This window comes from Corallococcus sp. AB018 (assembly GCF_003986945.1).
In the GTDB taxonomy this organism is placed as follows: domain Bacteria; phylum Myxococcota; class Myxococcia; order Myxococcales; family Myxococcaceae; genus Corallococcus; species Corallococcus exiguus.
Window position 1 is genome coordinate 1 of sequence record NZ_RAWR01000028.1, and the last position, 57,671, is coordinate 57,671.

21 protein-coding genes and 1 tRNA gene (1 of these 22 running past the window's edge) are annotated in these 57,671 nt (G+C 67.9%); 10 read left to right on the forward strand and 12 right to left on the reverse strand.

The annotated features are described in order from the left end of the window. Positions 1 to 393 precede the first annotated feature (393 nt). Positions 394 to 786, reverse strand: a complete 393-nt coding sequence (locus tag D7Y11_RS08655; protein ID WP_126933453.1) for a hypothetical protein — start codon at positions 784 to 786, stop codon at positions 394 to 396. Between the two features lie 154 nt (positions 787 to 940). Then, positions 941 to 2,332 carry an ATP-binding protein gene (locus D7Y11_RS08660; RefSeq protein ID WP_126933454.1) on the reverse strand — a complete coding sequence of 464 codons (1,392 nt, stop codon included), beginning with the start codon at positions 2,330 to 2,332 and terminating at the stop codon, positions 941 to 943. A gap of 218 nt (positions 2,333 to 2,550) precedes the next feature. On the opposite strand from D7Y11_RS08660, the gene D7Y11_RS08665 reads away from it, so the two are divergent. The 3 genes from D7Y11_RS08665 to D7Y11_RS08675 all read left to right on the forward strand — a co-directional run bounded on the left by D7Y11_RS08665 (position 2,551) and on the right by D7Y11_RS08675 (position 6,997). Further along, the gene (locus D7Y11_RS08665) at positions 2,551 to 5,856 is read left to right on the forward strand and encodes a hypothetical protein (protein ID WP_126933455.1); all 3,306 of its coding nucleotides are present in this window, start codon (positions 2,551 to 2,553) and stop codon (positions 5,854 to 5,856) included. 15 nt (positions 5,857 to 5,871) lie between these two features. Beyond that, a complete protein-coding gene (locus D7Y11_RS08670) occupies positions 5,872 to 6,231 on the forward strand; it encodes a hypothetical protein (protein WP_126933456.1) in 360 nt (119 codons plus the stop codon). Positions 6,232 to 6,472: 241 nt separating this feature from the next. Beyond that, a complete protein-coding gene (locus tag D7Y11_RS08675) occupies positions 6,473 to 6,997 on the forward strand; it encodes a hypothetical protein (protein WP_126933457.1) in 525 nt (174 codons plus the stop codon). On the opposite strand, the gene D7Y11_RS08680 is transcribed toward D7Y11_RS08675, so the two are convergent. Continuing rightward, positions 6,981 to 8,147 (reverse strand): site-specific integrase, encoded by a 1,167-nt coding sequence (locus D7Y11_RS08680; RefSeq protein ID WP_126933458.1) that lies wholly within the window; start codon positions 8,145 to 8,147, stop codon positions 6,981 to 6,983. The two genes, D7Y11_RS08675 and D7Y11_RS08680, sit on opposite strands and share 17 nt — an antisense overlap. Positions 8,148 to 8,252: 105 nt before the next feature. Between D7Y11_RS08680 and D7Y11_RS08685 the strand changes: the two genes are divergently transcribed. After that, positions 8,253 to 8,338: transfer RNA gene (locus D7Y11_RS08685), tRNA-Leu, on the forward strand. Position 8,339: 1 nt separating this feature from the next. Here the strand turns inward: D7Y11_RS08685 and D7Y11_RS08690 are convergent. The 4 genes from D7Y11_RS08690 to D7Y11_RS08705 are packed head-to-tail and all read right to left on the reverse strand — an operon-like array spanning position 8,340 to position 13,617. Continuing rightward, the gene (locus D7Y11_RS08690; RefSeq protein ID WP_120576163.1) at positions 8,340 to 8,912 is read right to left on the reverse strand and encodes a hypothetical protein; all 573 of its coding nucleotides are present in this window, start codon (positions 8,910 to 8,912) and stop codon (positions 8,340 to 8,342) included. 2 nt (positions 8,913 to 8,914) lie between these two features. After that, positions 8,915 to 9,736: a hypothetical protein gene (locus D7Y11_RS08695; RefSeq protein WP_120576164.1), complete on the reverse strand. Its 822-nt coding sequence runs from the start codon at positions 9,734 to 9,736 to the stop codon at positions 8,915 to 8,917. 21 nt (positions 9,737 to 9,757) lie between these two features. Next, a complete protein-coding gene (locus tag D7Y11_RS08700) occupies positions 9,758 to 12,490 on the reverse strand; it encodes an AAA family ATPase (protein WP_126933459.1) in 2,733 nt (910 codons plus the stop codon). Then, a complete protein-coding gene (locus D7Y11_RS08705) occupies positions 12,487 to 13,617 on the reverse strand; it encodes a DNA repair exonuclease (RefSeq protein WP_126933460.1) in 1,131 nt (376 codons plus the stop codon). Before D7Y11_RS08705 ends, D7Y11_RS08700 begins: the two co-directional genes overlap by 4 nt. A gap of 178 nt (positions 13,618 to 13,795) precedes the next feature. Between D7Y11_RS08705 and D7Y11_RS08710 the strand changes: the two genes are divergently transcribed. Continuing rightward, complete coding sequence (locus tag D7Y11_RS08710; protein ID WP_126933461.1) at positions 13,796 to 14,101, forward strand: hypothetical protein; 306 nt, start codon at positions 13,796 to 13,798, stop codon at positions 14,099 to 14,101. A gap of 3 nt (positions 14,102 to 14,104) precedes the next feature. Here the strand turns inward: D7Y11_RS08710 and D7Y11_RS08715 are convergent, their stop codons facing one another. Beyond that, positions 14,105 to 15,079: an NADP-dependent oxidoreductase gene (locus tag D7Y11_RS08715; RefSeq protein ID WP_199753708.1), complete on the reverse strand. Its 975-nt coding sequence runs from the start codon at positions 15,077 to 15,079 to the stop codon at positions 14,105 to 14,107. Between the two features lie 134 nt (positions 15,080 to 15,213). Continuing rightward, a complete protein-coding gene (locus D7Y11_RS08720) occupies positions 15,214 to 18,210 on the reverse strand; it encodes a DEAD/DEAH box helicase (protein WP_126933462.1) in 2,997 nt (998 codons plus the stop codon). A gap of 322 nt (positions 18,211 to 18,532) precedes the next feature. On the opposite strand from D7Y11_RS08720, the gene D7Y11_RS08725 reads away from it, so the two are divergent. The 5 genes from D7Y11_RS08725 (at position 18,533) to D7Y11_RS08745 (ending at position 24,479) form a co-directional block, all read left to right on the forward strand. Beyond that, entirely contained in the window at positions 18,533 to 19,321 is a 789-nt protein-coding gene (locus D7Y11_RS08725) for a hypothetical protein (protein WP_233605010.1), read from the forward strand. A gap of 84 nt (positions 19,322 to 19,405) precedes the next feature. Beyond that, a complete protein-coding gene (locus D7Y11_RS08730; protein WP_126933463.1) occupies positions 19,406 to 20,788 on the forward strand; it encodes a di-heme oxidoredictase family protein in 1,383 nt (460 codons plus the stop codon). Positions 20,789 to 20,918: 130 nt separating this feature from the next. Next, on the forward strand, positions 20,919 to 22,367 hold the full coding sequence (locus tag D7Y11_RS08735; protein WP_126933464.1) for a UbiA family prenyltransferase: 1,449 nt from the start codon (positions 20,919 to 20,921) through the stop codon (positions 22,365 to 22,367). A 13-nt stretch (positions 22,368 to 22,380) separates the two neighbouring features. Beyond that, entirely contained in the window at positions 22,381 to 23,745 is a 1,365-nt protein-coding gene (locus D7Y11_RS08740) for an FAD-binding oxidoreductase (RefSeq protein ID WP_126933465.1), read from the forward strand. After that, a complete protein-coding gene (locus tag D7Y11_RS08745) occupies positions 23,742 to 24,479 on the forward strand; it encodes an SDR family oxidoreductase (protein ID WP_120599174.1) in 738 nt (245 codons plus the stop codon). Before D7Y11_RS08740 ends, D7Y11_RS08745 begins: the two co-directional genes overlap by 4 nt. On the opposite strand, the gene D7Y11_RS08750 is transcribed toward D7Y11_RS08745, so the two are convergent. From D7Y11_RS08750 to D7Y11_RS08760, 3 genes are all read right to left on the reverse strand, one after another. Next, positions 24,476 to 25,399 (reverse strand): hypothetical protein, encoded by a 924-nt coding sequence (locus D7Y11_RS08750; RefSeq protein WP_126933466.1) that lies wholly within the window; start codon positions 25,397 to 25,399, stop codon positions 24,476 to 24,478. The genes D7Y11_RS08745 and D7Y11_RS08750 overlap by 4 nt on opposite strands. A 61-nt stretch (positions 25,400 to 25,460) precedes the next feature. Continuing rightward, positions 25,461 to 54,818 carry a non-ribosomal peptide synthetase gene (locus D7Y11_RS08755; RefSeq protein ID WP_126933467.1) on the reverse strand — a complete coding sequence of 9,786 codons (29,358 nt, stop codon included), beginning with the start codon at positions 54,816 to 54,818 and terminating at the stop codon, positions 25,461 to 25,463. Between the two features lie 424 nt (positions 54,819 to 55,242). Beyond that, positions 55,243 to 57,671, reverse strand: partial view of a non-ribosomal peptide synthetase gene (locus D7Y11_RS08760; protein WP_233607242.1) — the 3' end only. Its footprint extends 2,737 nt past the window's final position; only the last 2,429 of its 5,166 coding nucleotides appear in the window; its start codon lies off the right edge, out of view; it ends in the stop codon at positions 55,243 to 55,245.

The window sequence follows — 57,671 nt, forward strand, 5'->3', positions numbered from 1 at the left end:
GTCTGCCCGCTGGCCTCGAAGGCTTCCGCGATGCGCGCCCACTCCGGCTTCTCCACCTGCTTCGCCATGCCCGGAAGCGTCCGCCGCGAACCGCTCCCCCGGCAATCCCTCACGGCACATCGTTGGCCGGACGGTTACGCGCATGCTGCCCCGGATTGCGAGCACGTGGTGGTGGTGCATGAGAAAAATGGGAGGCCGGTTGAAGATGATGAGTACCTTCAACGGATCGAGGCCGGGCGCGAGAACCTGACCATTGAGTCCCTGGTAGGCGCGGTCGGCCTCCTCGCTGGGCATAGGTCGTCCATGCCTTGCTCCGCGTGCGACGAGGCGCATCCGGAAGGCTCTGCCGTGGGCGGCATGTAGAACCTTCTGCGAAACGGCAGGATCACGCGCTTACCACTCGAACGCTCTTTTCTTCGGAGTAGGGGGGGCCACGATGGTCTCCGCGTTCGTGAGCGTTGCCGGTCGGCGTGCCGGATCGGCGCTCGGTGGATGCAACGGCTCCTCATATTCAGGTTCTTGGTTCTGTTCCGCCGGGTGGCATGCCACGTTGGCTGAGACCGCATCGCGCAGTGCCTGAAGATCGCGGATGGCCTGATCGATGATGGTGAGTGCGCGAACGTCGGTGGGCACCGTCGGTGCCCACCGCAGGATCCACTGGCGCAAGGTCCTGGGCTTGATTCCGTGGAGCTGAGCGTAGCTGGCCTGATCCATCCTGGACGAGGCCCAACCGCGCGCCACGGCCGCGCGCTGGTTGTCGGTCATGCTGGTGCTTTTCTTGCCCATGCACCTTAAGATTGCCGCTGGTGCATGGTGCAGTTGTGCGCCCTGGCATGAGCTTCCGACCAGAGCGCTTCAGCAGCGAAGATGAAGCACGGGATGCATTCCACGGCCGAGGAGAGGCACCCCAAACGGACATCGGGATACCTGATCCTGCTTCCTACTTCTTGAGCTTGTACTTGAACTGGAATGGGCTCGCGTTCTCATTCTCAGGCATAATAGTTCCCTGCTTCCGCAGGCGCTGGAATGCCTTCTTGATCTTGTTAACGTCGTCCTCGCCAGTCAGCTCCCGGACAACTTTGTTTGTAATAGAGCCGCCGGGATGCGATTTCAAGTATTGCAGAATTGTATCTTCAAGCGTCGCTATGCGCTGATGCTTGATCGTGACAACGAGAGCATTATCAAGTTCGTGGATTTCTGGCTCTACGAGCCCAGCCTTTTTCATTTCGTTGCGAGCAGTGTTGAGCCCCTCGCCAATGTCGTGATTCAGAGGATTGGGGAGATTGTGAAGCAGCCGAACGATATTTGGATTTCTTGAATAGCGTTCGTCGTATATGTTTTCACGGGTTATGTAGCCGGGGAGCTTTCCTGGGCTCTGGATCTCAATTCTATTGTCGTAGATTTTTATGTGGATGTCGTCATTTAGGCTGTAGTCTCTATGTATGACGGCATTCACGAGGATCTCTTTGATCGCATCCGCTGGATACTTCAACTTCACGAGTTTGCCAGCTTCGTGATAAGAAACCCCTGAGAGGGTAGTGGCGATTGCCTTGATCGCGCTATGAATTTGCTCCTCGATCGGCCCGTTAATAGTTCGCGGCATGCCGTCCAGTTGCTCGCGCTTGTATTCTTTCTCTGTTGTTCGAAGTCTGTATATCTTTATTGCGCAACGCGTATCCAAGGTCGCCTGTGGCTCCTCGTCGAACATGAGCACGCAACCGACATTGGGGTGTGTGTCCTTGCCCTGTTTGGTTGTGAGCTTTTGTTTTTTGAGGAAGACCTTCGGAGGAAGCGATGTCTCAATGCGCTCCAGATATGATGCGAGATGCCCGCTCTCTGCGAGGTCGGCAATGTCGGCTTGGTCTACCGGCTGCTTTTCGTAGTTGTACGTCCCCTTTGTGTATCCAAGTTGCGTGATCTGCTCGCCCTTCAATCTCTTTTTGCGAGCATTGATCCGGACGTAGCATTCTTCTTGAGTCGTGTAATGGACTTTGGGGCTCTTGGGGATGAAGAAGTAGAGTACAAGCCCTTTCTTGCCAAAGTCGATGAACTCTATTTCCACATTCTCGACGGAGGGCTTTGTCTCTTCTAAGAGAGTGTGGATCGCGTCATTGGCTGCTTCAGGGGAAGGAAATCCCTGAATTCGCTCACCCGTGGATTTTTTGTCTTCAATGCCGACATATAGCTCGCCGCCGTCCGCATTCGCAAACGCAACAAAGGTCTCTTGAAGCTTGCCGGGCGCGATCCGGGCACTCTTCAGGTCGTGGAAGTGATCTTCCTCAAGCTTGAGGAGTTTCTCGCGTTCTTTAAGTTCTGGCTTGCGCGTGTGCATTGGGTGTCTTGTTAGACGCTTAAGATGCGAAATGCCAAATGGTGTGGGGGCCTTAGAGTACGAAGAAGACGGTACTACGCCCTAAGGATTGGTACACCAAGAGCATGATCACGGAGTCCCGTTGGCCAGAATTGTTGGTGTGAGAGTGTGACTCACCTGTGGTTACATGGTCTGCGGGGAGGTTCATCCAATCCGATATAGATCTATCGGAGGTAGAGATGGAGACCAGCACGCCGGGTCGGAGCGCAATCGAGCAAGCCGCGAGAGCCGTAGTCCTTGATCGAGGGCTCCGCGTCGAATTCGAGCAGGGGCTCCGACTTATCCGTGCCCTGTACCAGGACAAGGACGCATTCCACCTTCTCGCCGTCACCGAGAAGGGCGCGGAGTCCATCTACAGGCCCGAGATTCGCGAGAAGATGGCGCAGTCAAGGACAGGGCGCATGTACCGGCTGGCTCGCACGGGTTGGGAGAGCCCGGGCTTCAGGTTCCTCGATCGCCTCAATGCCCACATCCGGAGCTTCATCGCCAAATGGAATGAGGACGAGAAGCTCCAGGTGGCCATGTCGGTGGGCGTGTTCGAGCCCGGTCAGCCGAAGGACGCGCAGTTCTGCGTGGGGCTTTCGGCCCTGGCGATTGACATAGACCCCAAGGATTTCGATCGGCTCGTTCCCGGCGCGCAAGTTCCCGAGCAGGTCATCCCCGAGGTGCTACGTCGGCTTGGCGTACATGGCCTTGCACCTCACGCGGTCGTTCACAGCGGGCGGGGGCTACATGTGTACCTGCTCCTCGATCGGCATGTGCTCAGGACGTCCGACGACCGGGCGAAGGCCAAAGCGGTTTGGTGGCGCCTTGGCCATCTGCTCGGTGGGCTGGACCGGCACGATCTGTCGTCGATGATGCGCGTGCCCGGAACCATCAACTGGAAGGGCGGCAGCCCCAAGCCCGTTCGCTTCATCGAGGAGTTCACGGACCTGAACCGCTCTCGGTACAGCTTCAAGAGCGTAGCGGCGGCCCTGGAGGGCCTTCCCCCCATGCCACGGCTGCAAGCGAGGCGCGGGGCCAGGCGATCCACACCACGAGGAGGGCAACCAAATAACGCCCGCTGGGCAGAACCTCCTCCGCTCGCGATCGAGGACCAACAGATGCTGTACGTTGCCCTCTCGTTGGAGAAGCCTCTTGCTGATCTCCGCGCCGCGACTCGTGCAATGAAGACGAAGGACCGCAGTAAGGCGGACTTTGCGTACGCCTGCGCCTTGTTGGAGGCAGGGCTCCCCGAAAGCGTGATCGTCCATGAGCTTCATGCCGGGCAGAAGGCCACCGAGCACGAAGACCCCGATTGGTACGTTGAGCATACGTTTCAACGCGCGGTGGCTCTTGTCTGGCCCGCTGGTTCCCGAGGGGAAACAGCCCCTTGGAGCGTGTTCCCAAGCTCCAGAGGTGTGCTCTATACACCTGTGAGTAGCCCCCTCCTCTCCTCCTGTGCGACCTTGGCGGCGCCAATCGCCTCAAAGGTCAAGATCGTCCTCGCGCGAGCTGGAGATGGCAAGACGCGCTCGCTCGTCGAGGATCGGGCGCGGAGCCGCTGGATGGCTGGGGACCGTACGGCCCTCGTCGGCCTCTTCGTCCGTGAGTTGCTGCGCCACGAGTACGCCATCAACACCCTCTTTCCCTATGGCTTCTCGTGCACGAGGGACGGCGAGATGGTGGTTGAGAGAGCTGATGAACTTCCTCGTACACACCAGGAACTCTTCGCGCTACTGCCTGCGGAAGTGAAGCGGTACTGGTCCTTTGAGAAGCTGCGCGAGAGGGTGCAGGATCCGAGCGCCTTCTACGTCAACTGCCGACACCCTCGCGTCCTTGATGAGAGACTTCAATATGAGGAGCAACCAGATGGCACCTGGAACCTGCCGTCCTGGGTATCCTCCTGGGAATCCGATGCGCCTGAGCTGCACCTGCCGATGGCCGTGGTGAAGTTCCGAGGCCGAGCGGACCTCTGCCTTATGGGGCTCAGCGCCGAGGTCTTGGCAGGGCCAACGCCTCCGTGTTCCTCCACCTGTCCCATGACGGCTTGTAGAGCCAATAGCCGAACGAGCGACTCCGAACGAGGCGCCAAGACGTTCTGGCCGGAGATCGCGTTCCCTCTGTTGTCGCACCGAGCGTACAGCACCCAGGTCCTCTTCAAGCCCGAAGCGAATGACTACACGCAGGTCGTGTTCGATGAACTCCCCGCGTTCGTTTACCGATGTCCGAAGCTGTCGGTGAGGCGCATCGGAGGACGGAAGGGCCGCACTCTTTGGCAGGTGGAACCGCTCGACACCGTGGAAAGCGTCTTCACTGTCCTGGCCGAGAACCTGGGAGTGGTCGAGCGTGCCAAGGTGGCGGAGGCCGATCTCGATCAACTCCCCAGTATCATGGAGCGGCTCGCCAGGGTTCGGACGAACCTTGTAATGCTGGCAAACAAGCGACTCCGGTTCGTGAAGGAGGGCAGGGCCGTGAGCTTCGAGCGGATGGCCGATACCCGGCCTCCCTTCCTCTCCAAGGCTGACTTCGAGGTCCTATTAAGGCTCAGCCGCTTGAAGGTGCCTGAGGCAACCGAGGTGGGCGTGGACGTGGATCGGGAGGTGAGACACCTGACGAATGCGCTGGAGACCATGCGCGACTTCTGCGGCGACGAAGCGCAGATGCACGTGTACCTGGAGCACGGGTTCAAGAAGCATGGCGAGGGAACTCTCTGGATGTACCGGCCCACTGATGGTTGGGACGACGCTCTCCTGGATGCTCAGGGCCGCGAACGTGAGGTAGTCCTCCTCGATGCGACGGCGGGCCTCGATCCTCGCTACCACCTGCGCGGTCAGTGCTTGCTGGAGCAGATGCCGGGCGGCTTCTTCCCGAATACGAGCGTGGTGCTCACCAAGAGCATGTCGAAGACGAAGCTCGCCAGGATGCAGGAGTCGGAGATTGGCGATGCCATCGTGCAGAACATCGCTCCATACCGCGATCGCATCGGTGCGGAGGGCAGGGGTGGCCTCCTTGTCGTGCTACCGATGGAGATGGAGAAGAAACTCATGCCGTACATCCAGGCCCACATCTCGGCGGGAGACCTCCCCGAGCGCACGGTGCTTGCGCACTTCGGCGCCCTTCGTGGCCGAAACGACTTCGACGACTTCGACGCAGTGTACTTCACGAATCCGTACCGGTACGCCGAGGCTTACTACGTAGGCCTTGGACTGTTACTACATGGGGGCCAGAACTTCCCTCGGCAGTGGGAGAGCAAGAATGCCTGGGAGGATTTCGCAGCCATCCGAGCCCGGAGTGTAGTGAGCGATCTGTACCAAGACGCGATGCGGATCGGGATCCGTCGCGACCCGGCGAGATCTGCATTCATCTTCGTGCCCAGCCAGGAGGCCGCCTACGTGGTGCGACTTATGCGCCTGTTCTGTGGCGCGACCTTCATCATGCCGGATTGCACGAATGTGGATCTGTCCCCGAGCCCACAGCAGAGTAGCGTTGATGCGGTTTTGTAATGGTCAGGAGAAAAAATGGACGAAAAGCTTGAGGTCAAGGATGCAGAGGTTGAGGATTATCTCACTTTTCGGAAAGAGCCATCTCGTCCACCGAGCAGGGGTGGCAACACGAAGGCTCTGCATCAGCATGTGATCATTGTTGATGGTGAGAAATACAGCTTCCTTGCTTTCGGATCTAAACACTGGGCGTTCAAGAGTGATTTAGTGTCTTTCCAGTATGTGCTGAAGGGGCAGTACAAGAACATCAATAAGGAAACGATACGCACCGTGAACGCCAAGGGGCAGGTGGTGGTGCGCGGGATGAGGGATTTCCAGAAGAAACTGCGCACGGCACAGACGAGGCTTCCAGGCAGTAGGCGCGAGCAACGCGATTAAGCTCTGTACGAGTGCTCGCTCGGCGCGGCCGCTTGTGTTCTTTGAGTATGAGGTGCTTCCCCAGAGTGGGGATGCGCGAGGCGTGTTGCCCCGCTGGTTCTGGGGTGAGGAACCAGCGGGGAAGATGGGGCTCGATCCGAATTCGATACATTCAGAGTAGCGACGAACTGGTGGCTACTGGCGCACTCCGCACCTTCGAACCTATCCATCCCCCCAATGAGGGCTGGTCGAGTACAGGTCCATGAACGAGAACTTCAGCTATATCTCTAAGCACGGTTCCTTGCTTGCCCGGCCGGAGCCACCATCCGACTTTGTTCCCATCCCCATGCCAGTCTTTCGTCCTGCAGTGTCCGTCATGGACGATGGCTACAGGGGCGAACTTGTGGAATCCGCCATCCTTCAGGTGCTTGTTGAGATCCTGCGAGCGGTTCGTGCCCTTCACGCTCGGGAAGGCACCCAGAATGCCTTGGCCGTGACGCTGGAGCGCGCGTCGGCAATGCTTGGCTGCAAGAGGTCACAGGTCTTCAAACTCCTGGAGCAGGGACGGTTGGAGCGGGCACCGAAGGTCGGGCGGTCCGCGATGATCACGGTGGCGAGCATCGAGGCACTGCTTGCGGATGGCGTTCCACGGAAGGGCAACACACGGTCGAGCAGCAGGTCGAGGCGAACTACGGCGACCAAGGTGACTCCCTCGGCTCCTGTTGCCCCCGACTCGGCGCCGGAGACAAGGGAACTCGGCGCGGCGATCCTCAAGCTGCCGATTTGATTCCCTGGGGATCCTCAGGATGCTCCAAGTTCAGGGGCAGCTTGATCATGCTGGGCACCTTGCTCACGTCGTAGAACTTCTTCGTGGTGACGGTGGACGTGTGCCCCAGTACGGAGGCAACGAGCGCCAGGGGCACGCCGTTGCCCGAGAGCGTGACCGCCTCGCCCGCCTCCAGGCTCCAGGCCACGAACGAGTGCCGGAGTTCACCGACCTTCACGCGGGGCAGCCCATGGGCCTCGCACGCGAGCCGTAGGCGATGGCGGACCTGATCTGGCGTCGGCGCTCCGTGCGTCTGAAGCCGCTGCGCCGCCGCAAGCGCCTGGGCATCGAGCGAGAGCGTGTGAACGCGGCCGGACTTGTGGACGAACTTCACGGTGCCGCTGATGACCGGATGGCCGGGAACCAGGACGAGCTTGCCCTCGCCAGCCGCGATGCGCTGGACTTCGGACTCGTGCAGTCCGAGCTTGGCATGCAGGAGGAGCACGTCCCGTGAGCCCTGGTCGTTGAGGGCGCGGTACAGCGTCTCGATCGTGGCCATCGTGTAGCCCTTCTCGCGGAGGGCCTTCTCAGGGCGGCTCGCAGGCACCGTGAGCGTGCGGCTGGGGTCCTGGGCGGGGTCCAGAAGCCCCTTCTTGACCAGGAACGAGCAGAACGCCTTGAGGGCCGCGATCCGCTTCTGCTCGGCGGTGTTCCACTGCGCGAGGAGTCGCAGCACCTCGCGGGGCTCCACCTTGCGCAGGTCACGGCCCTGGAGCGCGTCGGCCCAGGCCGAGAGGTAGTAGCGGGTGTCCTTCTTGTACTTCGGCGTGCGGTCCTTGATGTGCTCCAGGAATCGCGCCACGGAGGCTGCATCCAGGTACGCGGCTTCGTGCTCGTCCTGGCGACGGCGAGCCTCCGCCTCAAGGCGGACCTTCTCGTCGGCCTCCTGCGCCTGACGCCGCGCCTCCGCCCTTTGTTGGCTCGGGGTTTTGTACGAGGCCGGGTCCTGCTCGAAGAGCGCCAACTGCGCGAGGGCCTGGCGCTCCGTCTCGCTGTCGAGCGCGATCTGGTACCGGTGCCCCTTCACCATCTTCCGGATGACCCACGCCTTCCGGCCGTCCTTCGTCTGGTATGTTCTGCCTCCAGCCCAGGTTCCGGTCCAGTTGGGCATGATCCGCTTCACCTCGTTGAGGAAAATGGGTACCAAGTGGGTACCACGGTCCCTCGGTGGGGTGCAAAGCGGAGGAGGGTGGTGTAAGGTACCGGAGTTGTTAGCGCACGAGTGGCGGAACTGGCAGACGCAGCGGACTTAAAATCCGCTGACTCGTAAGGGTCGTCCGGGTTCGATCCCCGGCTCGTGCATTCACCTGGATTGTGGGGATGCCCATTCGCGCAGTCGCGAGATGAGATGGTGCTCGAGGGCACTCTCATCCGTGATGTCTGTCAGGGGCCAGGACTTGAGCTTCAGCTCGTCCGCGAGGGGGAGGTGCCTGGGATGCTCCGCCCGCCCGCCTCGCCATTCGTTCGGACCAGGAGAAGGCTGGACCAGCAGGTCTTCCAGCCACTCTCCGTCGCGGTATTGCCGGGTGAGCGCTTGCGGTGTGGCTTCCCCGGAGGCTTCGGCGTAGGCGAGCACCAGCAGGGCGTGGGTCGCGCTTCGGGGGCGCAAATGAACCTCCACGGCGACGAAGGCTTTCAATCCCTTTCCGTCGGGCTGCCTTGGCACGTAGACGCGGCCCACAGCCCGTTGGCTCCAGGCCTCCACCGCGTAGAGGTTCCGGGCCCGGTGGAGCTCGACTTCATTTCCGTTGGCGGGCACGAGCCCGGCTCGATCGAAGGCGGCATCACAGGCCAGGAGGAGAATCTGCACCTGCTGGTAGATGTCGTTGATGAAGCATGACGCCTCGTAGATCTTCTCTCCCAGATTCTCTTCCACGTTCAGGCTCCTCGCTGCGGTGGGCTGTGCCAGAAGGTCTTGTCCGTCGGCAGGCTTGGGGCTGTCATTCCGGCAAGGAAGGTCCGCTTCCTGGTGGAGCGGAAGAATTGTTCCTGCGAGGGACGGCGCCACCGGGGCGCGGTGTCCGTCCAGCCCGTGAAGGTGGCGAGCTTCCGGCGCTTGAGCACCTGCCGGAGCTCCGCGAGCAGGCGTGGCAGGCCATGGGCCCGGTTGTCTTTGGGCAGCAGCGGCGTCAGCTCACGCCAGGGCAACCAATGGAGGTCGATGGCGGAGTGCTCGCGACGCGCCTTCAAGCTGGCTTCCAGGTCGTCTCGCGGCATCGTGGCGTGCGCCGTCAGGTAGAGCAGACTGCGACGGTGGACCTCCTCGGGCCTGTACGGGCTGGAAGGCAGGGCATCCGCCGCGAGCGCGTCCATGTAATAGGCGAGCTGGTCGCTGCTCCCCGCGGCGTCCTTCTCACCGTCTCCAGTGTCATCCTCAGGCCTGTTGCTCTTGTCCCATTCGTATTTGCATTCAACGCCAATGACATGCAGTCCCCGCGGTCCGCGCAGCAGGACCAGTACATCCAGTTCCCGGGTGCGGACACGTGGCCAGAAATGGATGTCGGCTGAATGGACGGGTCCGGTCACCAGGCGGCTGTCGCCATCGACGGCGGGACGTGACTCTCCAAGCCAGGTGACGAGCAGGTCCGGGGACTCCATGCAGCGCAGGAGTCCAAAGACATTGGATGTGAGGACGTCCTCCTTCCGGTCCTTGGCGTTCGTCCCGTCTCCCAGCTTTCCGTGAAGCTCCGCGGCGAGCATGTCGACTCCCAGGTTGTCTGTTCAGGATGCCTGTGCAAGGGCCTTCAAATCAAAAGACTTCATGTTCTGAAGGGTCCGGTAGCGCTCCGGGAAGGCGGTCAGGATGAGGACCTGCAATTTCTCTCCCGCGGATTCAATCAGCTCCAGTGCCCGACGGTGCCGGCCCGCGTCCGTGTTGACCAGGGCATCATCCAGCACGACGAGCTGCGGCTCTGTCCTGGGGCCCTGTGTGGACAGCAGGTCGCCAATGGCCAGCCGGAGCGCGAACAGGGTCTGCTCCTGGGTGCCCCATGAGAAGGACTCGAGGGGTTTCGATCCGGTATCGGTCCGCATCTGCGCTTCCCCGAAATCGGCGTCCAGTTGGATGCGCCCGGGTGCGTCCTCCCCCCGGATGAACTTCAGCCGGTGATGGACCGCTTCCTCGATGGGGCTCACGAAGGAGTGGCTCACCTGTTCTTGCCAGGCGGTCGTCAGTGCCCGCAGCGCCTTGGCGGCCTCGGCTCGCTGGTGTGCCCGGTTGTACCGTTGCTGCTCCTGCTCCAGTTCCTCCTCGGCTACGCAGAGTTGCGTGTAGAGGTCCTCGTTCACCGCCTGTTCGATCATCGTCTCCGCGCGGGTGATCCGCGTCTGGGTGGCCTGCTCTTCGTCCTGGATGCGCCCGAGGGCCTGCTGGAGCTTGCCCCGCTGGGTCGTCGCGCGTTGTTCGGGGACGGGCAGCGCGGCCTCCAGCTTCCGGACCTTGGCCTCATGGCGCTGGACCTCGGCTTCCGCGCGTTCGACCTGGGTGTCGAACTCGTCGAGCGACCAGCCCATCCCTTCCAACTGGGATTGCAGGGTCTGCCGAAGGGTCCTCGCGCTCTGGCCCGCGCGCTCCTGTTCAAGGGTGAGGGTCCGGTGCTGCTGGTCCATCAGCCGGAACCGCGAGTCCGTCTCGTCCCGCATCTTCTCCCGGAGCTTCACCTCGCGCCGAGCCTGCTTCAGCGCTTCGGAGAGCGCATCGATGTCGGCTGCCTGCTGGGGCGCGAGCGCCTCGACGGCGATGCCGAGCTGCGTTGCCAGGCTCCCCAGCTCTCCCGCCAACGTTCGCTGTCGCTCCCTCAATGCGTCGATGTCCGTGACACCCACCGTATCCAGGAAGGACTGGAGCGCTTCCTGATGGTGGAGGTGGACCTGGGCCGCGGCCCGCTGCTCCTCCCAGGCCTTTCGCAGGCCAGCAAGGTCCTTGGCGCCGTGCTCGTGCAGACGGCGCGCGAGTTCCTTGCGGCACTTGTCGACATCCGCTTGAAGCTTGCCCAGCTCGTCCGCGCCCGTGCGGACGTTCAAGGTTCCCACGCCCTTGATGCGCAGCTCTCCCGAGGTCACACCGGAGAAGCGCTTCTGCTCGGCCTTGGCGAGCTTGTGTTCGCGGGCCGTCCCGTGCTCCTCCCACTCGATGACCCGGGGGCTCTCCGCCGTGAAGCAGACTTCAATGGCCTGGGCGTCCAGCTTGCTCTGGGCCAGCAGCAGCTTCTTCTCCAGCTCCTCCGCGCGCTTCACGCTGGCTTCGGACAGCGTGCTTCCCGCGGTCTTCTTGAGACTGCCCTGAAGCGCGGCCTCCAGGCGCAGTCCCTGCTTGAGGTGTCCCTCCGCCTGGCTGTGCCCTTCGCGGACCTCCAGGGCCTTCTCCAGCAGGCGTCCTCGCTCCAGCCGCTGCTCGGCTTTGTCCGCGGCGGCCTGCGCTCCCCGAAGGTGCTCCCGGGCCGCTTGCGATGCGGCTTCCGCGGCCTTGAGCGCGTCCTGCGCCTGTTGGACGGCCGGCTGCTTCTGGGCCACGAGCGCTTCCTGCTTCACCGCCTTGCCCTGCATCTCCTGCAGGGCGCGCTGCTTCTGGTCCAGGTCCTGCCACCGCTGTCGGTGGCGCTCGACATCCTTGCGGCACAGGGAGAGGGCCTGCTCCTGCCGCTCCTCTTCCTGGATGCGTTCCTGGAGTTCGGTGAGCTGCTTCGCGTAGCCGTCCTTCTCCTCCAAGAGCCGCGTCTGTTGCAGGCGGTTTTCGGTGATGTCGTCCGCGTTGCGGCTGGTCTCCTCCTTGCGCTGCATCAGCCTGGTGACGGTCGCCTTCAGGTTCCTGATCTTCTCCTCGTGCTGGATGAGCTCGCTGCCCGCGACAGGCTTCTGGGTCTTCGGCGTGAAGAACTGGCCGTAGGTGGTTTCCACCGCCTTGATCAGGGCTTGCTCCTCGGTGCTCAGGGCCGCGACGCCCATGGTCTCCAGGAGCCGCGCCTTCAGGGAGCCATCCAGGCCCGGCAGTTCGTGTCGCTCCGGAACCTGATTCAGCCACAGGAGGCGTGCCACGCCCCAATGCCCGACCTTCGTGGCGCCGCTTCCCGGCCCGGTGGCGGTGAGGAAGCCTCGCACGCGGTCGTCCGCGTCTTGCGAGTCGGCGAGGTGCTCGAAACGGGTCCCGGTCCACTCGCTAAGCTGGCTGGAGGCGTTGCCCAGGAAGGACTTCTCCAACCGATAGCGCTTTCCTCCGGTCTCAAGCTCCAGCGTGACACGAGGGGACAGCTCGGTCGACCAGGGCTGGAGTTGAATGATGGCCCGGTCCTTGGACGAGTAGCGATCGAAGAGCGCCCGGGCGATGGCCAGGATGAGACTGGACTTGCCGGTCTCGTTGGGGGCGTGGATGACATGGACGCCCAGCCCGAGGCCGGACAGCTCGATGGGATTGCGGAAGCAGCGGACGTTCTGGATGCGAAGGCGCCGGATGATCATTTCCAGACCTCCATGACGAGCTCGGACAGCAGCTGCCGGGCCGCGGGGTGAATGCCTTCGGGTGTGACGGACACCCCAGGCACGGGCGCCTTCGAGTTCAGGCGCTCCAGCAGGTCGGTGAGAAGGGCGCTGGACGGGGCCAACTCCGCCAGCCGTCCCTCCGCCGCGGCGCGAGGGATGTCCTGCCGGTCGAGCTCGATGTGGAGGAGTCCCTGCCCCTGGAGTTCGTCCATGAGAGCTCTCAGTGCGTTCGAGTCCTCTTCCGAGGACGTTCCCCGGGTGCGCAGGCGCAACAGCGTCTTCTCCGGGCTTGTCCACTCCGCCGCGGCGGTGCGTGCCCGCGCGAGCTCCAGCCCGCCTCCCAGGCTCAAATCCAGCTCCAGCGTCTTCCAGGTCAGCGTGCCCGTGGGGATGGGCGTCAACTGGGGCATTGCTCCGTGCGAGGCAATCTCCACCAGGAGGGCTTGTCCGGCGCCGTCCTCGCCGAATTTGGTGGCCTCGTGTGCCCCCGAATAGGCCGCGCGCTTCTGGTGGATGTACTGGCCATGCCAGTGGCCCAGCGCCAGGTAGTCGAGGTTGCTGCGCGTCACGGCATCCAGGGCGATGGGGAAGTCGTCCGCGGAGTGCTTGCCTTCAATGCGAAGCGAGCCGTGCGCCACGCCAATCCGGATGTCTTTGCCCTCGACGCGCGGTCCCCAATCCGCGGTCGGGTCCTTCAGCCCCTTCTTCTGCCGCAGTGGTGCGGGGATGAGGAGGGCGCCGGTGCCGGGGACGGAGACTCCCTTGTCCGAATCCAGCATGTGGACATGGGCGGGACGCCCCTTCCACGACTGACGGAGGTAGATGGAGTCCGGGCTCAGCGGGTCGTGGTTGCCGGGGAGGACATAGACCGGCGCCCGGGAGGCCTTGAGGACCTTCAGCACCTCATGGACCTGAATCTCTCCGACGGTGTTGTCCTCGAAGATGTCGCCCGCGAGCACGACCGCGTCCACGCCTCGGGTGTTGGCCGTCTGGATGAGCTGGCGCGCGGCGTCCAATCGCGCGTCACGAACAGCGTCGGCGGCGCCCGCTACGTGTTTCGCTCGCAAGCCCATCTGCCAATCGGCGGAGTGCAGCAGCCGGATCATTGGGAACACCTTCCGACCGTGCCGGTTCTTCTCGCGGTGCCTGACGCGCCGCCCTTTCAAGTGGGCACGGACGCGACAACCCTACAGAGCGCCAGAAGCGCTCTGTATTCCCCATAGGAGGTACGTCACTGGCATTGACAAACCTGCGACAGGTGCACTTCCTGCTATCCTTGTCGCCATGAGGGGACCGCAAGCGAAGACCTGTGCAACCTGCGGACGCGTCATCGCCGCGCACGCCGTCTATTACCGCTTCAGTCTGGTTCTGGAAGGGGAGCAGGATCTCATCGACCCTTCGGATGACCTGGAGGGCAATTCCGCGGAGGCGCTCGCGGAGATCGTCCGCCGCCTGGATGAAGGCTCCGCGGACCCCGGTGAACTGGAGGCGCAGGTGCACTGGGAGCGCACCGGGGTTGTCTGCTCGGAATGTCGCTCCGTGGCGGTGCGGATGCTCAGCACCCCCACGGATGACTCTGGACCGCATTGAGCGTCATTGGATCTTCATCGCGTACTTGCCCAGGTGGTGCTTGAGCACCTCCTGCTGGGCCTTCGCGGCTTCCTCCAATGCGTAGAGACGGCCAATCTCCAGATGGAACGGCCCCGCCTCGATCAACTCATTGAGCCGCTTCATCACCTGGGGGTTGGGGATGCCGTCGTAGGCCTTGGTTTCGACGCCCTCCGGCCCCTTGGGCGCTGGCTCCACGCCGTTCGGGAAGGCGATGCGGCCTCCCTTGCGGATGTTGCGGAGCAGGGGCTCGGCGGCGTCTCCCCGGGCCAGCACCAGCGCTGCGTCGAAGCCGTCTGGCGCGAAGTCGCGGCAGACCTTTTCCAAGTCATCCTGATGCCCCTCCGCGACCGCGTCCGCTCCCAGCCTCCGTGCCAGCTCCACTCCGTCCTGCCCGGACGCGACCGCGAGCACCTTCGCTCCCAGCCTCTTCGCGAGCTGCAGTGCGATGTGCCCAATGCCTCCGCTGGCGCCGAAGATGAGCAGCTTCTGCCCTGACTTGAGCTGGAGGTGCTCCTCCAGGCCCAGGAGCCCCGTGAGTCCGTCCGCGGCGAGCACCGCCGCTTGCTCCACCTTCAACCCCTTGGGCACCTTCGCCGCCTGGTCTTCCTTCACGGCGACGTACTCCGCGTAGAAGCCTCCCTTGTTGCTCATGAACGCGGAGCCGTAGACCTGGTCGCCGACCTTGAAGTTCTTCACGTTCTTGCCCACCGCTGCGACTTCTCCCGCGCCGTCGGCTCCGGGCACGTAGGGGAATTTCGGGCCGCCTGGAATCATCTCGGCCATCTGGCCCTCGCGCTCCATCCAGTCCCAGGCACCGATTCCCGCCGCCGCGACGCGCACGAGCACTTCATCGTCGCCACAGGTGGGAACGGAGAGGGTCTTGATGCCCAGGACCTCCGGGCCGCCGAAGCGGTCGAGCGCCGCGGCCCTCATCTTTTCGGGAATGGATGCTGGCATGCTGTGACTCCCTCTCGGTTGATGTTTGTCCTCCGAGACGATGTGCATGCTTCGCGTGACGTTCAGCGTCACTGGCCCCACGCAGGCACGGCGGGGGAGCGGACTGCCGCTTTCCACCCCGCCGCGGAATGCCCTCAGTTCAAAAGCTGCATGAGGTCCGCTCGCGTGAGCGCGGCGCCTCCCGTGGCGCCTCCGAGCGCGGCCTCGAAGAGGGCTCGCTTCTTGTCCTGCAGGAGGAGGATCTTCTCCTCCACCGTCCCCTGGGACACCATCCGGTACACCATCACCGGGCGCTGCTGCCCGATTCGGTGCGCCCGGTCCGCCGCCTGCGCTTCCACCGACGGGTTCCACCACGGATCCACCAGGAAGACGTGGTCCGCCGCCGTCAGGTTGAGCCCCGTTGCTCCCGCCTTCAACGAGATGAGCATCACGGGCGCTCCCTTCTCGTCCTGGAAGGAGGACGCCACCGCGCCCCGGTTCGCCGTGCTTCCGTCCAGGCGGATGAAGCCGATGTCCGCCTCCTTCAGCGCGGGCTCGATGAGGTCCAACATCGACGTCCACTGCGAGAAGACCAGCGCCTTGTGCCCGTCCGCCACCGCCGTGCCGAGCGCCTCCACCAACGCCTGCACCTTCGAGGACGTCCTCGCCTGCTGCCCCGGCACCAGCGCCGGATGACAGGCCGCCTGCCTCAACCGCAGCAGCGCCTCCAGCGCCTTCAACACGCTGCCGCCCTCCTCGAGCTGCGACACCACCTCCTCGCGCGTCGCGGCGTGGACCGCGTCGTAGACGGCGCGCTCCTGCTCGGTGAGGGTGACGTGCCGCACGGCCTCCGTGCGCGGTGGCAACTCAGGCGCCACGTCGCGCTTGAGCCTGCGCAGCACGAAGGGGCGGATGCGCGCGCGCAGGGCCTCCGCGGCGCCCTTTTGATTCTCAGACACCGGCCGGGACCAGCGCTCCTCGAAGGCCTTGCGCCCGCCCAGCAGGCCCCGGTTGGTGAAGTGCATCAGGCTCCACAGCTCCTCGAGCCGGTTCTCGATGGGCGTGCCGCTGAGCGCGATGCGGAAGCCCGCGTCCAGTTCGTACGCCGCTCGCGCCACCTGGCTGTCTGGATTCTTGATGGCCTGCGCCTCGTCCAGCACCACCGTGTCCCAGGTCTTCGCCGCCAGGATGGCCGCGTCCAGACGCAACAGCGCGTACGTGGTGAGCGTCACGTCCGCGGACTCGTCCAGCGTGCGCCCCACGCCGTGATAGACAGACACCTTCAGCGACGGGCGGAAGCGCTTCACCTCCGCTTCCCAGTTGGGCAGCACGCTCGTGGGCGCCACCACCAGCGTTCCCCGGCCCAACGTGCAGATGGTCTGCAGCGTCTTGCCCAGACCCATGTCGTCCGCCAGCACGCCTCCCAGACCCGCCTGTCTCAGGAAGGTGAGCCAGCTCACGCCCTGCAACTGGTACGGGCGCAGCGTCGCGGTGAGGTCCTTGGGCAGCTGGGGCTCGGGGAGTTTCTCAAAGCCTTGCACCAGGGGCGCGAGCCGCTCCGTTACGGGTGGGGCGGGGTGCTCCAATGCCTCGCACAGGCCGGTGAGCTGGGGGATGGCGTGGTTCGCGAGACGGCCGTCCTTTTCTCTCGCCGACAACAGGTCCGTCACTCGCTGGCCGTGGGCCTTCAGCCAGCCCGTGGGCAGGGGCGCCCAGCCTCCGCCCTCCAGCGGCACCAGCCCCAGGCCTTCCTCCCAGGCCCGCATCACCGCTCCCGCGTCCACGGTGCGCTTCTCTCCAGGGCCCAGGCCCTCCACGTGGAAGTCGAGCGAGAAGCCCACTCGCGGCACGCCCGCGTCGGTGGCGGCCGTGTCCAACGTGAGCATCGGCCTGAGCTTCACGTCCGGGCTGACCACTCCCGCGGCGTTCCCGGTGAGGCCTCCGCGCCACTTGCGCAGCTTGTCCGCGAGCTGCACGGCCTCCTTGCCGTGGACCGTCACGCGCCGGCCCGGCGCCATGTTCAGCTCGTCCCTCAGCTGGTGGATGAGCTTCGTCTCCGTGGGCTCGTCGCGCACCGGCGCGGCGCCCTGGAGGTACACCAGCTTCCCGTTGTCGATGCGCGCGGTGGGCGGCGAGCCGTACACCAGCGTGGGCAGCACCGAGAGCCCCGCGTCGAGCTTGTCCAACTCCAGCGAGATGCGCGGCTTGAGCGTCCGGTCGATGGGCGGCAGCCGCCGGCTCTTCACGTCCACCGGCATGCGCCTGGCGAAGTCCGGCAGCACCTTGCTCGTCAGGTCCGCCAACTGCTCCGGGGCGAAGACGCGCTCCTGGGGCAGGCTCTCCAGCCGCGCGCCGGTGAGTGACAACTCTCCCAACCGGCAGAGCGCGCCCGCGCACAGCGCGACGCCGGGGCTCACCAGTTCGTTGATGCGCGGATCCTTCTCCACCTTGAGCACGGTCTGCTCGCCCCGGTCCTCGACGGTGACTCGCGGGAGGAGCGGCTCGTTGGAGACGGAGACGAGCGCGCCGTCGAAGAGGACGGTGCGCGCCTTCTCCAGCACGTGCAGCAGCGCATCCAGCTTGCTCTGCGGCAGCGCGCCCCGGGTCGCCTGCGCGAGCAGCTTGTCCGCGAGCAGGTCGCACGGATCCACGTGGATGCGCGCGGCCTCCACGGGGTTCTGGAGCACGGACGCGAGGCTCCGGGCCAGCAGCCTCGCGGTGTTGTCCGGCCGGACCACCAGCCGCTCCAACTGGAGGCCTCCGTCCGCGCGCTTGAAGCGGTACACCAGCCGTTCTGTCTTCGGCGCGGTGCCGGGACGCGTTGCCGTGGCGGCAGGGCCCGGGCGGGCAGGAGAGGCCGCCGCCGTGGCCTTCCTTCCTTCTGCCTGCCGCAGGACGATGGCCGCGGCGATGACGTGCTCGCAGGGGTCCACCTTCCCCCGGCAGTCGCACTCCCAGATTTCATCCTCGGGGTAGAGGGTCGTGGTGAGCGGGGTGGGGCGGCCGGGGATGCGGATCCGCAGGACGACCTCTTCCTCGTCCACGGACTGCACTGACACGACCCCCGCACGCGACAGGGCCTGTCCGGCGGACCACGTGGTCGGGCCTGACTCCTCCCGGATGGCTTCGAGCAGTTCCGCGAGCGCCGACATAGGAGGGGCGATTCCCTAGCCCCGCGCCGGGCCTGGCGCAAGCCACCGGGCGCGTGGCTGTGACACTGAGGGACACACGCTGCCGTGCTCCTGTAACTGGCGGCGCTACAGCGGCCACGACACCCGTGTCATCCGCAGCGAGGCCTTCCGAGGAAAGCGCAAAAATCTTGGGGTGTGGCGTGGCAGGTGCAAGGCGTCCTGTTCGGAACGCGCGTCGGTGCTTCCTTGGCTTCCGCCTGCTGGACCCTCAGCGTCTCCGTCCGTTGTGAGTGAAGCAGACAGTGTCCCCCACACAGTCGAGGTCCCACACATGCACCTGAAAATGACGAGTCGCCTCCTGGCGGCTGCGTTCCTGAGCCTGGTGGTTGGTTGCCAGGGTGAGCCGACGCAGTCCCCGGAAGGTTCGCAGTCCGCGGAGCTGTCCGCCAAGGCGGATTGCGTGCAGCGGTTCGATGGCATCACCACCTGCGCCAAGGGCAACGCGTCCCTGGCCGCCACCGAGAAGGGCGTGCAGGTCAACGGGCTGAAGAGCCTCAAGACGGACGGCGTCTCCAGCACGTTCAACGACGCCATCACCTGGTCGCAGGACGCGCAGATTCGCATTGGCAGCGCCTCGGGCGGCCTCGCCCTGGCCGCGCGGGATGGTGACCAGGTGGTCAGCACCCTGCGCATCACTCCCGGGAAGGACCGCCAGGTGTCCGTGGAGCCGGGCTTCACCGGTTCGTCCTCCGGCGCGTTCCGGATGAACGTCTACAACAATGGCCGCCTCGTTGGGTCGAGCCCCCAGCCGCAGGCCATGATCATCACCTTCTACAGCTGGTGGGCCTTCCTCGACTGGTACTACTGGCACTGGGGCTTCTTCTCCTACCGCACCACCGCCACGGGCGGGAACGTGGGCATGGACGGCGCCTGCGGCTGGCGCCTGAACGTGGCCAACACGACCTTCAGCGTCAAGCTCGCTGACGGGAAGGACGTCGTCGGCGACACGGTGGAGTTCATCGAGGAGATTGGCGACGGTGCCTACCCGTACCGCCACTTCTCCGGCATCGACGTGAACGCCAGCGCCACGGACTTCCTCGTCACGGGCGAGTCCTTCGGCCAGGAGAAGTAAGCTGTTCCTCCACCGGGTGGGGGCGCCTCGTTCCCGCCCGGTGGTGTTTGTCTGTCTGTGTCTTCCCATCGAGGAGTCGTGACGATGCGCGTGCCCTGGTCTCTCGCTGGCATCTCCGCCGGAGCGCTGCTCATCGGCGCCGCGTGGGCCGCCGTCGTCCGCCGCCCCGAACCCCTGGTGCTGGGCGCGCTTCCCCCCGTCGTCCTGCCGCACGTGGAGCAGGCAGGCGGTGCCACCACGGTGACGGACACCGGCCGCAATGCCTTCGGGCGCGCGCCCATGAACATGCCGCGCTCGCGCTGGCCGGACTTCTACGCGGGCAAGGGCGTCTTCGACCGCGACTGGAGCGACTCGCGCCTGCGTGCCGCCGTGGCGGGGCCCTTCTTCAGCGCCACCGGCTGCATGACCTGCCACGTGAAGGACGGCCGGGGCCAGCCGCCCTCGAGCCCCACGGAGGCGCCCGTCTCGCTGGCGTTCCAGCTGAGCGCGCCCGACGGCGCCGGTCCCCACCCGCTGTACGGCATGCAGCTGGACGCGCACGCCGTGGAGGGCCAGGTCCCCGAGGGCCACGTCCGCGTCGACTTCGAGGAGACGCGCGGCACCTTCGCCACCGGTGAGCCGTACTCGCTGGTGCGCCCGCGCTACCAGTTCCAGGGGCTGGTGCACGGCCCCCTGGGCGACGGCGCCCTGTTCTCCGCCCGCGTGTCGCCCGTGAACTTCGGCCTGGGCCTGCTGGAGGCGCTGCCCGAGGCCGACATCGTGGCCCGCGCCGACCCCGAGGACCGCGACCAGGACGGCATCTCCGGCCGGGTCAACCGGGTGCTCGACGTGGAGACGGGCGAGACGCGCCTGGGCCGCTTCGGGTGGAAGGCCAATCAGCCCACGCTGCGCCAGCAGGTGGCGCATGCGCTCGTCGCGGACATGGGCGTCACCACGACGCTCTACCGCCAGGAGCAGGGCCGGGACGCCCCGGGTGAACCGGAGGTGTCCCAGGACGACATGGACCTGCTGATGATCTACATGCGCCTCATCGCCGTGCCCAAGAGGCGCGACTGGGAGGCGCCGGAGGTCCAGCGGGGCCATGCCGTCTTCCGCGCCATCGGCTGCGCGGCGTGCCACGTGGACACGCCCCAGGAGACGGGGACGGTGGAGGGCTTCGACGAGGTCTCCCGCCAGGTCATCTACCCCTACACGGACCTGCTGCTGCACGACCTGGGCGAGGGCCTGGCGGACGGACGTCCGGACGGGCTGGCCACGGGCAGCGAGTGGCGCACGCCGCCCCTGTGGGGCATCGGGTTGGTGGAGGCCGTCAACCGGCACACCCGCTTCCTGCATGACGGCCGGGCCCGCTCCCTGGAGGAGGCTGTCCTCTGGCATGGAGGGGAGGCGGCCCCCGCGCAGGCTCGCTACGTCCGGCTGCCCCGCGAGGACCGGGCCGCGCTGCTCGCCTTCCTGAAGTCGCTCTGAGGCACGGACGGGACGCCCTCCCGTCCGGACGGCGGCCAGGAGGACCGCCGCCTGGAGGGGCTTCGGCCCGGGCGGGCGCACGGAACATTGGGACGCCCGGGGCCCTTGGAGTACCCTGCGCGCCCCCTTCATGCAGCCTCAGACTCCCATTCTCGATGATGCCCCCGACGTCCCGCTCGCGGTCGACCTGGACGGGACGCTGGTGCGCACGGACACGCTGCACGAGAACCTGCTCGTGCTGCTCAAGCACGCGCCGTGGCTGCTGCTGCTGGTGCCGTTGTGGGTGCTCCGGGGCAAGGCCTTCTTCAAGGCGGAGGTGGCCCGCCGCGCGCGGCTGGACGTCACCTCGCTGCCGTACAACGCGGAGGTGGTGGCCTTCCTTCGCGAGGAGCACGCCCGGGGGCGGCGGCTGGTGCTGGCCACGGCCGCGGACCGGAGCATCGCCGACGCGGTGGCCGCCCACCTGGGCCTCTTCCACACGGTGGTCGCCAGTGAAGCCGGAGTGAACCTGTCCGGCGCGCGGAAGCTGGAGCGGCTGCGCGAATTGCTGGGCTCCTTCGACTACGCGGGCAACGACGCGGTGGACCTGCACCTGTGGCGCGAGTGCCGGCGGATCATCGTGGTGCATGCGCCGGCGGGCGTGTTGCGCCAGGCCCAGGGATTGGGCCGTCCCGTGCACCGCGTCTTCGAGGCCCCGCCGGGCGGGGTGCGCCCCTGGGTGAAGGCGCTGCGGGTGCATCAGTGGGCGAAGAACGCGCTCGTCTTCGTGCCGCTGCTGGCGGCGCACAAGGCCACCCAGGGCGGCATGGCCCCGCGCGCGGTGCTGGCGTTCCTCGCCTTCAGCCTCTGCGCCTCCAGCGTGTACATCATCAACGACCTGCTGGACCTGGCGTCGGACCGGCGGCACCCGTCCAAGTCGCGGCGGCCCTTCGCGTCCGGGGCCCTGCCGGTGCGCGCGGGCGTCGTGATGGCGCCGCTGCTGCTGGTGGGCGCCGCGGCGCTGGCGCTGGCGACGCTGCCCCTGTCGTTCTCCGCGCTGCTGGCCGCCTACTTCGTGCTCACGCTCGCGTATTCGCTGCGGCTCAAGCAGGTGGTGATGCTGGACGTGCTGGTGCTGGCGGGCCTCTACACGGTGCGCATCTTCGGCGGCGCGCTGGCGGTGGGCGTGCCCACGTCGAGCTGGCTGCTCATGTTCAGCACCTTCCTCTTCCTGTCGCTGGCCCTGCTCAAGCGGCTGAGCGAGGTGCGGCGGCTGCGCCAGTCCAACGAGACGTCCGCTCACGGGCGCGGCTACCTGGCGCAGGACTACGAGCAGCTCGCGAGCCTGGGCGCGGCGGCGGGTCAGGTGTCGGTGATGGTGCTGGCCCTCTACATCACCAGCAAGGAAGTCACTGCGCTGTATGCCCACCCGGAGCGGCTGTGGCTGCTGTGCCCGGTGATGCTGTATTGGGTGGGGCGCATCTGGTTGCTGGCACACCGGGGCCTCGTGAACGAGGACCCGCTCGTCTTCGCGCTGAGGGACCGCGTCAGCTATGTCGTCGGCGTGGCCGCCGCGCTGGTGCTGTGGGTGGCGACGTGACGGGAGCATGGCGATGAGCACGTCGGATTCGTGGGGCCGTTTCCCCCGCGTGGAGCAGCGGACGCGCGCGCTGGCGTGGCGCTCGGACGCGGTGCCCCAGGTGGAGGGCTCCGTCCTGCCGCATGGCCTGGGCCGCAGCTACGGCGATTCCTGCCTCAATGGCGGGGGCACGGTGCTGCTCACCGCGGGCCTGGACCGGCTCATCGACTTCGACCCGACGACGGGCGTGGTGCGCTGTGAGTCAGGCGTGTCGTTGGACACGCTGCTGCGGCTGGCCGTGCCGCGCGGCTGGTTCCTGCCGGTGACGCCGGGCACGAAGTTCGTCACGGTGGGCGGCGCCATCGCCAATGACGTGCACGGCAAGAACCACCACCGGGCCGGGACGTTCGGCCGGCACGTGCGCCGCTTCGAACTGGTGCGCTCGGATGGCAGCCGGCGGATGTGCGCGCCCGACGAGAACCCGGACTGGTTCGGCGCGACGATTGGCGGCCTGGGGCTCACGGGGCTCGTCACCTGGGCGGAGGTGCAGCTCAAGCCCATCCGCAACCCCTTCGTGATTCAGGAGACCGTCCCGTTCGAGAACCTGGACGGCTTCATCCGCGTGTCCGCGGAGTCCGAGGCGGACCACGACTTCACCATGTCGTGGGTGGACTGCCTGGCGCGCGGGCGCAAGCTGGGGCGCGGCCTGTTCTACCGGGGCAACTTCGCGCCCACGCAGTTCGAGCGGCTGCCCCTGTCGAAGAGCCACCTGTCGCATGGCAGCGGGCTCGCGGTGCCCATCGACCTGCCGGGCTTCTGCCTCAACCGGCTGTCGGTGTCCGCGTTCAACTTCCTGTACTACCACCGGGAGCGGATGAAGCCGTCTCCCCGGCTCGTGCACTACGATCCGTTCTTCTACCCGCTCGACAGCGTGTACGGCTGGAACCGCATCTACGGCCGCCGGGGCTTCCTCCAGTTCCAGTGCGTGGTGCCCCACGCCACCGCGCGCGACGCGCTGCGGGAGCTGCTGGAGCGCAGCGCCCGGGGTGGGCTGCCCAGCTTCCTGTCCGTGCTCAAGACATTCGGCGACCTGCCGTCGCCCGGGTGGCTGTCCTTCCCGCGCCCCGGCTACACGCTGGCCCTGGACTTCGCCAACCAGGGTGAGAAGACGTGGAAGCTGGTGGAGTCGCTGGACCGCGTGACGCGCGAGGCGGGCGGGGCGGTGTACCCGGCCAAGGACGCGCGCATGAGTCCGGAGAGCTTCGCCGCGTACTTCCCCAAGCGCGAGCAGTTCTCCGCGTACGTCGATCCCGCGTTCTCGTCCTCCTTCTGGCGCCGGGTGAACCCGGTGTCCTTGCCCTTGCCCTCGCTGGAAGACCGTCAGGTCGCCATCCCATGAAGAAAGTCATTGTCCTCGGCGCCACGAGCGCCATTGCCCAGGCCACGGTGCGGCTGCTCTCCGCGCGCGGGGCGTCGCTGTACCTGGTGGGCCGCAACGCCGCGAACCTGGAGGCGGTGGCCAAGGACGCGGCCACGCGCGGCGCGCAGAAGGTGGAGTTCCGCGCGCTGGATTTGAACGACTGCGAAGCGCACGCGAGCCTCGTGGAGAGAGCGTGGCAGGCCCTGGGCGGACTGGACGGGGTCGTGCTGGCGCATGGCGTGCTGGGAGACCAGGAGGAGAGCCAGCGCTCGTGGGCGGCGGCGGAGCTGGTGCTGCGCACGAACTTCCTCTCCGCCGCGTCGCTGCTGACGGAGCTGGCCAACCGCTTCGAGGCGCAGAAGGCCGGCACGCTGGTGGTGATTTCGTCGGTGGCGGGAGACCGTGGCCGGCAGAGCAACTACGTGTACGGCGCGTCCAAGGGCGCGCTGACCGTGTTCCTCCAGGGCCTGCGCAACCGGCTGGCGAAGTCCGGCGTGGCGGTGGTGACGGTGAAGCCCGGCTTCGTGGACACGCCGATGACGGCCCACGTGCCGAAGAACAAGCTCTTCGCGTCGCCGGAGCAGGTGGCTCGCGGCCTCTTGAAGGCCGCGGACGGGCGCAAGAACGAGGTCTACGTGCCCGGCTTCTGGGCGCTCATCATGCTCATCATCAAGAGCATCCCGGAGCCTGTGTTCAAGCGGCTGAAGCTCTAGGCTTCCGCTGTTGCCCGCGCGGGCAGCCGGTGGAGCGGGGCGCAGTGGGGCGCGTGCGTCTGGAGGAACTGGCGCATCCGCTCCGCGCGTTCCGGGTCGTTCCGCTGGATGGCCGCGACCCGGAGTGCCCAGGCGCAGAGCAGGCGGACCACGATGAGAGGAGACTCCTCCTGGTGGTGCTCCAGCAGCCGCAGGCCCTCCGGCGTTGATTGGCCCGTGACGACTTCCGCGGAGTGGATGAGGACGTCGTAGAAGACGCGGCCCAGCTTGGCTCCGGGAACGGCGGGGTTGATGTCGGCCAGGGCGAGGGCCTCGCGGGCGAGCCTCAGGGTCTGCTCAGGGTCGTCCTTGCAGATCAGCTGGAGGAGCGCGTCACTGCCCCGCTCCATGGCCTGGAGCAGGGGCGCCTTGCTCCGCCAGTCCACCGCGTTCAATTCGTGGCGGGCCAGGACGTCCTGCCCGTAGAGGATCCTCCCCAGGGCCCGTCTCTGCGCCCGGAAGACGTCCACATCGGGGAAAGGGCTGCTCGGAGGAAGGAGCTCATCCGTGAGCCGGAACCAGGCCTCCACGTCCGGGTGCTGGAGTGCCTCGGCTTCCCTCCTGCGCGCCTTGCGGACCTGGTACTGCCGCCAAGCCAAGCTCCCGCCCACGAGCACGAAGAAGAGGATGAGGAAGGGGAGCAACTGCTGGCTCAGCCCTGGAGGAACCTGGGGCTTGGGGGTGGGCCATTCGCCGTTTCCGGTGATGGGCGAGGGATTGGAGAAAAAGGCATGGAAGCCGTACCAGAGCGGCAGCAGGACGGCCCAGATGAGCAGGAGCTTCCGGAACGGATGGCGACCCAGCCATCCCAGGACGGGCACCTTGCGGAGCTGCTTATCGGCGACTCCGCGGAGATAGCGATTGTTTTCTTCGCGCGACATGTGCGCACCGTAACCCTTTCCACTCCGTGCCTGAAAGACAGACACGGAGTGGAGGTTGTCTTCAACTGCCGGTGGCGTCGTTGGACGTAACGGCGGCCAGGGCGGAGCGCAGGTGCTCGACGACAGGGCCGAGGTGCGGGTCCTGCATCAGCTCGTGGTGGCCACCGGGGACGTCGTGCACTTTCAGTTCGCCTCGCACCAGGGGCTCCCAGCCGCGGTGACGCGGAATCCCAGCGGCGACGGTGCTGGCGCTGAGCAGCAGGGCGGGGCTGTCGTACGGCTGGGGGACGTACTTCTCGTGGGCGAAGAGGTTGGCCCGGAAGACGTTGAAGAGGGCACGCAGTTGGGCCGGGCCGGACTGCGCGTCGAGGATGCGCGACCGGAGTCCTTCCTGCAGCAGGTGGCCCAGCATCACGTCGTCGCCCTGTGCCAGGGCTTCGTCCGAAACGGAGAGCTCCTGGCCGAATGCGGTGGCGGTGGCATGGGCGAAAGCGAGCCGCGCGCGCGTCTCGGAGTCGAGGTCCGTCTCCGTCTGCTCGGGCTTCGTCCGGCCGTGGACGTGGGCATCGATGAGGGCGAGCAGGTCCACGGCTTCACCGGCCTCGCGCAGGCGACGGGCCATCTCGTAGGCGATGACGCCGCCGAGAGACCAGCCTCCCAGTTGGTAGGGGCCGTGAGGCTGCACCGTGCGGATGGCTTCGATGTAGAGGGTGGCCATCTCCTCGATGGACTCGGCGACGGGCCGTCCGTCGAGGCCCCGCGACTGGAGGCCGTAGACGGGCAATGAGGGCCCCAGACGGCGCGCCAGTTCCGAGTACGCGAGGACGTTGCCGCCGCCCGGGTGGACAAGGAAGAGCGGCCGCTGGCCGGGCTCGCCGCGCTCCAGTGGGACGAGGGGCGTCCAGTCCTGTGAGTCGTCGCGGAGCACCTGGGCGAGCTGCTCGATGGTGGGCTGCTGGAAGAGGACGGAGAGGGGAATCGACTGGCCGAGACGCTCGCGCACGGCGGCGACCATGCGCACGGCGAGCAGGGAGTGGCCGCCCAACTCGAAGAAGCTGGAGCGGACGCCGACGGAGCGGACGCCGAGGACGTCCTCCCAGATGCGAGCGAGCTGCATTTCGAGCGCGTCGCGGGGAGCGACGAAGTCCCGGGCCGCGACGTCGTGGGCGTCGGGCTCGGGCAGGGCCTTGCGGTCCACCTTGCCGTTGGCGTTGAGGGGCAGGGCGCCCAGCACGACGAGCGCGGAGGGGACCATGTACTCGGGCAGCCGCTGCTTGAGGCCCACCTTGAGGGTGTCCGCGTCCAGCGGGTGGCCTTCGCGAGCAGTGACGTAACCGATGAGGCGCTTGTCCGCGTCCGTGCCCCGAGCCACGACGATGGCCTCGTTGACGCCAGTGGCGGAGCGCAGGGCTGCTTCGACTTCGCCCAACTCGATGCGGAAGCCCCGCACCTTCACCTGGAAGTCGACGCGGCCCAGGAAGTCGATGGTGCCGTCCTCCGTCCAACGGGCCTGGTCGCCCGTGCGGTAGAGGCGCTCGCCCGAAGTGGACGCGAAGGGATGGGGGACGAAGCGTTCCGCGGTCAGCTCGGGACGATTCAGGTAGCCCCAGGACAGGCCATGGCCGCCCACGTACACCTCACCGGCGACGCCTACGGGCACCGGGTGCAGGTGCGCGTCGAGCACGTAGACGGTGGAGTTGGAGAGGGGCCGGCCAATGGGGATGGCGCCTTCCACGCGCGTGCCGTGCTGCATGGAGAAGGTGGTGGAGAAGGTGGTGTTCTCCGTGGGGCCGTAGCCGTTGATGAACGTCGCACCTTCCGAAAGACGCGCGAGGTGTTCGCGCACTCGGGCGGCAGGCAGCACATCGCCACCGGCGAGGACCTGGCGCACGCCCGCGAGCGCTTCGCCCTGGTGCAGGGCCATCTGCTCGAAGAGGGCGGCGGTGAGCCACAGGGACGTCACGCGGTGGTGGCGCAGCTGGGCGGCCAGCTCCTCCAGGGAGAGGGAATGCGGCGGAGCGAGGACGAGCTTCGCGCCGTGCAGCAGCGCGCCCCAGACTTCGAGCGTGGACGCATCGAAGGCCACGGGTGCGAACTGGAGCCAGACTTCGTCGGGCCCGAAGCGCATGAAGGTGCTGCCGAGCACCAAGCGGGTGATGCCCCGGTGCGGTACACAGACGCCCTTGGGACGCCCCGTGGAGCCCGAGGTGAACATGACGTAGGCGAGAGACTCGCCATCCACGGAGACGTCGGGCGCATGCATGGGCCGCGAAGCGATCTCCGCGGACTGGGCATCCATCCAGACGCGAGCGCCGGTGGCGGGGAGCAACGAAGCGAAGGGCTGGTGAGTGACCACCACTCCGACGTCCGCGTCCTCCAGCAGCATCGCGATGCGTTCCACGGGGGCATTGCGGTCCACGGGGACGAAGGCCGCGCCCACCTTGAGGATGGCGAGGAGCGCGGTCACCAACTCGAAGGAGCGCTCGACGGCAAGGCCCACACGCGCACCCGGGACGATGCCCAGGGCACGCAGGTGCCACGCCAGTTGGTTCGCGCGCTCGTCCAGTTGGGCGTACGTCAGCGAATCATCCCCCAGCACGAGGGCGACAGCGTGAGGCGTGCTCTGGGCCTGCCGGGCGAAGTGGACGTGGACCGGAATCTCCGTCGGGCTGGTGACGCCCGTGTCGTTCCACTCCACAAGGACGCGCTGGCGCTCGTCGTTGGAGAGGAGCGGCAGGTGGGCCATGGGCTGCTCGGGCTTCGCGGCCACGGCCTCCAGCAGCGTGCGCAGGTGGCGGGCCATCCGCTCCATCGTGCTCCGCTCGAAGAGGGCGGTGCTGTACTCCAGCGTGCCTCGCAGTCCTTCGGACGTCTCCGTGAAGAAGACGCTCACGTCGAACTTCGAAGTCGACTGGGTGGCTTCCAGTCCGCGGAGACGGAGCTCTGGCAGACGCACGTCCTCCGTGGGCACGTTCTGGAGCGCGAGCAGCGTCTGGAAGAGAGGCGTGTGGCTGAGGCTGCGCGTCGGCTGCAGGATCTCCACCAGCTTTTCGAACGGCACCTCCTGGTGCTCGTACGCGTCCAGCACCGTGGCGCGCACCTGCTGGAGCAGCGCCTGGAAGGACTGGCCCTCGTCCACCTTCGCGCGCAGGACGAGCGTGTTGACGAAGAAGCCAATGAGCCCCTCCGTCTCCGCACGCGTGCGGCCGGCAATGGGCGAGCCCACGCTGATGTCCTGCTGGCCCGTGTAGCGCGACAGCAGGCCCTGCCATGCCGCGAGCAGCACCATGAAGAGCGAACCGCCTTCACGGTGGCCCAGGCTCCGCAGGGCTTCCGTCAACTCACGCGACAGAGTGAAGCCGAGGGTTGCACCCGAAGTGCTCCGGACCGCAGGACGCGGCCGGTCCGTGGGCAGCTCCAGCACGGCCGGAGCGCCGGAGAGCTTCCCCTCCCAGTAGGCCATTTCCTGCCGCAGCGTCTCACCCGAAAGCGTGCGGCGCTGCCAGTCCGCGTAGTCCGCGTATTGCACGGGAAGGGCCGGAAGGGGCGACGGCTGTCCCGCGGAGAAGGCCGCGTAGAGGGCAGTGACTTCACGCACGAGCACACCCAGCGACCAGCCGTCGGAGACGATGTGGTGCAGGGTGACGACGAGGACGTGCTTACGCTCGGAAAGCTTGAAGAGCAGTGTGCGGACGAGCGGACCGGTGTGCAGGTCGAAGGGCCGGCGCATCTCCTGTTCCACCTGGAACCGCGCTTCGGGCTCGCGCTGCGCCTCCGGCACATCCGAGAGGTCCACGAGCCCCAGGGGCACCGGACTGTCGGGGTGGATGCGCTGGACCGGTTCCCCGTCCACCTGGGTGAAGGTGGTGCGCAGGGCGTCGTGTCGGCGCACCACTTCCTGCAGGGCACGTTCCAGCACCTCCGTGCGGAGGTGGCCTTCCAGTCGGACGGCGACGGGCACGTTGTAGAGGGGGCTGCCCGGTTCGAGCTGATCAATGAGCCACAGCCGCTGCTGAGCGAAGGACAGCGGCAGCGGACCGTCATGCGAAACGCGGGTGAGCGGCGCGGTGCTCGTGCGGGTGAGTCCGGAGAGACGAACCGCGAGCGCCTCCACGGTGGGGGACTCGAAGAGCGCGCGCAGGGGCAGTTCCACGCTGAGCTCCGCGCGCACGCGCGACACCACCTGGGTGGCCAGCAGCGAGTGCCCACCCAGCGCGAAGAAGGAATCCTTCACGCCCACCTGGGGCAGGCGCAGGACTTCCGCCCAGATGGAGGCCAGCTTCGCTTCGACTTCGGTGCGAGGCGCTTCGTAGGTATTGCCGGACTGGGGCGCCTCCGGCTCCGGCAGGGCCTTGCGGTCCACCTTGCCGTTGGAGTTGAGGGGCAGGGCCTCCATCACCACGAAGGTGGAGGGCACCATGTACTCGGGGAGGCCCTGACGCAGATGGGCCTTGAGGGCTTCCACCTCCAGCGACGCATTCACCTTGGGCGTGACGTAGGCGACCAGCCGCTTGTCGGCGGCCTCACCCTTCGCGACGACGACGGCGTCCTTGAGTCCTGGAGTGCGACGGAGAGCGGCTTCGATTTCGCCCAACTCGATGCGGAAGCCACGCACCTTCACCTGGAAGTCGATGCGGCCGAGGTACTCCAGGCGCCCGTCGAGGCGGTAACGGACGCGGTCGCCCGTGCGGTACATGCGGCCGCCGGGAGGGCCGTAAGGCTCGGGGACGAAGCGCTCCGCGGTGAGTTCCGGACGCAGCAGGTAGCCACGCGCCTGTCCTTCACCCGCGAGGTACAGCTCACCTGCGACACCCACGGGCACCGGCTGCAATGAGGCGTCCAGCACATAGGCGCGCGTCGCGGGCAGGGGCCTGCCGATGAGGGGCACCTCGTCCCGACCGACGAGGGAGGCGGTGGAGTAGGTGGTGTCCTCGGAAGGCCCGTAGAGGTTGAAGAGCTTCTGCACCGTGGGGACGGCGTAGACCTGCTTCGCCAACGTCTCCGGCAGGGCCTCACCGGCGAGGTTGATGACACGCACGGAGGGCGGCACCGCACCCAGGCGCAGCAGTTGCGCCATGGCGGAGGGCACGGTGTTGACGAGGGTGACGTGAGAGGCCGTAGGCAGCTCCGCCAGGTGCAAGGCGTTGCGGGCCACGACCACCGCACCACCACTGGAGAGCGGCGCGAAGAGTTCGAAGACGGAGAGGTCGAAGTTGAGGCTCGTCGCGGCGAGGGTGCCCTTCAACTCCTCCGGCGAGAAGGTCTCCAGGGCCCAGTGGAGGAAGGAGACAGCGTTGCCATGGGAGATGGCGACGCCCTTGGGACGGCCGGTACTGCCGGAGGTGTAGATGAGGTAGGCGAGGTGTCCGGCGTGGATGTCCACGAGCGGAGACGTCGTCGGCTGCTTCGCCAGCTCCACGTCCGAGTCGAGGCACACCGGCGTGGCGCTGGTTTCAGGCAGCGCCGAGAGCAGATGGGAGTGCGCCACGAGCGCAGGACCCTGCGCATCCTCGAGCAGCCAGCCCAGGCGCTCACGCGGGTAGCTGGGGTCCAGCGGCACGTAGGCACCACCGGCCTTGAGGATGCCGAGAGCGCCGATGACGAGGTCCTCGGTGCGCTCGACGCACAGGCCGACGCGGACTTCGGGCCCGACGCCAAGTCCGCGCAGACGGTGCGCGAGCTGGTTCGCCTTCGCGTCCAGCTCCCGGTACGTCAGCTGCCGCTCGGGCGTGATGACGGCGAGCGCATCCGGCGTGCGGCGCACCTGGGCCTCCACCATCGCTGGGATGCTGGACTCCTGCGGCACCTGCGATGCGGGGGGATTCCAATCGACGAGGATCTGTTTGCGCTCGGAGTCAGTGAGCAGAGGCAGGTCACCCAGTCGGGTGTCCGGCTTCTTCGCGATGGCCTCCAGCAACACGCCGAAGTGCCCAGCCATGCGCTGGATGGTCTCGGCGTCGAACAGGTCTGTCGCGTACTCCAGCGTGCCGACGAATCCGTCCCGGCCTTCACGCAGACCCAGGGAGAGATCGAACTTCGCGAAGTGGGCGTCCAGCGGCAGGGCCTGGAAGGACAAGCCCGGCAGGCGCAGCGCCTCATTCGGTGTGTTCTGCAGGACGAACATGGCCTGGAAGAGCGGACTGCGGCTCAGGTCGCGTGTGGGCTGCACGGCTTCCACCAGCTTCTCGAACGGCAGGTGCTGATGTTCGAAGGCCGCGAAGGTCGTGCCTCGCACTTGAGTCAGCAGTTCACGGAACGTTGCACGCGAATCCAACTGGGCGCGCAGGACGAGCGTGTTGATGAAGAAGCCAATCAGGCCTTCGGTCTCCGCCTGTGTGCGGCCGGCGATGGGCGTGCCCACGCTGACGTCATCCTGTGCGGAGTAGCGCGACAGGAGCACCTGGAACGCCGCCAGCAACGTCATGAACGGCGTGGCACCTTCCCGTTGTGCCAAGGCCTTGAGCGCGTGAGAGATCTCCGAGGGGATGCGCACGTCCACCGTTGCGCCCCGGTGGGACTGCACGGGCGGCCGCGGGCGGTCCGTGGGCAACTCCAACGCCGCGGGTGCTCCGGAGAGCTGCTGCTTCCAGTAGTGGATCTGCGCGTCCAGTGCCTCGCCCTGGAGCCAGTTCCGCTGCCAGGCGGCGAAGTCCGCGTACTGCACGGACAGCGGCGCGAAAGCCGGCGTGCTGCTCGTGGAGAAGGCCTCGTAGAAGGCCACCATCTCCCGGACGAGGACGCCCATGGACCAGCCGTCGGAGACGATGTGGTGCATCGTCACGAGCAACAGATGTGAGTCCTCGGTCAGCCGCACCAACGTGCTGCGCAGCAGCGGTCCCCTGGCGAGGTCGAACGGCTTCCGCGCTTCCGCGTTGGCCAGCCTGCGCGCCTCGTCTTCCCGCAGCGTCTCAGGCCGGGTTGAGAGCTCCACGAGCGGCAGTGTCCAACCACTGGGCGCGTGGACCGTCTGGATGGGCTGATCCTGGTGCTCGTGGAAGGTGGTGCGCAGGGCGTCGTGACGGGCGACGAGCGCCTCGAAGGCACGGCGCAGGGCCTCGACGTCCAAGTGCCCCGAGAGCTGGAGGGCAGTAGGGATGTTGTACGACGCGTCGCCGGGCTGGAGCTGATCCAACAGCCATAGCCGTTGCTGAGCGAAGGACAGCGGCAGCGGACCGTCATGCGAGACGCGGGTGAGCTTCGGAGCCTGGGAGGTGGCGCTTCCGTGCAGCCGCCCGGCGAGCGCCTCCACGGTGGGGGACTCGAAGAGCGCGCGCAGGGGGAGTTCCACGTTGAACTCCGCGCGGACGCGCGACACCACCTGGGTGGCCAGCAGTGAATGCCCGCCCAGCTCGAAGAAGGAGTCCTTCACGCCCACCTGGGGCAGACGCAGGACTTCCGCCCAGATGGAGGCCAGCTTCGCTTCGACTTCCGTGCGAGGCGCTTCGTAGGTGTTGCCGGACTGGGGCGCCTCCGGCTCCGGCAGGGCCTTGCGGTCCACCTTGCCGTTGGAGTTGAGGGGCAGGGCGTCCATCACCACGAAGGTGGAGGGCACCATGTACTCGGGGAGGCCCTGACGCAGATGGGCCTTGAGGGCCTCCACTTCCAGGGAGGTCTCAGCCTTGGGCGTGACGTAGGCGACGAGGCGCTTGTCGGCGGCCTCACCCTTGGCGACGACGACGGCGTCCTTGAGACCTGGAGCGCGACGAAGGGCTGCTTCGATTTCGCCCAACTCGATGCGGAAGCCGCGCACCTTCACCTGGAAGTCGATGCGGCCGAGGTACTCCAGGCGCCCGTCGAGGCGGTAACGGACGCGGTCGCCCGTGCGGTACATGCGGCCGCCGGGAGGCCCGAAGAGCTCGGGGACGAAGCGCTCCGCGGTGAGCTCCGGGCGCAGCAGGTAGCCGCGCGCCTGGCCTTCACCCGCGAGGTACAGCTCACCTGCGACACCCACGGGCACCGGCTGGAGAGACGCGTCCAACACGTAGGCACGCGTCGCGGGCAGGGGCCTGCCGATGAGGGGCACCTCGTCCCGACCGACGAGGGAGGCGGTGGAGTAGGTGGTGTCCTCGGAAGGCCCGTAGAGGTTGAAGAGCTTCTGCACCGTGGGGACGGCGTAGACCTGCTTCGCCAACGTCTCCGGCAGGGCCTCACCGGCGAGGTTGATGACACGCACGGAGGGCGGCACCGCACCTAGGCGCAGCAGCTGCGCCATGGCGGAGGGCACGGTGTTGACGAGGGTGACGTGGGACGCGGTGGGCAGCTCCGCCAGGTGGAGTGCGTTGCGTGCCACGACCACCGCACCACCACTGGAGAGCGGCGCGAAGAGCTCGAAGACGGAGAGGTCGAAGTTGAGGCTCGTCGCGGCGAGGGTGCCCTTCAACTCCTCCGGCGAGAAGGTCTCCAAGGCCCAGTGGAGGAAGGAGACGGCGTTGCCATGGGAGATGGCGACGCCCTTGGGACGGCCTGTGCTGCCGGAGGTGTAGATGAGGTAGGCGAGGTGTCCGGCGTGGATGTCCACGAGCGGAGACGTCGTCGGCTGCTTCGCCAGCTCCACGTCCGAGTCGAGGCACACCGGCTTGGCGCTGGTTTCAGGCAGCGCCGAGAGCAGATGGGAGTGCGCCACGAGCGCAGGACCCTGCGCATCCTCGAGCAGCCAGCCCAGGCGCTCACGCGGGTAGCTGGGGTCCAGCGGCACGTAGGCACCACCGGCCTTGAGGATGCCGAGAGCGCCGATGACGAGGTCCTCGGTGCGCTCGACGCACAGGCCGACGCGGACTTCGGGCCCGACGCCAAGTCCGCGCAGACGGTGCGCGAGCTGGTTCGCCTTCGCGTCCAGCTCCCGGTACGTCAGCTGCCGCTCGGGCGTAATGACGGCGAGCGCATCCGGCGTGCGGCGCACCTGGGCCTCCACCATCGCTGGGATGCTGGACTCCTGCGGCACCTGCGATGCGGGGGGATTCCAATCGACGAGGATCTGTTTGCGCTCGGAGTCAGTGAGCAGCGGCAGGTCACCCAATCGGGTGTCCGGCTTCGTCGCGAGGGCCTCCAGCAACACCTCGAAGTGTCCAGCCAGACGCTGGATGGTCGCCACGTCGAACAGGTCGGTCGCGAAGTCGAATGAACCGACGAATCCGTCCCGGCCTTCACGCAGACCCAGGGAGAGGTCGAACTTGGCGAAGTGTGATTCCAGCGGCAGGGCCTGGAAGGACAAGCCCGGCAGGCGCAGCGCCTCGGTGGGCGTGTTCTGCAGGACGAACATGGCCTGGAACAGCGGGCTGCGGCTCAGGTCGCGCGTGGGCTGCACGGCCTCCACGAGCTTCTCGAACGGCAGGTGCTGATGGTCGTAGGCCGCGAGTGTCGTGTCTCGCACCTGGGCCAGCAGTTCACGGAACGTCGCCCGAGGATTCAGCTGGGCTCTCAGGACGAGCGTGTTGATGAAGAAGCCGATGAGGCCTTCGGTCTCCGCCTGGGTGCGGCCGGCAATGGGTGAACCCACGCTGACATCGTCTTGCGCGGAGTAGCGCGACAGCAGCACCTGGAACGCCGCCAGCAACGTCATGAACGGCGTGGCGCCTTCCCTCTGCGAGAGCGCCTTGAGGGCATCCGCGATGTGCTTGGGAATGCGCACTTCCACCGAGTCACCCCGGTGCGACTGCACGGGCGGGCGCGGGTGGTCCGTGGGCAGCTCCAACGCAGCGGGTGCTCCGGAGAGCTGCTGCTTCCAGTATTGGATCTGCGCGTCCAGTGCCTCGCCCTGGAGCCAGTTCCGCTGCCACGCCGCGAAGTCCGCGTACTGCACGGGCAGCGGCGGGAGCGAGGGCGACTGGCCCGTGGAGAATGCCGCGTAAAAGGTCGCCACTTCCCGGACGAGGACCCCCATGGACCAGCCGTCGGAGACGATGTGGTGCATCGTCACGAGCAACAGGTGTGAGTCCTGTCCCAGCCGCACCAGCGTGCTGCGCAGCAGTGGTCCCCTGGCGAGGCCGAACGGCTTCCGTGCTTCCTCGTTGGCCATCCGCCGCGCCTCTTCTTCCCGGAGTGCTTCAGGCCGGGCGGAGAGGTCCACGAGCGGCAGAGTCCAACCGCCGGGAGCGTGGATGTTCTGGATGGGCTGGTCCTGGTGCTCGTGGAAGGTGGTGCGCAGGGCCTCGTGGCGCTGGATGAGCGCTTCGAAGGCACGGCGCAGGGCTTCCACGTCCAACTGCCCAGAGAGCTGGAGCGCGGTGGGGATGTTGTACGACGCGTCTCCAGGCTGGAGCTGATCCAACAGCCACAGCCGCTGCTGCGCGAAGGACAACGGCCGCGGGCCGTCCGCGTGCGTCTGGGTGGGCGCGGGCAGGTGGAGGTTCGGCGTGGCCGTCTGGAGCCGCTCCGCGAGCGCGGCCACGGTGGGCGCTTCGAAGAGGGCCCGCAGCGGCAGTTCCACGCGGAACGTGGCGCGCACGCGCGAGACGAGCTGGGTCGCCAGCAGCGAATGACCGCCGAGCGCGAAGAAGTCGTCGTGGACGCCCACGCGCTCCACACGCAGCACCTGAATGAAGAGGGCCGCGAGCTGCTCCTCGGTGGCGGTGCGCGGCGCGACGTAGGTGGACCCGAGCGCCGTGCCCTGGGGCGCGGGCAGTGCCTTGCGGTCCACCTTTCCGTTGGTGTTGAGCGGCAGGGCCTCCAGCACGAGGAACGCGGACGGCACCATGTACTCGGGCAGGTTCTGCTTGAGGAAGGTGCGCAGCTCGGTGGAGTCCAGGGACTCTCCCGCCTCGGGGACAAGATAGGCGACGAGCCGCTTGTCTCCGGGCACGTCCTCGCGGGCGAGGACGACGGCTTGATGCACGGCGGGATGTCCCAGCAGGCGGGACTCGATTTCACCCAGCTCGATGCGGAAGCCGCGGATCTTCACCTGGAAGTCAGCGCGGCCCAGGTAGTCGAGCATCCCGTCCGCACGCCAGCGCACCACGTCGCCCGTGCGGTAGAGGCGTGCACCGGGCGTGGAGGAGAAGGCATCCGGGATGAAGCGGTCCGCCGTCAGCTCCGGCCGGTTGAGGTAGCCGCGCGCGACGCCCTCACCACCGATGAAGAGCTCACCCGCGACGCCCACGGGCACGGGGCGCAGCGTGCGGTCCAGCACGTAGACGCGGACGTTGGGCAGGGGCCTGCCGATGGTGGGAGAGGGGGAAGCGTCGAAGGCGCAGGCGGTGGCGTCGACGGTGCACTCGGTGGGGCCGTAGACGTTGAAGACGCGAGGGCGCGGGGCCTGGGCGAGGTGGCGCCAGGTGGCGGGGTCCACGGCTTCACCCCCCACGAGGACGCGGTGGGGGATGGCCCTGCGCTCCAGCAGGCCTTCATCCACCAGCAGGCGCAGGTGCGCGGGAGAGCAGTCGAGGACGTCGAGGGCGTCCTGGGCAATCCGGTTGACGAGCTCGCCGACGTCGGCGCGTGCCTCGTCGGGGACGATGCAGAGGGTGTGGCCGTCGAGCACCTGGATGAGCTGTTTGACGGAGGCATCGAAGGAGAGCGGAGCGTTGACGCTGACGCGCTCCCCGGGCTGGGCGTCCGCGTGCACGGTGGCGGCGAGGGCGACGCGAAGATTGAGCACGGAGCGGTGCTGAATCATCACGCCCTTGGGGCGGCCGGTGCTGCCGGAGGTGTAGATGATGTACGCCAGATGCTCCGGCGTGACCGACGTCACCGGCGAGTCCTGGGACTCAAGAGCGAAGTCCGCGGAGTCGGAGTCCAGGCAGAGGGTGTGCGCGGAGTGCGGAGGAAGAGAGTCGCGCAGGCGCTGCTGGGTGAGGACGACGGGAGCGCCGGTGTCCTGGAGGACGTGGGCGAGCCAGTCGCGCGGGTAGCTGGGGTCGATGGGGACGTAGGCGCCACCGGCCTTGAGAGTGCCGAGGATGCCGACGAGGGCCTCCACGGAGCGCTCCACGCAGAGCACGACGCGCACGTCGGGGCCGACGCCCAGCTTCACCATCCGGTGCGCGAGCTGATTGGCGCGCGTGTCCAGCTCACGGAAGGTGAGCTGCTCCTCGCGGCAGATGACGGCCAGCGCGTCGGGCGTGCGAAGGGCCTGGGCGCTGAAGGCGTCATGGAGGCAGAGGTCGCGAGGGAACTCGGCGCTGGGGCCATTCCAGTCCACGAGGAGCCGCTGCCGCTCTGGCGCGGTGAGCAGGGGCAGGCCCGCGAGCGTCGCGTCCGGCTGGGCGGCGATGGCCTCCAGCAGCACGCCCAGGTGTCCGGACATTCGCTGGACCGTCGAAACATCGAAGAGGTCCGTCGCGTACGTCAGCAGCCCGACGAAGCCCTGGGGTGACTCGCCGAGGGTGAGCGTGAGGTCGAACTTGGAGGACCGGGTGTCCACCGGGACGCTCTGGAAGGACAGCCCGGACACGCGGAGCGCTTCGGTGGGCGTGTTCTGCAGGGAGAACATCGCCTGGAAGAGCGCGCTGCGGCTCAGGTCTCGCGAGGGCTGGAGGACCTCCACCAGCTTCTCGAAGGGCAGGTGCTGGTGCTCATAGGCCGCGAGCGTCGTGCGGCGCACCTGCGCGAGGAACTCACGGAAGGTCGCCTGCGGCTGCACGTGGGCGCGCAGCACGAGCGTGTTGACGAAGAAGCCGATGAGGCCCTCGGTCTCCGCCTGGGTGCGGCCCGCGATGGGCGTACCCACGCTGATGTCGTCCTGCGTGGAGTAGCGCGACAGGAGCAGCTGCCAGGCCGCGAGCAGCAGCATGAAGGGCGTGGCGCCTTCATCCTGGGCCAGGGCCTTCAAGGACTGGGAGACCTCCAACGGGATGCGCACGTCCACCGTGGCGCCTCGGCGTGACTGCACCGGCGGACGCGGGCGGTCCGTGGGCAGGTCCAGCGCGGAAGGTGCCCCCCCGAGCTGCTTCTTCCAGTAGCCCAGCTGCGCGTCCAGGGCCTCACCCTGGAGCCAGCCTCGCTGCCACATCGAGAAGTCCGCGTACTGCACGGGCAGCGGCGGGAGCGAGGGCCACTGGCCCGCGACGAAGGCTTCGTAGAAGGCCGCCACTTCCCGGACGAGCACGCCCATGGACCAGCCGTCGGAGACGATGTGGTGCATCGTCACCAGCAACAGGTGCGAATCCTGTCCCAGCCGCACCAGCGTGCTGCGCAGCAACGGGCCCGTGGAGAGGTTGAAGGCACGCCGGGCTTCCGTGGCCGCCGCGCGCTGGGCCTCCTCCTCCCGCTGCGTCTCAGGCAGGGACGTCAGGTCGATGAGGGGCAGCTCCCAGCTGGAGGGCTCCTGGATGCATTGCGACGGCTCCTCCTGCGACGTGGAGAGCGTGGTGCGCAGCGATTCGTGGCGCTCCACCAGCGCTTCGAAGGCGCGGCGCAACGACTCCAGGTCCACCGGGCCCGTCAGTCGCAGGGCGGTGGGGATGTTGTACGAGATGTCTCCCGGCTGGAGCTGATCCAGTAGCCACAGGCGCTGCTGCGCGAAGGACAGCGGAATGGCGCCTTCTCGTGGCATGGGCCGCAGCGGCGGTGCGCGGAGCCCGGTGGTCTGGGCCTCCTCGAGCTTCGGCGCGAGGCGTTCGACGGTGGGCGCCTCGAAGAGGGCCCGCAGCGGCAGCTCCACACGGAAGGTGGAGCGCACGCGCGAGACGAGCTGGGTGGCCAACAGCGAGTGGCCTCCCATGGCGAAGAAGTCGTCCCGCACGCCGATGCGCTCCACGCGGAGGACCTCGGCGAAGAGGGTGGCCAGCTGCTCCTCGGTGGCGGTGCGCGGCGCGACGAAGACGGTGCTCCGAGGCGTGTTCCCCGGCTCCGGCAGGGCCTTGCGGTCCACCTTGCCGTTGGCGTTGATGGGCAGCGCGTCCAGCACCATGAAGGCAGACGGCACCATGTACTCGGGCAGCCGCTGCTTGAGGCCTGCCCGGAGCGTGTCCGGGGTCGGCGCATGGCCCGCGCGCGCGGTGACGTAGCCGATGAGGCGCTTGTCCGCGCCGGTGCCCCGCGCCACGACGACCGCTTCGTTGACGCTGGCGGCGGAGCGCAGCGCGGTCTCGATTTCGCCCAGCTCGATGCGGAAGCCACGTACCTTCACCTGGAGGTCGACACGGCCCAGGAAGTCGAGCGTGCCGTCCTCCCTCCAGCGGGCCTGGTCTCCCGTGCGGTAGAGGCGCTCGCCCGGACTGGAGGCGAAGGGGTGGGGGATGAAGCGCTCCGCGGTCAGGTCCGGGCGGTGCAGGTAGCCCCAGGCCAGACCCTGGCCGCCGACGTACACCTCGCCGGCAATGCCCACGGGCACCGGGTGCAGGTTCGCGTCGAACACGTAGACCGTGGAGTTGGAGGGCGGCCGGCCGACGGGGATGGCTCCTTCCACGTGCGAGCCATGCCCCATGGCGAAGGTGGTGGCGAGGGTGGTGCTCTCCGTGGGGCCGTAGGCGTTGTGGAAGCTGGCGCCTTCGGGGATGCGGGCCAGGTGCTCGCGCACGCGGTCCGCGGGCAGCACGTCGCCACCGGAGAGAATCTGGCGCACGCCCGCGAGCGCTTCACCCTGGTGCAGGGCCATCTGCTCGAAGAGCGCGGTCGTCAGGAACAGCGTCGTCACACCATGGTGGCGCAACAGCGCGGCCAGCTCCTCCAACGACAGCGAGTGGGGCGGAGCGAGGACGAGCTTCGAACCATTCAGCAGCGCGCCCCAGATTTCGAGCGTGGAGGCGTCGAAGGCGATGGGGGCGACATGCAGCCAGACCTCGTCCGCGCCGAAGCGCATGAAGGTGCTGCCGACCACCATTCGCGTGATGCCCCGGTGCGGAATGCAGACGCCCTTGGGACGGCCGGTGCTCCCGGAGGTGAACATCACATAGGCCATGGCCTCGCCGTCCACGCGGACGTCAGGGACGTGGGTGGGCCGCGTGGCGATGACGTCTCGCTGCGCATCCAGCCAGACGCGGGTGCCGGTGGCGGGCAGCAGTGACGCGAAGGGCTGGTGGGTGACGACGAAGTGGACGTCCGCGTCCTCCAGCAGGGACGCGATGCGCTCCACGGGCGCATTGCGGTCCACGGGGACGTAGGTGGCACCCACCTTGAGGATGGCGAGGAGCGCCGCGACCAGCTCGAAGGACCGCTCGACGGCGAGACCGACACGCGCACCCGGAACGATGCCGAGGTCGCGCAGGTGGTGGGCCAGTTGGTTCGCGCGCGCGTCCAGCTGCGCATACGTCAGCGAGGCCTCCCCCATGACGAGGGCGATGGCCTCGGGCGCGCGCTGCGCCTGCCGCGCGAAGTGGACGTGGACGGGAATGTCCGTGGGACTGGCGACGGCGGTGTCGTTCCACTCCACGAGGATGCGCTGCCGCTCCTCGCTGGAGAGGAGGGACAGCCCGGCCACGGACTGCTCGGGACTGGCGGCCACGGCCTCCAGCAGCGTGAGCAGCTGACGGGCCATCCGCTCCACGGTGCCGCGCTTGAAGAGCGCGGTGCTGTACTCCAGCGAACCCACGAAGCCCTGGGGCGAGTCCTGCATCGCCAGGTTGAGGTCGAACTTCGCGGAGCGCCCTTCGGTGATGACCTGCTGGAAGGTGAGGCCGCGAACGCGCAGGTCTCCCACCGGGGCGTTCTGGAGGGCGAACATCACCTGGAACAGCGGGCTGCGGCTTGCGTCCCGTACGGGCTGGAGGACCTCCACCAGCTTCTCGAACGGCAGGTGCTGGTGCTCGTAGGCCGCGAGCGTCGTGCCGCGCACCTGGGCGAGCAGCGTCCGGAAGGAGTCCTCCGGCGCCACGCGCGTGCGCAGGACGAGCGTGTTGACGAAGAAGCCGATGAGGCCCTCGGTCTCCGCCTGCGTGCGGCCCGCGATGGGCGAGCCCACGGTGATGTCGTCCTGCGCGGCGTAGCGCGACAGGAGCACCTGGAAGGCCGCCAGCAGCACCATGAAGGGCGTGGCGCCTTCACGCTGGGCCAGCGCCTTGAGCGCGTCGGACGTCGCCTGGGGAATCCGGACGGAGACGGCCGCGCCCTGGTGGGACTGGATGGCCGGACGCGGATGGTCGGTGGGAAGCTCCAGCGCGAACGCCGCGCCCGCGAGCTGCTGCTTCCAGTAACCCAGCTGCGCGTCCAACGCCTCTCCCTGGAGCCACTGGCGCTGCCGTTCCGCGAAGTCCGCGTACTGCACCGGCAGCGGGGCCAGGGTGGGCGTCTGGCCGGAGGTGAAGGCCTCGTAGAAGGTGATCAGCTCGCGGACGAGCACGCCCATGGACCAGCCGTCGGAGACGATGTGGTGCATCGTCACGAGCAGGAGGTGGTCCTCCTCCGCCAGCCGTACCAGCGTCGTGCGCAGGAGCGGTCCGCGCTCCAGGTGGAAGGGCTGGTTCGCCTCCTTCGCGATGCGGCGCTGGGCCTCGGCTTCGCGCTGCGCGTCGGGCAGCGAGGACAGGTCCACGAGCGGCAGTGTCCACGCGTCCGGCAGGTGGATGTGCTGCGTGGCCTGGCCTTCATGCTCATGGAAGGTGGTGCGCAGGGATTCGTGACGCGCGACCAGGGACTCGAAAGCGCGGCGCAGCGACGCCACGTCCACCGGCCCCTGCAGCCGGAGCGCGGACGGAATGTTGTACGACGCATCCCCCGGCGTGAGCTGATCCAGGAACCAGAGGCGTTGCTGGGCGAAGGAGAGCGGAATGGCTCCCTTGCGTGAGGTGGGCCGGAGCGGAAGAGCCCCTCGGGCCGCGGCGGGCCGCGCGTCCGCGAGCTTCAGCGCGAGAGCGGCGACGGTCGGCGCATCGAAGAGGGCCCGCAGGGGCAGCTCCAACCCGAGCGTGGTCCGCACGCGCGAGACGAGCTGGGTGGCCAGCAGCGAGTGGCCTCCCAACGCGAAGAAGTCATCGTGGAGGCCCACCTGCTCCACCCGGAGGACTTCGGCGAAGAGGGCCGCCAGCTGCTTCTCCGTGGCGGTGCGCGGTGCGACGTAGGCGACGGCGCGCGCGGTCTCCTCCGGCTCCGGCAGTGCCTTGCGGTCCACCTTGCCGTTGGCGTTGAGAGGCAGCGCGGTCAGCACCACGAAGGCCGCCGGCACCATGTACTCCGGCAGGCTCCGCCGGAGATGGGCCTTGAGCGCGTCCGAGTCCAGCGAGTGGCCTTCGCTCGCGCTGACGTAGCCGATGAGGCGCTTGTCCGCGTCCGAGCCCCGGGCCACGACGACGGCCTCGTTGACGCCCGGGAAGGCGCGCAGCACGGCTTCGATTTCACCCAGCTCGATGCGGAAGCCACGCACCTTCACCTGGAAGTCGACGCGACCCAGGAAGTCGAGCGTGCCGTCCGTCTTCCATCGGGCCTTGTCGCCCGTGCGGTAGAGGCGCTCGCCCGGCGTGGACGCGAAGGGATGGGCGACGAAGCGTTCCGCGGTCAGGTCGGGGCGGTTCAGGTAGCCCCAGGTCAGACCCTGGCCTCCGACGTACACCTCACCCGCGACGCCCTCGGGCACCGGGCGCAGGTTCGCGTCGAGCACGTAGACCGTGGAGTTGGAGAGCGGCCGGCCGATGGACACCGAACCGCCCACCACCGAGTCGCGATGCATGGCGAAGGTGGTGGAGAAGGTCGTGTTCTCCGTGGGGCCGTAGCCGTTGATGAAAGTGGAGCCTTCCGGCAGGCGGGCCAGGTGCTCGCGAACGCGGGAGGCGGGCAGCACGTCGCCACCCGCGAGGACCTGGCGCACGCCCGCGAGCGCGTCGCCCTGGTGCAGGGACATCTGCTCGAAGAGGGCGGCGGTGAGCCAGAGCGACGTCACGCGGTGGTGGCGCAGTTGCGCGGCCAGGTCCTCCAGCGACAGGGAATGCGGCGGAGCGAGGACGAGCTTCGCGCCGTGCAGCAGCGCGCCCCAGATTTCGAGCGTGGAGGCATCGAAGGCAACAGGGGCGGCCTGGAGCCAGACTTCATCCGGCCCGAAGCGCATGAAGGTGTTGCCGAGCACCAGGCGCGTGATGCCCCGGTGTGGCGCGCAGACGCCCTTGGGGCGGCCCGTGGAGCCCGAGGTGAACATCACGTAGGCCAGGGCTTCACCGTCCACGCGGACGTCCGGCGCATGCGTGGGGCGCGCGGCGATCTCCGTGGCCTGGGTATCCAACCAGACGCGGGTGCCGGAAGCGGGCAGCAGTGACGCGAAGGGCTGGTGCGCGATCGTCACGCTGACGTCCGCATCCTCCAGCAGTGCGGCGATGCGCTCCACGGGCGCATTGCGGTCCACGGGGACGAAGGCCGCGCCCACCTTGAGGATGGCGAGGAGCGCGGTCACCAACTCGAAGGACCGCTCGATGGCGAGGCCGATGCGTGCACCGGGGACGATGCCCAGGGCCCGCAGGTGATGGGCCAGCTGGTTCGCGCGTGAATCCAACTGGGCATACGTCAGCGAGTCATCCCCCAGCACCAGGGCCACCGCGTCGGGCGTGCTCTGGGCCTGCTGGGCGAAGTGGACGTGGACCGGCACGTCCGTCGGGCTGACGGCGGCCGTGTCATTCCACTCCACGAGGACGCGCTGACGCTCTTCGCTGGAGAGGAGGGACAGCCCGGCCACGGGCTGCTCGGGCTTCGCGGCCACGGCCTCCAGCAGCGTGCGCAGATGGTTGCCCATCCGCTCGAGGGTGCTCCGCTCGAAGAGCGCGGTGCTGTACTCCATCCAGCCGGTGAAGCCCTGCGGTGAGTCCTGCAACGTCAGGGTGAGATCGAACTTGGCGGAGTGGCCCTCGGCGACGACCTGCCGGAAGGTGAGGCCCGGCACGCGCAGCGCTTCTCCCGGGGCGTTCTGGAGGACGAACATCACCTGGAAGAGGGGGCTGCGGCTCGTGTCCCGCACGGGCTGGAGCACCTCCACCAGCTTCTCGAAGGGCACGTGCTGATGCTCGTACGCAGCGAGCGTCGTGCCGCGCACCTGGGCGAGCAACTGGCGGAAGGAACTCTCCGGCGTCACGCGAGTACGCAGGACGAGCGTGTTGACGAAGAAGCCGATGAGTCCTTCGGTTTCCGCCTGGGTCCGGCCCGCGATGGGCGAACCCACGGTGATGTCGTCCTGGCCTGCGTAGCGAGACAGGAGCACCTGCCAGGCCGCGAGCAGCACCATGAAGGGCGTGGCACCTTCGCGCTGGGCCAGGGCCTTGAGCGCGTCGGACGCAGCCTGGGGAATCCTCACGGCGTGGGTCGCGCCCGCGTGGGACTGGATGGCCGGGCGGGGATGATCCGTGGGCAGCTCCAGCGTGGCCTGAGCCCCTCCGAGCTGCTGCTTCCAGTAGCCCAGCTGCGCGTCGAGCGTCTCGCCCTGGAGCCAGTCGCGCTGCCACGCCGCGAAGTCCGTGTACTGCACCGGCAGCGGGGCCAGCGCGGGCGCCTGACCGGTACTGAAGGCTTCATAGAAGGCCACCAGCTCGCGGACGAGCACGCTCATGGACCAGCCGTCGGAGACGATGTGGTGCATCGTCACGAGCAACAGGTGTTCTTCCGCCGCCAGCCGCACGAGCGCGGTGCGCAGCAGCGGACCGTTCCGCAGGTCGAACGGCTGACGTGCGTCCGCTTCGACCTTCCGCTGTGCTTCGTCTTCGCGCCGCGCCTCGGGCAGCGTGGAGAGGTCGGTGAACGGCAACGCCCACGTGCCGGGCGTGTGGATGTGCTGGGTGGCCTGCCCCTCGCTGTCGCGGAAGGTGGTGCGCAGGGCGTCGTGACGAGCGACCAGCGCTTCAAACGCGCGGCGCAGCGACTCCACGTCCACCTGGCCCGTCAGCCGGAGCGCCGTGGGGATGTTGTAGGACGCGTCGCCCGGCGTGAGCTGATCCAGGAACCAGAGCCGCTGCTGGGCGAAGGACAGGGGCTGCGGCCCGTCCACCTCGGTCCGGGTGAGCGGCGGGAGGCGGAGGCTCGGCGTCTGGGATTGGAGGCGCTCGGCGAGCGTGGCCACGGTGGGCGCTTCGAAGAGGGCCCGCAGCGGCAGCTCCGCGCGGAAGGTGGCGCGGATGCGAGAGACGAGCTGGGTGGCCAGCAGGGAGTGGCCTCCGAGCGCGAAGAAGTCGTCGTGGATGCCCACGCGCTCCACGCGCAGCACCTGCGTGAAGAGGGTGGCGAGCTGCTCCTCGGTGGGCGTGCGCGGCGCGACGTAGGTGGACCCGAGCGCCGTGCCCTGGGGGGCGGGCAGTGCCTTCCGGTCCACCTTGCCGTTGGTGTTGAGGGGCAGGGCCTCCAGCACGAGGAGCGCCGAGGGGCGCATGTGTTCCGGCAGGAACTGCTTGAGCCAGTCCTTGAGGGACTCGGGCGTGGGCGCGGGCTCCGTGCCTTCCGGAGGCACCACGTAGGCGACGAGCCGCTTGTCGCCGGGGATGTCCTCGCGAGCCAGCACCACGGCGGCGTGCACCTGGGGATGCTTGAGGAGCGCGGCTTCGACTTCACCCAGCTCGATGCGGAAGCCGCGGATCTTCACCTGGAAGTCAGCACGGCCCAGGTAGTCGAGCATCCCGTCCGCGCGCCAGCGAACCACGTCGCCCGTGCGGTAGAGGCGTGCACCCGGGGTGGAGGAGAAGGCATCCGGGATGAAGCGGTCCGCCGTCAGCTCCGGCCGGTTGAGGTAGCCGCGCGCGACGCCCTCACCACCGATGAAGAGCTCCCCGGCGACGCCCACGGGCACGGGGCGCAACGTGCGGTCGAGCACATAGACGCGGACGTTGGGCAGGGGCCTGCCGATGGTGGGAGTCGGAGACGCATCGAAGGCGCAGGCGGTGGCGTCGACGGTGCACTCGGTGGGGCCGTAGACGTTGAAGACGCGCGGGCGCGGGGCCTGGGCCAGGTGGCGCCAGGTAGCGGGGTCCACGGCTTCGCCACCCACGAGGACGCGGTGGGGGATGGCCTTGCGCTCCAGCAGGCCTTCATCCACCAGCAGGCGCAGGTGCGCGGGAGAGCAGTCGAGGACGTCGAGGGCGTCCTGGGCAATCCGGTTGACGAGTTCGCCGACGTCGGCGCGGGCCTCGTCGGGGACGATGCAGAGAGTGTGGCCGTCGAGCACCTGGATGAGCTGCTTGACGGAGGCGTCGAAGGAGAGCGGCGCATTGACGCTGACACGCTCCCCAGGCTGAGCATCCGCGTGCACGGTGGTGGCAAGGGCGACGCGAAGATTGAGCACGGAGCGGTGCTGAATCATCACGCCCTTGGGGCGGCCGGTGCTGCCGGAGGTGTAGATGATGTAGGCGAGGTGCTCCGGCGTGACATGCGTCACAGGCGCGTGCGCGGGCTCACGTGAGAGGTCCGCGGAGTCGGAGTCCAGGCAGAGGGTGTGCGCGGAGTGCGGAGGAAGCGAGTCGCGCAGGCGCTGCTGGGTGAGGACGACGGGAGCGCCGGTGTCCTGGAGGACGTGGGCGAGCCAGTCACGCGGGTAGCTGGGGTCGATGGGGACGTAGGCGCCACCGGCCTTGAGAGTGCCGAGGATGCCGACGAGGGCCTCCACGGAGCGCTCCACGCAGAGCACGACGCGTTCATCGGGGCCGACGCCCAACTTCACCAGCCGGTGCGCGAGCTGATTGGCGCGCGTGTCCAACTCACGGAAGGTGAGCTGTTCCTCGCGGCAGATGACGGCCAGGGCGTCAGGCGTGCGGAGTGCCTGCGCGCTGAAGGCGTCATGGAGGCAGAGGTCGCGAGGGAACTCGGCGCTGGGGCCATTCCAGTCCACGAGAAGCCGCTGCCGCTCCGGAGCGGTGAGCAGGGGCAGGCTCGCGACCGTCGTGTCCGGCTGGGCGGCGATGGCCTCCAGCAACACGCCCATGTGGCCCACCAGGCGCTGCATGGTCGAGGCATCGAAGAGGTCGCTGCTGTACTCCAGGACGCCCACGAAGCCCTGGGGCGAGTCCTGCATCGTCAGCGTCAGGTCGAACTTCGCGGAGTTCGATTCGAGCGGAAGCTGCTCGAACGACAGGCCCGGCACGCGCAGCGCTTCCATGGGCGTGTTCTGCAAGGAGAACATCGCCTGGAAGAGCGCGCTGCGGCTCAGGTCGCGAACGGGCTGGAGGGTCTCCACCAGCTTCTCGAACGGCACGTGCTGGTGCTCGTAGGCCGCGAGCGTCGTTCCACGCACCTGCGCCAGCAACTGGCGGAAGGTCGCCTGTGGCTGCACGTGGGCACGCAGCACCAGCGTGTTGACGAAGAAGCCGATGAGGCCCTCGGTCTCCGCTTGGGTGCGGCCGGCGATGGGCGTACCGACGCTGATGTCGTCCTGCGTGGAGTAGCGCGACAGGAGCAGCTGCCATGCCGCGAGCAGCAGCATGAAGGGCGTGGCGCCTTCACGCTGGGCCAGGGTCTTGAGGGCGTCGGAGAGTTGCGCGGGGACGCGCATGTCCACCGCGGCGCCCCGATGCGACTGCACGGGCGGACGCGGACGGTCCGTGGGCAGGTCCAGCGCGGCGGGTGCTCCCGCGAGCTTCTCCTTCCAGTAGGCGAGCTGGGTCTCCAGCGTTTCGCCCTGGAGCCATGATCGCTGCCAGACGGAGAAGTCCGCGTACTGCACGGGCAGCGGCGCGAGGGTGGGCAGGTGATCCGTGTGGAACGCCGCATAGAGCGCGGTGAGCTCACGGACGAGGACGCTCATGGACCAGCCGTCGGAGACGATGTGGTGCATCGTCACCAGCAGCAGGTGCTCCGCGTCGCCCAGGCGCACCAGCGACGTGCGGAGGAGCGGGCCGGCTTCCAGGTCGAAGGGACGCCGGGCCTCCAGGTTCGCGAGGCGCCGCGCCTCTTCCTCCCGCCGGGCCTCGGGCACCGAGGACACGTCGAGCAGGGACAGCGTCCACGTCCCAGGCGAGTGGATGCGCTGCGCGGGCTCGCCCTGGTGCTGGAAGAAGGTGGTGCGCAGCGTTTCATGCCGTGCGACCAGCGTCTCGAAGGCACGGCGCAGGGACTCCACGTCCACCTGGCCCTTCAGGCGAAGGGCCGCGGGGATGTTGTACGCGGCGCTGCCCGGCTGGAGCTGATCCAGCAGCCACAGCCGCTGCTGCGCGAAGGACAGGGGCGGCGGGCCCTCGTGGGTGGCGACAGGGAGTGGCGGGAGCCGGGAGCCAGCGGCGGAGGTGCGCAGGCGCTCGGCGAAGGCGGCGACGGTGGGGGCCTCGAAGAGGGCTCGAAGCGGCAGCTCCGCACCGAAGGCCGCGCGGACGCGGGAGACGAGCTGGGTGGCCAGCAGGGAGTGGCCACCGAGCGCGAAGAAGTCATCGTGGACGCCCACGCGCTCCACGCGCAGGACCTGGGCGAAGACGTCCGCGAGCTTCTCTTCGGTGGCGTCGCGAGGAGCGACGAAGTCCGCGAGCGGTGAAGCGTCAGGGACGGGCAGTGCTTTCCTGTCCACCTTGCCATTGGGGCTGAGGGGAAGGGCCTCCATGACGACGAAGGCGGCGGGTACCATGTACTCGGGCAGCCGCTCCTTGAGGAACGTGCGCACCGCCGAGGTGTCCAGTTGCTGGCCCGAAGTGGGCGCGACGTAGGCGACGAGGCGCTTGTCCCCGGGGACGTCCTCACGAGCGAGGACGGCGGCTTCGTGCACGGAAGCGTGCGCGAGGAGAGAGGCTTCGATTTCACCCAGCTCGATGCGGAAGCCGCGGACCTTCACCTGGAAGTCGAGCCGCTGGAGGTAGTCCAGCTGTCCGTCGGCGCGCCAGCGCACGACGTCGCCCGTACGGTAGAGGCGGGCACCCGGCGTGGAGGAGAAGGGGTGCGGGATGAAGCGCTCGGCACTCAGGGCCGGCTGGCCGAGGTAGCCCCAGGCGAGGCCTTCACTGGCGAGGAAGAGCTCACCGGGGACACCCACGGGCACCGGCTGAAGGTGGGCGTCGAGGACGTAGGTGCGGGTGTTGGCGATGGGCCGTCCGATGGGAGGCCGCGTGCCGTCGTCGCGCGAGGAGGCAGCGACGGGGGTGAAGGTGGCGACGACGGTGCTCTCGGTGGGCCCGTAGTGGTTGAAGAGGGCAGCGGGCACCGAAGGAGGCGGGCCGTGGTGCAGGGCGTCTCCGCCCGTCAGCAGGGCACGCAGGGCGATGGGGCGAGGCCACTCCTCGCGCAGCACGGCCTCGGCCAGAGGCGTGGGCATGAAGCAGGTGGTGATGGCTTCGCGGGCCAGCCACTGAAGCAACTGGGAGGGCTCCGCACGCACGGCTTCGGGCGGGACGACGAGGCTGGCGCCAGAGGCGAGGGAAGGCCACACCTCCCAGGTGGAAGCGTCGAAGGCGACGCCCGCGGTGAGGGCCGTGGAGTCCTTGGGCGTCAGCGCGTAGGTGCGCTGGTGCCAGGAGACGAGGTTCATCAACGCGCGGTGGTGGACAGCGACGCCCTTGGGCCGTCCGGTGCTGCCGGAGGTGTAGATGACGTAGGCCAAATCCTCCGGGCCCACGGGCATCACCAGCAGCGGCTGCTGGTGCGCCGCAGTCTCCACTTCGAGCGCGAGGACACGAGCGGAGAGGGGCGGCAGCGAGTCGCGCAGGTGCTGCTGGGTGAGGAGGACAGAAGCACCGCAGTCCTCCAGCATGAAAGCCAGACGCTCCGGCGGGACACCGGGAGAGATGGGGACGTAGGCGGCGCCCGCCTTGAGTGCGGCGAGGAGGCCCGCCACCAACTCCGGAGAGCGCTCAGCAAGGACGGCGACGCGGCTGCCACGGGAGACACCGGCCGCGTGGAGTTGGACAGCAAGTCCATGGGCCCAGGCGTCGAGGCTCGCGTAGCTGATGCTTCGCTCACCCATGCGCACGGCGACCGCATCCGGAGCGCGGCGGGCATGCTCCGCGACGACGTGGTGGATGCAGGTGTCGCGCGGGAAGGCGACGTCCGTCTCGTTCCATTCAACGAGGAGCTGCTTCCGCTCCCCTGCTGTCATCACCTCCAGCGTGGACACGCGAGTGTCGGGCTGGGCGGCGAGAGAGGAGAGAAGGACGCCGAAGTGGCCCATGAGGCGCTGGGCGGTGGAGGCGTCGAAGAGGTCGGAGCTGTACTCGAGGAAGCCGGTGAGGCCCTGAGGCACCTCGAAGAGGGTGAGGGCCAAATCGAAGCGAGAGGAGTTGCCCTCCAGAGGGATGGGCTGGAAGGCCATGCCCGGCACGCGCAGGGCTTCTGCGGGCGCGTTCTGCAGGACGAGCATGACTTGGAAGAGCGGGCTGCGGCTCAAGTCACGCGAGGGCTGGAGGACCTCCACCAGCTTCTCGAAGGGGACGTGCTGGTGCTCGTAGGCCCCGAGCGTGGTGGCCTTCACCTGGGAGAGCAACTGGCGGAAGGAGTCCTCTGGGCGCACGTGGGCGCGCAACACCAGCGTGTTGACGAAGAAGCCGATGAGGCCCTCGGCCTCGGAGTGGGTGCGGCCCGCGATGGGGGAGCCGACGCTGATGTCGTCCTGGCCGGAGTAGCGCGACAGTAGCAGCTGGAAGGCGGAGAGCAGCAGCATGAAGGGAGTAGCGCCCTCCCGCTGAGCCAGGCTGCGAAGGGAGTCCGTCAGTTCCGACGGGAAGTGCACGGGCACCGTGGCACCGCGGCGGGACTGCACTGCTGGACGAGGACGGTCCGTAGGCAGCTCCAGTGCGGCGGGGGCACCCGCCAACTGCTGCTTCCAGTAGCCGAGCTGCGACTCCAGCGGCTCCCCCTGGAGCCACTGGCGCTGCCAGAGGGCGAAGTCCGCGTACCGCACGGGCAGCGGTGGCAGGGAGGGAGCCCGGCCGCCACTGAAGGACTCATAGAGGCTCGCCAGCTCGCGGACGAGGACGCCCATGGACCAGCCGTCGGAGACGATGTGGTGCATCGTCGCGAGGAGGACGTGGGAATCCTCTGAAAGCTTGAGGAGGGCTGTGCGCAGCAAAGGCCCGTGGACGAGGTGGAAGGGCTGCCGGGCCTCACGGGTGGCAAGCCGCAGCGTCTCCGCATCGCGCGCGGACTCCTCCAGGGAAGAGAGATCTTCCACCGGGAGCGCCCATGCGGCCGGGGCATGGATGCGCTGAAAGGGCTGGCCCTCCTCCTCGAAGAAGGTGGTGCGCAGCGCTTCGTGCCGCGCCACCAGCGCTTCGAAGGCACGGCGAAGGGCCTCCACGTCCAGCCGGCCCAGGAGGCGCAGCGCGACGGGCAGGTTGTAGGAGGCGTCGTCCGGGGTCAGCTGATCGAGGAACCAGAGGCGCTGCTGAGCGAAGGAGAGAGGCAGGTGGCCTTCGGTGCGCGTGCGCGTCAGGGAGGGCAGACGCGTGCCGGTCGTGGCGCGCTGGAGGCGTTCAGCCAGGGCGGCGATGGTGGGGGCCTCGAAGAGGGCACGAAGCGGCAACTCCACGTCGAGTGCCGCACGCACGCGGGCCACCAACTGCGTGGCGAGCAGCGAGTGGCCACCCAGTTCGAAGAAGTTGTCCGTGCGGCCGACAGTGGGCACGCGAAGCACTTCGCTCCACAGGGCCGCGAGCTTCTCCTCCAGCGGTGTCGCCGGGGCCTCGTAGGCGTGCGAAGCCCGGAGCGCGCTCGCGTCCGGAGCAGGGAGCGCCTTGCGGTCCACCTTGCCGTTGGACGTCAGCGGCAGCACGTCCAGAGGGACGAAGGCCGCGGGCACCATGTACTCAGGCAGGTGCTGCTTGAGGTGCGCGCGGAGAGCCGTGATGTCGAGCGCCTCACCCACGACGTAGGCGACAAGTCGCTTGTCACCCGGAGCATCCTCGCGCGCGAGGACGACGGCGTCCTTCACGGAGGGGGCTGCGCGTAGGGCGTTCTCGACTTCGCCCAGCTCGATGCGGAAGCCGCGCACCTTCACCTGCGCGTCGATGCGGCCGACGAAGTCCAGCTGTCCGTCAGCGCGCCAGCGCACCACGTCGCCCGTGCGGTAGAGGCGAGCCCCTTCCTCACCGGAGAAGGCGTCCGGCACGAAGCGCTCTGCGGTGAGGCCCGGGCGTCCCGCATAGCCTCGCGCCACGCCGACGCCGCCAATGTGCAACTCGCCGCGCACGCCCACGGGCACCGGCTGGCCGTGCGGGTCCAACACATAGACGTGTACGTTCGCCAGCGGCTTGCCGATGGACGGCACTTCACCATCCGCCACCACCTCACCGAAGGTGGCGATGACGGTGGCTTCGGTGGGGCCGTAGGTATTGAGCAGGCGCCGTCCCTGGGCCCAACGCGCGACGACGTCCGCGGGCAGGGCTTCGCCGCCGGAGATGACGGTGCGCACCTTGGGCAGCCCCTCGGACGACGTGGCTGCCAGTGCCGCGGGGGTGAGGCTGACGACACTCAACTCCTGCTCACGCAGCAGCACGGGCAGCGGCGCGCCCGGCATCAGCTTCTCCAGCGGCGCGAGCACCAGCGTGGCGCCGTTGCAGAGCGTGGTGAAAATCTCCTCCACGGAGAGGTCGAAGCTGAGGCTGGCGAACTGCAACACTCGGCTGCCGGGACCGATGCCGTAGGCCACCGCCTCGTGGGTGACGAGATTGGCGACGCTGCGGTGCTCCACCGCCGTGCCCTTGGGCGTACCGGTGCTGCCCGAGGTGTAGAGCAGGTACGCCATGTTCGCGGGCGTCACGCCCGTCACGGGCGCATCCGTCGGCTCCTCGGCCAGCGACTCGCGCTCCGTATCCAGGCAGAGCGCGCGTGCATGCAGTGCTTCGGGGAAGCGGTCCACGAGCGGCTGCTGGGTGACGAGCACCTGGGCCGCGCTGTCCTCCAGCATGAAGGCCAATCGCTCACGAGGCAGAAGCGGATCCACGGGCACCCAGGCACCACCAGCCTTCAGGATGCCCAGCAGACCGATGGCGATATCGAGGGAGCGCTCGACACTGAGTGCAACGCGGACCTCGGGCCCCACGCCGCGACGGCGAAGGGCATGGGCGAGCTGATTGGCGCGCGCATCCAGCTGCGCGTACGTCAGCTGCGTCCCCTCGAAGACAGCGGCCACCGCGTTCGGAGCGAGGCGCACCTGCGCCTCGAAGAGCGAATGCATGCACGCTTCGGGGAACGGCGCGCGCGTGGCGTTCCACTCCACCAGCATTTCGCGCCGCTCAACGGTGGTCAGTAGCGGCAATCGGGCGACTGACTCATTCGGCTGAGCAACGGCCTCCTGAAGGAGCACGCGCAGGTGCTCGGCCATGCGTGCGGCGGTGGAGGCGGTGAAGATGTCGGTGGTGTACTCGAGGTAGCCCTTGAGGCCGGCGTCCGTCTCCAGCACCTGGAGGGTGAGGTCGAACTTGGCGGAGAAGGTGTCGAGCTCCAGGGCCTCCAGCTTCACGCCTTCAACGGAGGCGGAGCCGCGAAAGGAGGCCTGGTAGGTGAGCATCACCTGGAAGAACGGAGTGCGTCCCGGGATGCGCTCAGGCTTCAATTCCTCTACGAGGCGCTCGATGGGAAGCTCCTGGTGCTCCTGCGCCCCCAGCACCGTCTCCCGTACCTGACGCAGCAGCGTGCGGAAGGAAGCAGTGTCCGTCACCCGCGTGCGAAGCACCTGGGCGTTGACGAAGAGGCCGATGAGGCTCTCAACCTCACCACGCGTGCGGCCGGCCATGGGGGAGCCGACGGTGACGTCCTCCTGGCCGGAGTAGCGGGCCATCAGCATCTGCCAGCCCGTCAGCAGCGCCATGTAGAGGGAGGCGCCTTCCTGCTGGGCGAGGGCCTTGAGCGCGTCCGTCAATTCGCGCGGCAGCAGCACGTCATGCCGGGCGCCTCGTCCGTCGCGGGTGGCGGGGCGGGGGAAGTCGGTGGGCAACTCCAGCGCGGAGGGCACTCCGACCAGCTGCCGCTTCCAGTAATCGAGCTGCTTCTCCAGCCGAGGGCCCTGCATCCACTCGCGCTGCCAGACGCCGAAGTCGGCGTACTGGATGCCCAGCGGCGGCAGGGGCGCTGCCTGTCCTCGCGCGAGCGCGCCGTAGAGCAGCGCCACCTCGCGCACCAGCAGCGTCATGGACCAGCCGTCGGAGACGATGTGGTGCACCACCACGACGAGCAGGTGCTCTCCCGGTGCCGACGTCAGAAGCAGCGCGCGCAGCAGCGGGCCCTTCGCGAGGTCGAAGGGCTGGGCCGCGGCGTCACGCGCCAGGCGCCACGCTTCCTCCGGCGGTGAGCCCGTGAGGTCCTTGCGCTCCAGGGTGAGCAGCGGCTCCGGGGACACCACCTGCACGGGGCCGGAGACGTCCTCGCTGAAGGTGGTGCGAAGCACCTCATGACGGCGCACGACTTCTCGCAGCGCGCGCTCCAGCACGGCCACGTCGAGCGCACCCTCCAGGCGCACCGCCATGGGCACGTTGAAGAGGGAGGTGCCGGGTTGCAGCTGATCAATGAACCAGAGGCGCTGCTGCGCGAAGGACAGCGGCAGCGGACGCGTTCGGTCCTGCACCGGGATGAGGCCTTGGACGGAGTTGCCAGCCGTGGCCTTTTGCGCGGCCATCTTCTTGAGCAACTCGGCGCGCTTTTCCGGTGAGAGGTTGGCGATCCGCTTCGACAGATCCTGGCTCATCTCGTGTACTCCGCACTGGGGGATGCCATGGCGCACGAGGACCACCCGGGACGGTGGCCCTCGTGAGATCTCAGACTGCTGCTGTTGCTGGATTGCCGTCCTGAACCGCGCTCACGGGGGAAGCGCGGCAGTGGGCAAATTCGCGGTGGTTACATTATTCGGTAACGACATGGCGTGTCATGAGGCCGGCCCTGCGCTCCTGAGGCACACCCTGGGGATGAATAAATCCCTGTGTTTACAGACCCCACCATAGGAGGCGGCTCTGACGCTGGCGTGACCGCTCGACCGCAAAAGCCGGATCTCAGGTTCGGGGGCCCGCGAATTCTGGACGCCAACGAACCCGGCGGAGTGATCCGTGCGGCGCGCCTGGCTTCCTGGAGCTGAAGCCCCGCGCCTGAACAGGCTGGCGCGGGGCGGACGGACTTCAACTTCCCGTGGGTGCGCGCGACTCGCCGCCTGACGCACGGGCGAGGATCAGCCGCAGTCGCTCCACGATGGGATCGAGGTGCGTGTCCTGCAGCAGCTCATGATGGCTGCCGGGGACGTCGTGCACCTCCAGGCCGCCACGGACGAGAGGCTCCCAGCCGCGGTGACGTGGAAGCCCGGCCGCGGCCTCGCTGGCGCTCAGCAGCAGGGCGGTGCCGTCGTACGGCCGGGGCACGTACTTCTCCTGCGCGAAGAGGTTGGCCTGGAAGACGCGGAAGAGGGCGCGCAGCTGGGCGGCCCCGGAGTGAGCGTCGAGGATGCTCGCCCGGACGCCTTCCTGGAGCAGGTGGTCCAGCATCGCGTCGTCGTCGCCTTGTGCCAGCGCTTCGGCCGAGACGGAGAGCTCCTGGCCGAAGGCGGTGGCCGTGGCCTGGGCGAAGGCGATCCTCACTCGGGCTTCTGAAGAGAAGTGGGGCTCTGTCTCGGAAGGCGGCGTGATGCCGGGCGCATGGGCGTCGATGAGTGCGAGCAGGTCCACGGCTTCACCCGCCTCGCGCAGGCGGCGAGCCATCTCGTAGGCGATGACGCCGCCCAGGGACCAACCTCCCAACTGGTAGGGGCCCTGCGGCTGCACGGTGCGGATCGCTTCGATGTAGAGGGTGGCCATCTCCTCGATGGACTCGACGACGGGGCGCCCGTCGAGGCCGCGAGACTGGAGTCCGAAGACGGGCAGTGAAGGCCCGAGCCTGCGCGCCAGCTCCGAGTAGGCCAGGACGTTGCCGCCGCCAGGATGGACGAGGAAGAGGGGCCGGTGACCAGGCTCTCCGCGCTCCAGGGGAACGAGGGGCGTCCAGGCCCGCGAGTCGTCGCGGAGCACCTGCGCGAGTTGCTCGACGGTGGGCTGCTGGAAGAGGACGGAGAGAGGGAGGCTGAGGCCGAGACGCTCACGGATGGACGCGAGCATGCGCACGGCGAGCAGGGAGTGGCCGCCCAGTTCGAAGAAGCTGGAGCGGACACCGACGGAGCGGACGCCGAGGACGTCCTCCCAGATGCGAGCGAGCTGCATTTCGAGCGCATCACGGGGAGCGACGAAGTCCCGGGCCTCGATGGCGTGGGCATCGGGTTCGGGCAGCGCCTTGCGGTCGACCTTGCCGTTGGAGTTGAGGGGCAGGGCGTCCATCACCACGAAGGTGGCGGGCACCATGTACTCAGGGAGGCCCTGACGCAGGTGCGCTTTGAGGGCTTCCACCTCCAGCGAGGCCCCGGCCTTGGGCGTGACGTAGGCGACGAGGCGCTTGTCGGCGGCCTCACCCTTCGCGACGACGACGGCGTCCTTGAGACCCGGGGCGCGACGAAGGGCTGCTTCGATTTCGCCCAGTTCGATGCGGAAGCCGCGCACCTTCACCTGGAAGTCGATGCGGCCGAGGTACTCCAGGCGCCCGTCGAGGCGGTAACGGACACGGTCGCCCGTGCGGTACATGCGGCCGCCGGGAGGACCGTAAGGCTCAGGGACGAAGCGCTCCGCGGTGAGCTCCGGGCGCAGCAGGTAGCCACGCGCCTGGCCTTCACCCGCGAGGTACAGCTCGCCTGCGACACCCACGGGCACCGGTTGCAGCGAAGCGTCCAGCACATAGGCACGCGTCGCGGGCAGGGGCCTGCCGATGAGGGGCACTTCGTCACGACCGACGAGGGAGGCGGTGGAGTAGGTGGTGTCCTCGGACGGGCCGTAGAGGTTGAAGAGCTTCTGCACCGTCGGGACGGCGTAGACCTGCTTCGCCAGCGTCTCCGGCAGGGCTTCACCGGCGAGGTTGATGACGCGCACGGAAGGCGGCACCGCACCCAGGCGCAGCAGTTGCGCCATGGCGGAGGGCACGGTGTTGACGAGGGTGACGTGAGAGGCCGTAGGCAGCTCCGCCAGATGCAAGGCGTTGCGAGCCACCACCACCGCGCCACCGCTGGAGAGCGGCGCGAAGAGTTCGAAGACGGAGAGGTCGAAGTTGAGGCTCGTCGCGGCGAGCGTTCCCTTCAACTCCTCCGGGGAGAAGGTCTCCAAGGCCCAGAGGAGGAAGGAGACGGCGTTGCCATGGGAGATGGCGACACCCTTGGGACGGCCGGTGCTGCCAGAAGTGTAGATGAGATAGGCGAGATGGCCGGGGTGGATGTCCACCGCGGGTGCCGTCGTCGGCTGCTTCGCCAGCTCCACGTCCGAGTCGAGGCACACTGGCGTGGCGCTGGTTTCAGGCAGCGCCGAGAGCAGATGTGAATGCGCGACGAGGGCAGGCCCCTGCGCATCCTCCAGCAGCCAGCCCAGGCGCTCACGTGGATAGCTGGGGTCCAGCGGCACGTAGGCACCACCGGCCTTGAGGATGCCAAGGGTGCCAATGAGAAGATCCTCGGTGCGCTCGACACAGAGACCGACGCGGACTT

What these genes read in the sequence shown, in the direction of transcription:
- D7Y11_RS08730 (WP_126933463.1), top strand. Translation starts at nt 19,406, where the DNA reads ATGCGCGTGCCCTGGTCTCTCGCTGGCATCTCCGCCGGAGCGCTGCTC.
- D7Y11_RS08755 (WP_126933467.1), bottom strand. Translation starts at nt 54,818, where the DNA reads ATGAGCCAGGATCTGTCGAAGCGGATCGCCAACCTCTCACCGGAAAAG.
- D7Y11_RS08740 (WP_126933465.1), top strand. Translation starts at nt 22,381, where the DNA reads ATGAGCACGTCGGATTCGTGGGGCCGTTTCCCCCGCGTGGAGCAGCGG.
- D7Y11_RS08670 (WP_126933456.1), top strand. Translation starts at nt 5,872, where the DNA reads ATGGACGAAAAGCTTGAGGTCAAGGATGCAGAGGTTGAGGATTATCTC.
- D7Y11_RS08715 (WP_199753708.1), bottom strand. Translation starts at nt 15,079, where the DNA reads ATGCCAGCATCCATTCCCGAAAAGATGAGGGCCGCGGCGCTCGACCGC.
- D7Y11_RS08695 (WP_120576164.1), bottom strand. Translation starts at nt 9,736, where the DNA reads ATGCTCGCCGCGGAGCTTCACGGAAAGCTGGGAGACGGGACGAACGCC.
- D7Y11_RS08660 (WP_126933454.1), bottom strand. Translation starts at nt 2,332, where the DNA reads ATGCACACGCGCAAGCCAGAACTTAAAGAACGCGAGAAACTCCTCAAG.
- D7Y11_RS08665 (WP_126933455.1), top strand. Translation starts at nt 2,551, where the DNA reads ATGGAGACCAGCACGCCGGGTCGGAGCGCAATCGAGCAAGCCGCGAGA.
- D7Y11_RS08700 (WP_126933459.1), bottom strand. Translation starts at nt 12,490, where the DNA reads ATGATCATCCGGCGCCTTCGCATCCAGAACGTCCGCTGCTTCCGCAAT.
- D7Y11_RS08705 (WP_126933460.1), bottom strand. Translation starts at nt 13,617, where the DNA reads ATGATCCGGCTGCTGCACTCCGCCGATTGGCAGATGGGCTTGCGAGCG.
- D7Y11_RS08720 (WP_126933462.1), bottom strand. Translation starts at nt 18,210, where the DNA reads ATGTCGGCGCTCGCGGAACTGCTCGAAGCCATCCGGGAGGAGTCAGGC.
- D7Y11_RS08750 (WP_126933466.1), bottom strand. Translation starts at nt 25,399, where the DNA reads ATGTCGCGCGAAGAAAACAATCGCTATCTCCGCGGAGTCGCCGATAAG.
- D7Y11_RS08725 (WP_233605010.1), top strand. Translation starts at nt 18,533, where the DNA reads ATGACGAGTCGCCTCCTGGCGGCTGCGTTCCTGAGCCTGGTGGTTGGT.
- D7Y11_RS08655 (WP_126933453.1), bottom strand. Translation starts at nt 786, where the DNA reads ATGGGCAAGAAAAGCACCAGCATGACCGACAACCAGCGCGCGGCCGTG.
- D7Y11_RS08680 (WP_126933458.1), bottom strand. Translation starts at nt 8,147, where the DNA reads ATGCCCAACTGGACCGGAACCTGGGCTGGAGGCAGAACATACCAGACG.
- D7Y11_RS08735 (WP_126933464.1), top strand. Translation starts at nt 20,919, where the DNA reads ATGCAGCCTCAGACTCCCATTCTCGATGATGCCCCCGACGTCCCGCTC.
- D7Y11_RS08710 (WP_126933461.1), top strand. Translation starts at nt 13,796, where the DNA reads ATGAGGGGACCGCAAGCGAAGACCTGTGCAACCTGCGGACGCGTCATC.
- D7Y11_RS08745 (WP_120599174.1), top strand. Translation starts at nt 23,742, where the DNA reads ATGAAGAAAGTCATTGTCCTCGGCGCCACGAGCGCCATTGCCCAGGCC.
- D7Y11_RS08675 (WP_126933457.1), top strand. Translation starts at nt 6,473, where the DNA reads ATGAACGAGAACTTCAGCTATATCTCTAAGCACGGTTCCTTGCTTGCC.